Raw genomic sequence first — 42625 nt, forward strand, 5'->3', positions numbered from 1 at the left:
CAAAATAACTCAAAACGCGATGGAGTCCATAACCGCAATCAACAAACCAATAAAGACTTAAAGCAGACGCGAGACTGACATTCACCGCAAACCGTGTAGTGTTTTAAAAAACAATACGGGCTGCATGATACGACAAGTTTCAGTTTTTCCAACATTTATTTTCAGACACCCCAAAAATGCGTTGGTTTGCTCAAGAAAATAGTGTGTCAATTTGCATTCCTTGCAAAGTCATATGGAGATTTCCCCATGAGCCTGCTGTTTTCCCCCTTGACCCTGCCCGCGCCGCGCGGTGGCCTGACGCTGCCCAACCGACTGGTGGTGGCGCCCATGTGCCAATATTCGGCCAATAACGGCTGTGCCACCGACTGGCATCTGATGCATTGGGGCAACCTGCTCAACAGCGGTGCAGCCATGGTTACCATCGAGGCCACTGCGGTGTTGCCCGAGGGCCGCATTACGCCCAACTGCCTGGGGCTGTGGGACGACCGCACCGAAGCCGCCCTGACCGACCACCTGCAGCGCGCCCGCGCCCTGGCCCCATCCGCAGCCGTCTGCCTGCAGTTGGCGCATGCCGGTCGCAAGGCATCGAGCGCGTTACCATGGCAGGGCGGCCAACTGCTAACGCCAGCCCAGGGCGGCTGGGAAACCTTTGCTCCGTCGGCGCTGCCGCATTTGCCCAACGAAACCGCGCCCACGGCCATCTCTGCCGCCAGGCTCATCGAGATTCGTGAAGCCTTTGTGACCGCCGCCCGGCGCGCCGCACGCCTGGGTGTCGAGGCCGTCGAGCTGCACGGTGCGCACGGCTATTTGCTGCACCAGTTTTTGTCACCCCTGGCCAATCAGCGCAGCGATGCCTATGGCGGCTCGTTTGAGAACCGCATCCGTTTCCCGCTGGAAGTATTCGCCGCCGTGCGCCAGGCATTTGATGGCGTGCTGGGTTTGCGCCTGTCGGCCACCGACTGGGTTGAAGGCGGCTGGGATCTGCCACAAAGCATTGAGCTGGCGCAGCGCCTGCGAGCCGCTGGCTGCAACTTTATTCACGTCTCTTCCGGCGGTGTTTCGCCACTGCAAAAAATTGCGCTGGGGGCGGGTTACCAGGTGCCGTTTGCTCAAGCCATCCGCGCCGCCACCGGCATGGTCACCACCTCAGTCGGCTTGATCACCGAAGCACAGCAAGCCGAGGCCATTCTGCAGGCAGGCGATGCTGACCTGATTGCCCTGGCGCGCGGCTTTTTGTACCAACCGCGCTGGGGCTGGCAAGCCGCCGCAGCCCTGGGTGGCACAGTGCAGGCCAGCCCGCAATACTGGCGTTGCCTGCCGCGCGAGGCCCAAACGGCTTTTGGCAAAGTGACGGTGGCGCAGCGTTAAGGTGCAACTTGGGCCAACCAGGCAGACACCTGCCCCACCGTCCGGTCGCTGGCTGAGGTCAGGGCGCGCACAGCGCCCAGCGCATCCGGCGTCGGTGCCGGCTGCTGCACCACAAAACTGCGTTGCGCCAGCAAGGCTTCACTGCCGGCAATGCGCTGCGACAGTGTGGCGCGCAAGCGCAGCAAGCCGTGGCTTTGCGCCGGGGAATCAAATACCTGGCTGAATTCTTCCAGCACCAGCCGCAAATTGAACTGCGCTGCCGCTTCACCCGGCGCCACCACGGCACGCTGTTCACCCAGCTGCTGGCGCAGGCGCTGGCTGATCAATTGCGCCGGCGGCATGCTCCAGCGCGTCAAGGCATAGGGCTTGAGCTGTTGCGCGTCGGCATAGGCCAGCCGGTACAGCACCGCGCTGCCTTCCAGCGCCGGGCTGACCTGGGGCTCGAACAGCGCCACGGCAGCCAGGCTGGGCAGCGCCCCCGTTACCGCGGCCGGCACCGGCGCGGGACCAAAGTCGTAGACCTTGACCATCGCTTCCGGTCGCGGTGTGGCGCAGCCAGCCAGCAGCAACATCATCAACACAAACAACAGACCAATGGGCTTGACCGAGTAAGTTTGGGTCGTAATTTTTTTCATGGTGCATTAAACCCGGGTTCACCCGGGCCGGGCATGGGGGGCGGCGCGCCCAGCAGCAGGGCCTGCGGGGTGTCGCGCAGGATGTGCGCCAGCTCGCCAATCTGGCGCGTGCTGCGCGCCACGTCCTGGGCAACGAGGTTCAGGCGCGGCAAGGTGACACTTTGCAAGCTTTGATTGGTGGCCACCCATACCTCGGCGCCCTGCCCGAGCTGGTCCAGCGCGCCACCGGGGCCCGCCATGCGCTCGGTCAGGCGCTGAAAAGCGCGTGCCGACGTTTTTGCGTTATCCGCGCTGTCACCCACGCGCAGCGAGGTCGCCTTCAGCAGGGCCAGACTGTCGCGCGTGCCCTGCGCCAGTTCGGGCAGCAGGGTGCGTGTTTGCGCTGTCAGCCGCTGGATCTCCGAGGCAACCCGGCCCAGATTGCCCACGGTGGTCATCAGGGTTTGTTGGTTCTGGCTGGAAAGCAATTGGTTGAGGCGCTGGCTGGCCTCGTCCAGCTGCTCCAACACGCGCTCGCCCCGGTCGGTCAGCTTGCTCACCAAACCGGGCCTGAGCGGAATGCGGCTGTTGTCTGCAAGTTGTGCCAGGGGAGCCGTCGCGCCTTCGGTCGGCTTGCTGTCGTCGAGCTGGATGAAAGCCAGCCCGGTCACGCCCTGGTAGCCCAGCGTGGCAAAAGTGCTGGTGCTGATGGGGGCCAGCTCATCGACCGCAATGCGCACCAGCACCTGGCCCCGGGCCTGGGGGTCCAGACGGATGCTGGTGACCTTGCCCACCGGCACGCCCTGGTAACGCACATTGGCCTGGGGCTGCAAGCCGCTCAGATTGACCTGACCGGCCAGTTCATAGCTGCGCAGTTGGCGTGTGTCGCGCGTCAGCCAAACCGCCAGGGCGATCAGCAAGGCGGTGACAAACAAGACAAACAGGCCAGCGGCCAGCGCGTGTGATTTGTTTTCCATGAGTTGTATTTAAACCCAAATCATTCCTAGAATGCGCTCCTGTGGGGGCATAGCTCAGTTGGGAGAGCGATTGGTTCGCAATCAATAGGTCGGCGGTTCGATCCCGCCTGTCTCCACCAGTTCAGCCGTCAATGTGACCTGATCATCGTGCCAAAAGCCTGGTCCGTCAAAATTTCCAGCAGCAGCACATGCGGCACGCGGCCGTCAATGATGTGCACCGAGTTGACGCCGCTCTTGGCCGCATCCAGCGCACCGGCAATTTTGGGCAACATGCCGCCGCTCAAGGTGCCATCGGCAAACAGGGCGTCTATCTGGCGCGCGGTCAGGTCGGTCAGCAACTTACCAGCCTTGTCAAGCACGCCGCTGATGTTGGTCAGCATCATCAGTTTTTCAGCCTTGAGCACGGTAGCCAGCTTGGCCGCCACCACGTCGGCGTTGATGTTGTAGCTCTCGTTGTTGTCACCAAAACCAATCGGACTGATGACCGGGATGAAGGCGTCGTCCTGCAGCGCCTTGACCACGCTGGGGTCGATGCTGACGATGTCGCCGACCTGGCCGATATCGTGCTCGATGCTGGGGTCGGCGTTGTCGAGCATCCTGAGTTTTTGGGCGCGGATCATGCCGCCATCACGCCCGGTCAGCCCCACCGCCTTGCCGCCGGCTTGGTTGATCAGGCCCACAATGTCCTGCTGCACCTCGCCGCCCAGCACCCACTCGACCACTTCCATGGTCTCGGCATCGGTGACGCGCATGCCCTGGATGAATTCACCCTTTTTACCCAAGCGCTTGAGCGCCGTTTCAATCTGCGGGCCGCCGCCATGCACCACCACCGGGTTGATGCCCACCAGCTTGAGCAGCACCACGTCTTCGGCAAAGTCGGCCTGCAGGGCGGGGTCGGTCATGGCGTTGCCGCCGTACTTGATGACCATGGTCTTGCCGTGAAATTTGCGAATGTAAGGCAGCGCCTGCGCCAGAATTTCGGCTTTGTCGCGCGGGGAAATGTGGGAAACGTCGGTCATGGTGGGCTCGGTGTTCAATGAAAGGACAGTGTAAGGCCGGTAAATTGTGCCGCATCTGGCCGTCATTGGAGCGTAGCGACGTGGCAATCCAGGACTTCACCACGCTCAGTGCCCCGCCGGTGCGTAGCCATGCACGCAACTGCTGAAGACGGCCCTGATTGCGGCCACGTCATTGGCCTGGGCTGACTGCTGCAAGGTGTGCAGATACTGCTCAAGGTCTTCCCACGCCAAATAATCTTCATGCGCCTTCATGATGCGGGCGTGCGCGGTGGCTTCGGGGTTGTTGCCTATCAAGAGCTCCTCATAGAGCTTTTCGCCGGGGCGCAAGCCGGTGACGGTGATCTCGATGTCGCCATCGGGATGCTCGGCATCGCGCACGCGCAGGCCGGACAGTTCAACCATGCGCCGGGCCAGGTCGATGATCTTGACGGGCTCACCCATGTCGAGCACAAACACATCGCCCCCCACCGCCATGGCGCCCGCCTGCAGCACCAGTTGCGCAGCCTCGGGGATGGTCATGAAATAGCGGGTAACCTCGGCATGCGTCACGGTGAGCGGGCCGCCATCGGCCAACTGGCGGCGAAAGAGCGGCACCACACTGCCGCTGGAGCCCAGCACGTTGCCAAAGCGCACCATGGAAAAACAGGTGGCGGGATTCTGCATCGCCAGCGCTTGCAGCACCAGTTCGGCCATGCGCTTGCTGGCCCCCATGACGTTGGTGGGGCGCACCGCCTTGTCGGTGCTGATCAGGACAAACCGCCGGGTGCCGCTGTGCAGCGCAGCCTGCGCCAGGTTCAGGGTGCCAAACACATTGTTCAAAATGCCTTCACCCGGATTGTCTTCCACCATGGGCACATGCTTGTAAGCGGCGGCGTGGTAGACCGTGGCCGGGCGATAGGCCTCAAACACGGCCTGCAGACGCTGCGGGTTGCGCACACTGCCCAGCAGCGGCACCAACTCCACAGGGAGTTCAGCCGCCCGGCAGATGGCCTGCAGCTCCTGGTGGATGATGTACAGACCGTATTCATTGTGGTCCAGCAACAGCAACTGGCGTGGGCGTTGCAACACGATCTGGCGAGTGAGTTCACTGCCGATGCTGCCGCCGGCACCACTCACCAGCACCACTTGCGCCGCCAGATCGCGCGCCAGCAGGGCAGCGTCTGGTGACACCGGCGCACGGCCCAGCAAATCCTCCACATCCAGCTCACGAATATCCTGCACAGTGACGCGGCCACTGGCCAAATCTGACAAACCGGGTAGGGTGCGAATGTGGATCGGCAACGGCCTCAGACTATCAAGAATGGCATTGCGGCGATCACGCGAAGCACTCGGCAAAGCCAGCAGCATATCGGTCACGCCCTGGCGGACGATGACATGCGGCACCTCGGCAGGCGCAAATACCGGCACGCCATTGACACTGCGGCCTACCTTGGCCGAGTCATCGTCCACAAAACCCAACAGTGCATATTGCTGCGACAAGCGCAATGCCGCTGCTGTCTGCACGCCTGCGGTACCTGCGCCGTAAATCAGCAAACGGCCTTCCACTTTGGCCGCCGAATGGCCCAGATCAGCCAGCCAAAAACGAGCTACGGCCCGGCTTGCGCCAACCAGAAACAAAAAAATCAGGGGCTGCAGAACCCCCAGGCTGCGCGGCACCATCGGCCATTGCATCCATAGCAAGATCGCCGTCAACAGGCATCCGTACAGCAGCACGGCCAGGCCCGTGGCCTGCAGCGCTGCCTGCCCGGTGTACCGAAAAATTGCCCGGTAAAGACCAAATCGGACAAAGATGGGAATGGCAAGCAGAGGCGCCAGCAGATAAACCCACCACTGGGCACCGCTAGGCCAATTGGGCGCATCAAGCCTGAGCGTGTAGGCCAGCCAAGTGGCGAGGAAAGCCAATACAACGTCGAGCGCGATGACCACCAATTGCTTGACCGTACGTGGCCAATCCAAAACCCGGCTTTGCAAAATAGCGCCCCTAAGCGTTCACAACGCCTTGCAAGGCGCATTTAATGTCTGGTAATTTATATGGCAAACGCTTCTTTGCTTTGCCCTTGCGCCACCAAGGCCGCCAGCCAGCGCGGCATCAAACCGCGACCGCTCCAGGTTTCACCATTGGGGCCGCGATATTTGGCGGGAGCAGGGCTGCCAGACTTGGCCGCACCAACTTTGCGCGGACGACTCTTGCCACCATCCAGATCTGCCAAGGTAATTCCAAAGGCTGCCATTTTGGCTTTGATCTCTTGCACCGTTTTATTGAATTCCTGGGCCTTGATTTCTTCAGCCTGTTTTTGCAGAATGGCGATTTGGTTTTGAATATCGATTAAATTAGTCATGGTTTTACCTGTATATAAAAGTTATAAAGTACATTGGCACGTTATCGTGACTCTTTTAATGTGTCATATTATCTCGTTTAATAACCCTCCAGGTGGTGAGAAAAATAATTTTTACATCAAAAAATATCAACTGTCTATGAAAATAAACAACATCCAGCACAACCTTTTCAGGAATCGGTAACGCATCCTGGCCATTAATTTGTGTCCAACCTGTCAAGCCTGGTAGCAACTCATGTACACCTGCCTTGGTGCGCAATTCAACCAAATTATGCTAATTCAACCTTATCTTGTCCACGCACCGCACCTGATCCAACAAAATACGCGCATTTCTCCTGAAAAATCACTTCGGGGCGACAACCCATTGACCGCCCAGCACTAGTGATGGGCGCAATGACCCTGACGGCACGAGGCAAAACGGTGTTCATATCGTCTGGCGACACCACCAGCGCAGGGTGCGTTTTAACTCAATACACTTCACTGCGGGATACAACCGCCAACCGATCCTGCCCCATATAGTGCATCAACCACGGCACTGCCGCCAATATCGCAAACATGGACACCACGGTGCCCATAAGAGACCATAAGGCCGAGTTGAAGAATTTACGAGGTAAGCGCGCGGTTTTGCGCATTTGGATCAAATTTGCCGAGGAAAAGGCGTAGGAAAGCACCCTTGCCATGATTATCGCTGTGACTCGACGTCCCAGATAATCTACAAAACACCAAAACGGCGGATTCAAAAGTGAAGTTCAACACCCGTTAAGGAAACTCTCCATAACATCGCCGAAATTATGTTGATGAAGTTGTCAAAGACCTGCTCACCTTCAAACGCCGCATGAAGTTCAAACAATACCTGGTCGGATCAATATTCATGCACGCCCATAGTTGTCTTCAAACCGGACGATGTCGTCTTCACCCAGATATTCGCCGCTTTGTACCTCGATCATCACCACGTCAACCACCCCGGGGTTTTGCAGGCGATGCTTGTGGCCGGCGGGAATGTAGGCGGATTCATTGGCTCTGATCAGAATTTCCTGATCGCCATTGGTGACCTTGGCTGTCCCGCTGACCACCACCCAGTGCTCGCTGCGGTGGTAGTGCATTTGCAAGCTCAGGCTGGCACCGGGCTTGACCTCGATGCGCTTGATCTTGAAGTTGCGGCCCTCTTCCAGCACCGTGTAAGTGCCCCAGGGGCGGTGCACCGTGCGGTGGTGTTTGTGCGCCTCATGCCCCTGGGCTTTGAGACTGGCGTAGATGTGCTTGACATCCTGCGCGCGGCTGCGGTCGGCCACCAGCAGGGCGTCAGGGGTGTCGATGATGAGCAGGTTGCTGACACCCACGGCGCCCACCATGCGCTCGTTACTCTGGATGTAGCAATTATTCACACCGTGCAGTTGCACTTCGCCTTCGATGCGGTTGCCATTGCCATCCGGCGCGGTCAGGTCGCCAACGGCGCTCCACGAGCCAATGTCGCTCCAGCCAATGCTGCACGGCACCACGGCCACGTTGCGCGACTTTTCCATCACGGCGTAGTCAATGGAGTCGTCTGGCACTTGGGCGAAGGCATTGGGCGGGAGTTCGGTCTGGGTAAAGCCCTTTCCTGTTGCCGTGCTGGCTTGCTCAATGCAGGCACGGGTGGCAGCCAGGATGGCGGGACAGTGTTGCTCCATCTCGCGCAGCATAGTGCCAGCGGCAAAACAGAAAATACCGGCGTTCCACAGGTAGCGGCCGGTGGCCAGATAGGCCTGGGCTTTTTCCAGGCTGGGTTTTTCAACAAAAGCCAGCACGGTGTTGCCGTCGGCCTCGATATAGCCATAGCCGGTTTCGGGCGCCGATGGCTGGATGCCAAAGGTAACCAGCTTGCCTTGCCGGGCCAGTTGCGTGGCTTGCGCCACGGCTGCGGCAAAAGCGGCTTGGTCGGCAATGAGGTGGTCGGCGGCAAGCACCAGCAGCACGGCGTCTTCACCATGCGTGGCCGCCACTTGCAGCGCGGCGGCGGCAATGGCGGGCGCCGTGTTGCGGCCGAAGGGCTCCAAAATATAACTGTTGGCAAGCGGGTTGGGGCTGGTGCAGGCAACCTCGCGGTACTCGTCTTCGGTTTTAAAGAAAAGTTCACGGTTGGTAACGGTAAGCACCTCGGCCACGTCGGGCAACGCAGCACCGCGCAGCCAGGCTTTTTGCAGCAGGCTTTGGCCGTCTGCCAGGCGAATGAAGGGCTTGGGGTGCAGTTCCCGCGAGACTGGCCACAAACGCGATCCCGCACCACCACACAAAATTGTAGGTATCAGCTTCAAAATACTTCCCTGCCAGTTTGATCGCCAAATAAAACTTGCGTTTATTTGGACTTATAGTTTCTTCCCGACTTAATTTTAGCTGCATGCCTGCTGGCGCAATTCTGACGGCTGATGGACTGTGTAAGCGAATGTTAAACGGCAGGGTTCAATTCAAACAACATGATGTAGTCACGATGCATGGATTGACACACTTCGCACTGACAGCCGGGGCAATCATCATCGCGAAGAGCACCGCGACGTGGCAATCCAGAAATTCAGGCGATCATGATGGGTTGGACGGGCCTGCCCTGAGTAAAAATCGCACCACAAATTGGCCTTTATCATCTGCCAACAGCGCAGTGATTTGGTCCATGTCAATATTCATGTAGACATGGACCAGCCGATTTCGCAGGCCAATGACTGCGTTCCATGCCGGTAAATCTTCCAGCGCAATCAGCTTATTGTTGACCAAGGCACGAAAGGCATCGTAGCCGGACACAGGAACCGGTTGATCGCTCGCTTTGAGCCACTGCTTGGCTTTGCCAATGGCGTTTTCAATGAGTATTTGCAAAGCATGCAACACACCGCCCTGTTCCAGCGGCGTGAGCGCACGCCCTTGCTTGAGAACGGCTTTGGCTTGTGCCAGCAAGGCGCTTTGTTCGGCCGCAATACGGGAGTTTCAGCCTGGTACAGTTCAAGCCGCATGACGCTGCTCCCAATAAAAGTCTTCCAGGTCGCGCCAGGTGCGCTGCAAAAAATGCGCCCAGGCCAGCGAATCCTGCCCCATTAACGGCAAGCCTTCTTCGGCCACGCTGGCGCGCATGGCCAGGTTGGCGCGGCGCAGCGTCTCGGTCAGCTCCAGCGCGCTCAACCAGTCAAGCTGCGGCGACCACTGCAAGGCAATGTCCCAATCGCTGTCGTCTCGGGCACTGCCCGTGGCGCGGCTGCCCACCAGCACGGCAAACTCAAGATGCGGCTGCGCAAGCAGGGTTTGCGCCAAGGTGTTGGCTACGGGCGGAACAAGGTTGTGGGATGGCATGAGGGTGGGTTTGAGGTGCGTTGAATTCTATCTATTCCGCCCGGTAAATGAAGTATGAACCGTTCGCCCTGAGCTTGACAAAGGGTAGAAGGACTTCGACAGGCTCAGCCCGAACAGAACTTGAAACATCATCGGGCCGGATCAATAAAGTAGGGCCAAATGATTGTTTTTCTTGAGATGACAACCCTCAAAAATGGATCCCCCGCATCATCTGCTGCATCGCCACCGCCTCGGCTGACAACTGTTGCTTGTCTGGTTTGGCACCCTTGGCGGCAGATGAGTCCGGGAACATCCTGAAACTGGTGTTCATGGCAATTTGCGCCACGCGCGGCAGCGCGGCGTGCAGCACCTGGCCAAAAATGCCCATGCGAGTGGCGATGCGCACCGGCTTGAAGATGCAGGCCTGGGCGACCAGATCGGCGGCTTCTTCGGGGCTGAGGGTCGGCACGTTGTTGTACAGGCCGGTGGGCGCAATCATGGGGGTGCGCACCAGCGGCATGTTGATGGTGGTAAAGGTAACGCCCTGGTCGGCGAACTCGCTGCTGGCGCAGCGCGTCCAGGCATCCAGCGCCGCCTTGCTGGCCACATAGGCGCTAAAGCGTGGCGCGTTGGTGAGCACGCCGATGCTGCTGATGTTGACCACATGGCCCTTGTGCCTGGCCACCATGCCGGGCAGGAAACCCATGGTGACGCGCAGGCTGCCAAAGTAGTTGAGCTGCATGGTGCGCTCGTAGTCGTGAAAGCGGTCGTAACTGGATTCGATGGCGCGGCGAATGGAGCGGCCCGCATTGTTGACCAAAAAGTCGACGCCGCCATGCTCCCGGGTGACTTGCGCGACAAAGCTGGCGCAGGCCTCGGGCTCGGAAATGTCGACGGCATAGGCCACAAACTGGTAACCACGCACTTTGGCCTGGACGCAGGCCTCGTCGAGCTTGTCCTGGTCACGTCCGCAAATCAAAGTGATGGCACCGGCCTCGGCGAACTTGTGCGCCGAGGCCAGACCAATGCCGGACGAGCCTCCGGTGATCAGCACCACTTTGCCACCCACGGTGCCGCGCAAGGACCGATCGATGTGCAGTTCGGGGTCGAGGTGGCGCTCCCAGTAGTCCCACAGGCGCCAGGCGTAGTCCCGCAGGTTCGGGCATGCAACGCCTGTGCCTTTCAGCGCGGCCAAGGTGTCGCGGCAGTCAAAGCGTGTGGGGTAGTTGACAAAGGTGAGCATTTCCTCGGGCAGGCCCAGGTCTTTCATGATGGCGGCGCGCACCCGGCGCACCGGCGCCAGCGCCATCAGGGCTTTGCTGACATTGCGTGGAATAAAGCCAAACAGCGCGGCGTTGATGAACAGGTTCATCTTGGGCGCATGGGCGGCCTTGCTGAAAATGTCGAGCACGTCACCGACGCGGTAGCCCACCGGGTCCACCAGGTGATAACAGCGGCTGGCCGTGTCTTTTTGGTGGCTGATGGCGGCCAGTGCCGCCACCACAAAATCCACCGGCACGATGTTGATACGCCCGCCCTCCAGCCCGATCGACGGCAGCCACGGCGGCAGCAGCTGGCGCATGCGCTGGATCAGCTTGAAGAAATAATAGGGGCCGTCAATCTTGTCCATCTCGCCGCTCTGGCTGTCGCCCACCACCATCGCCGGGCGATAGACCGACCAGGGCACTTTGCACTCGGTGCGCACAATTTTTTCGCTTTCATGCTTGGTCATGAAATACGGGTGCTCGTAGTTCTCGGCTTCATTGAACATGTCTTCGCGGAACACGCCTTCGTACAGGCCGGCGGCGGCGATCGAGCTCACGTGGTGAAAGTGCCCGGCGTCAACGGCGCGGGCCAGTTCGATGGTGTTGCGCGTGCCCTCGACGTTGACCACGATCTGGCTGGCGGCGTCGGCGCTCAGGTCGTAAATGGCCGCCAGATGGTAGAAATGGTCCACCTGCCCCTTGAGTTGCTTGAGGTCCGCCGCTGAAATCCCCAGCTTCTTGCTGGTCAGGTCGCCAGACACCGGGATGACGCGCGCCGCGCTGGCGCCCCAGAACTCCCGCAAAGCCTTGACCTTGCCCGCGCTGCCAGGTCGCACCAGAAAATACACCACCGCGCCCTTGCGCTCCAGCAATTGCTTGACCAACCGTTTGCCGATGAACCCGGTAGCACCCGTGACGAAATAACGCATCGATGTCTCCCAAAGAAGAATGCCATTTTTGCCTGAATTGCGCGCTGCAAGTCAATCTGAGCTTCAAACGAAGGTGGCAGGAGAAACCCCAAAGCGTTCGCTGAGCGCCCGTACTTGGCGGATATTGAGTTCCCGCTTGCCCCTAAGGATTTCAGAGACAACGCCTTGGCTGCCAATCTCGGGCAGATCGCATTGCTTGATGCCGTGTTGCGCCATCAAAAACTTGAGCGCTTGCACGCCGGTAACATCGGGCAACGGATGGTGTTCGGCCTCGAAGTCCTCAATGAGGTCGCCGACGATGTCGACCAGACCCATCGCGGGATGGTTTTCGTCGCCAGCGGCCTCGTCGAGCAGGGCTTCGAGCATCGCCACCATTCGCTGGTAATGCGCTTCGTCCCGGATGGGGGCGATGTCGGTGGTACGGCGAAAGGTCTCCCACGCCGGGAGCAGGTATTTCACCTGGATGTGTGCATTCATGATTTCCATGCTCCTTTGTCGTAGTCCCGGTGCGTCAACACCGTTTTGATATAGACGATCTGCTTCTCAAACCGGATGTAAGCGATGAGACGGTATTTGTTGCCGCCAATATCGAATACTGTCAGTTCGCCGACCTTGCCTATGGCATTGAAGGCCGCCTTCAGTTCAGCCCAGTGGTCAAATCGATTCTTCTCAATCACTCTTCGCCAGCCCTGCAAGGGCTCATCAGCACGAGGGTGCAGCGCCGCGAAGGCGCGCAGTGCGCTGTTGCTGATAATTTTCATGAGTACGAGTTTATCTCGTTTTGAGATTTATGCAATTGACGCCTCGTGCACGAAGGCGAATTCGCCGGTGGTTTTAGGAAGCTCCCCCTACACATTTGCCACCGTCCTCTTTAAAGTTGCTTCCATGCACCGAAGTTCTTGGTGCAACAGCATTAACCTTTTACCCATCAGGAGTTCAACATGGTTACCAAACTCAAAAAAGTCAGCCCAGCAGCCAAGTCCGGCGGCAAGTCGGCCACCAAAAAGTCGGCCAAAGCTACGGCGTACAAGTCGTCCATTTTGTCGGGCTCGGTAAAAGACTCGGCCCAGCAGATCTGGCAAGCCGGCCTGGGCGCGTTCAACAAGGCACAGGTCGAAGGCAGCAAGGCGTTTGAGGCACTGGTGAAAGAAGGCGTGAGTTTTCAGCGCAAAACCCAGTCTGCGGCCGAAGAAAAAATCAACGAAGCCACGCAAAAGATGACCAGCATGGCCAGCGACATCGGCAGCAAGGCTTCGGGCCAGTGGGACAAGCTGGAAAACATTTTTGAAGAGCGCGTGGCCAAGGCGCTGCACAAGCTCGGCGTGCCCTCGGCCAAGGACATCGATGCCCTGATGGCCCGCATTGACGCGCTGAATGCCAGCGTGAAAAAGCTCAGTGCCACCAAAACAGCGGCCAAGCCCGTTGCCAAAGTACCCGTCACCAAGCCGGCGGCCAAAAAGGCCCCTGCCCGCAAAGCCCCGGCAGCCAAAAAAGCCGCACCCCAAACAGCTCAAGCGGCTCAGGTAAACCCTGCATAAACAGGGGCCTGAAGCGCCCTACACTGCAGTGGTATGACGCGTCACCAAGCCCACGCTCCCAAGATCGCCCTGGCGCTGGCCGGCGGCGGGCCACTGGGGGCCATCTACGAGATTGGCGCCCTGTGCGCGCTGCAGGAGTCGCTGCAGGGCATCGATTTCAACCGGCTGCAGCATTACGTGGGGGTATCGGCCGGCAGCTTCATTGCGGCGGGTCTGGCCAACGGCGTCACGCCACAGCAACTGTTTTCAGTGTTCATTGAAGACCGCAAGCAGCAGGCCGAAGCGTTCGATCCGGCCTGGCTGCTGCGACCCGCCTTTGGCGAGTTTTTTGCCCGCAGCCTGTTGTTGCCGGGCCTGTTGCTGGCCGGCGCCTGGCAGGGCACGCTGGGGCGCAAGTCTTTGATGCGTGCGCTGGAGCACCTGAGCCCGAGCCTGCCCACCGGGATTTTCTCCAATGCCAAAGTTGAAGTTGAGCTGGAACGGCTGTTTTCCAGACCCGGGCGCAGCAACGATTTCCGCCAGCTCAAAAGCCGGCTGACCCTGGTGGCCACCCATCTGGACAGTTGCCAGCCGGTTGCATTCGGCCGCCCGGGCTGGGACCATGTGCCCATCTCCAGGGCCGTGCAAGCCAGTGCCGCCCTGCCGGGCCTGTTTCCACCGGTCGAGATTGACGGCCAGCATTTTGTCGATGGTGCCCTGCTCAAGACCATGCACGCCTCGATTGCGCTCGACGAAGGCGTCGACCTGATGTTGTGCATCAACCCGCTGGTGCCGTTTGACGCCTCGGTGCGGCAAGCCGCCACCGATGCCGCCGCTCCTCCCTGGGCCGCGCCCGAGCCAATTCCGCGCATTGCCGATGGCGGTTTGCCCGCCGTGCTGAGTCAGACCTTCAGGTCGATCATCCACTCGCGTCTGGTGCTGGGGCTCAAGAGCTACGAGCAGGCCTACCCCAACACCGACATGGTGCTGATCGAGCCCGACCACCGCGACCCCGAACTCTATCTGGCCAACACCTTCAGCTACAGCCAGCGCCGCCACCTGGCCGAACACGCCTACCAACAAACTCGCCAGTTGCTGCGTTCGCGCCAAACCGGCCTGAGCACCAGGCTGGGCTACCATGGCATCAGCCTCAACCATGCCGTGCTCGACGACACCAGCCGCCACTTGTGCCGGCCCCGGCGCGACCCCAGCCGGATCAGCCATGCCCTGACCAGGCTGCACACGGTGCTGAACAAGCTGAATCAGGTGATGCAGACCGCCGCCCCTGAGGGCCTGCCTGGATGATCAAAAAAGCCCCCCGGCGCACAGCAGAGCGCATTCTTGAAGTCACACTGGGGCTGTTCAACCGCTTCGGCGAGCCCAATGTGTCCACCACGCTGATCTCAGCCGAGCTCAATATCAGCCCCGGTAACCTGTATTACCACTACCCGGCCAAGGACGAGCTCATCAACGCGCTGTTTGACCGTTTCGAGCGTCCTTTGAACGAGCTGTTGGGTGCGGGCGACGACGTGCGCAACGTCGAAGACGCCTGGTTTTACATGCACACCTTGTTTGAGCTGATCTGGCAATACCGGTTCTTGTACCGCGACCTGAACGACCTGCTGAGCAAGAACCGGCGCCTGGAAACGCACTTCCAGGTTATCCTGAAAAACAAGACCCGCTCCATCCGCGCCCTGCTCGAAGGCATGCGCCGCGGCGGTGCCCTGCAAATTGACGCGCGCGAGATCGAGGCCACCGCGACCAGCATGGTGGTGGTGCTGACCTACTGGCTCAGTTTTGAATATGTGCGTGACCCGCGCAATGCACTCGAAGAGCAAAACGCCCAGGCCGCGCTGCTGCGTGGCGTGCAGCATGTGCTGAACCTGCTGGCGCCTTACCTGGAAACGGCCCAGCGCGACCACTTGCTCAAGCTCTGCGATGCCTACAATAAGGAAATCAGATAGAAAGACAGGGCAGAGGAAACAACAATGGCCAAGTGGACGACTTTCCCCTTTGCGGGCGACTACAACTTTGATGCCGGGAGTGTCAGGAATCAATGGGCCAGATTGCACGCCGGAGACCTGGAACCCCTGCCCGATGATCCCGGCTTGCTGCAAGCCTGGGCTTATTTTCACAACGGCGATTTTGACAAGGCGATGCATTTGGGACTCGACATGGGGTTGGCCGGCCTCAACGTGGCCAACAAGGCCGCCTGTGTTTACGCCACTTACCTGGAACGACAGGAAGCCACCCGGCTCGCCCTGTTTGTCGAAGCGGCCGAGCGCGCCGAGGCGCAAATCAAGCAGCAGCCCGACAACGTCAACGCCTATTACTGGCGCGCCTATGCGCTGGGGCGCTACAGCCAGGGCATCAGCGTGGCCAAGGCGCTGGCGCAAGGGCTGGGCACCAGGGTCAAGACCGACCTGGAACACGTCATCCAGCAACAACCCACGCACCCCGACGCCCATATCGCGCTGGGCAGCTTTCATGCCGAGGTGATCGACAAGGTGGGTGAACTGATTGGCGCCATGGCCTACGGAGCGCACAAAAGCACCGGGCTCACGCTGTTTCAGCAGGCGCTCAAGTTCAACATGGCGTCCACCATCGGCATGGTCGAATATGCCCGCGCCATGCTGATGCTCGACGGAGATGCCATGATGCAAGAGGCCACCCGGCTGTACCAGCAGGCCGCGCGCACCCAGCCCATTGACGCCATGGAACGCCTGGATGTCGAGATGGCCAAGGCCGAGCTGGAAGACTAAAGCCTAATCGCCCCAGGGCAGCATCAGCGTCAGCAGGCGCAGTTTGTCAAACTCGGGCTCAAACTGGTCGATGATGGCCTGCGGATTGGGGCACAGCGTGGCATCGCTGATGATGCCAAACTGCACGCCGCCACCGTAACTCAAAATTGACACGCCCAAGCCCACCGTGCCCGACTGCGGCACCCAAAACAGCGCCTGTTCCAGCGTGGACCCACAAAACCTGAGCTTGTCGCGCGGCCCGGGCACATTGGTCATTACGGCCGTGGTTTTTCTGGAGAACAGGCTCAGCATGGCATCCTGGGCCGGTTTGATCACCATGCCCGCGATGGCCAGCAGGGCATAACTCAGCAGCGGCTGCAGGCTGCCCTTGAGCTCAGCCATGCGCCGGCGCACTTCAAACACCCGCGCCAGCGGGTTGTCCAGGCCAATCGGCAACACCACCGGCGCCAGGCCAAACTGGTTGCCCAACTGGTAGGCTTGCGCCATCGGCCGCAAATTGACCGGCACCATGGCGCGGATGTCCTTGCCTGCCACCGAATCGCCTTGTGCTTTGAGGTATTCGCCAAGGGCGCCGGCCACACAGGCCAGCAGCACGTCGTTGATCGAGCAATGCAGCGCCTTGCTCACCGCACGCACCTCATCGAGCGGGATCGGCTGGCACCATGCCACCCGTTTGGCGTGACCGGGCGTGCCTTTGAGACGGGTGGGTGAATCGTCTGGCATCAGGGCCAGCGCGGCACTGTCGCGCAGCACCTGGCAGGCCAGCCTGGCCACGTCGGCAGAGCCCGCCTTGCCCTTGCTGAAGCCTTGGCTGATCAGCTTGTCAAGCAGGGTTTGGGGGTCACCCATGGCGCCCAAGGCCTGCGCGGCGCCGTCCCCTGCGGCCTCCAACGCCTTCACGGTGGCCCCCGTCAGCGGTTCAATCACCGTGTGTGCCAGCCATTCTTCAGCGGCCTCCCAGCCCGAGAGTGAAGCGGGTTGGGTCTGGCGCTGCGGCGGCTCGGTGCCGCCATCGACCAGCGACTGGATCACGGCGATCAAGGCCAGCCCGTCGGCAATGCAATGGTGAATACGCACCAGCAGCGCCGAGCCGCCCTGGTAATGTTCCACCAGCCTGAAGTCCCACAGCGGGTAACGCGGGTCCAGCGGCTGCAAGGCCAGCTCGGCCAGGCGCGCTTGCAAGGCTTGTTGCGGATGGGTCCGGGCCGAGGGCGGCAGCTTGTCGCGCTGCACATGGCGCCGGATGTCGAAACGGGTGTCGGTCACCCAACTCGCACCAGTGGCATCCTGCACCACTTTTTGCCCAAAGCGCGGGTATTTCAGCAAACGCGCTTCGATGCGCTGGCAAGCGGCCGCATAACTGACCGCCGGCTTGATGATCCAAACCCCCATGATCATCATCAAATTGCTGGCGCTGTCCATGCGCAGCCAGGCGGTGTCCACCTTGCTCATGCGCTCGTGCACCGGGCTGGCGGTCGGGTTGGCCGCGGCGGTGCGGGCGCTGGGGCGATGCAGACGTGTGACCATGTCAACTCTTTCGGGAAGGTTCTCTATTTTGCGATCAAAACGCCCATTAAGATCAGCCTTGCTTACCCTGATACACGATCTTTTAACTGTTAGAGAATTTTTCATGTCTGACCTGCAAACCAAATTTGAAGCCGCCGTGGCCAACTCAAAAAACTTGAGCGAGCGCCCCGACAACATGACCCTGCTCAAACTGTATGCACTGTACAAGCAAGCCAGTGCGGGCGACAACAGCGAGAAAAAACCCGGTTTCACCGACATGGTGGGTCGCGCCAAATGGGATGCCTGGAATAACCTCAAGGGCACCCCCAGCACGGAGGCCATGCAGCAATATATCGACCTGATTGAGTCGCTGGGCTGATCAAGCCTTTGGCGCTGGCCGTTTTTTAGGGACTGGCGTGGGCGCCGCTAATAAGGCGTCCAGGTTCTTCACGATTTCGGCCTCGATCGTGCCCTTGAAGGCACCGAGCAAAAAACCGAGCTGGGCGCGCAACTCAAAGTGCGTTTTGGTCACCGTCAAACTGCCCCTGACACCAGTGCGCACAAATTCGACCTCGTCCTCATGCTTGCCCTGCGCGTAATTGCACTGCATGGCAAATTCCTGCTCGACCTGCTCCGCCCATTGAAAGGCAATCTTGCGCGCTTTGGCCAGCCCCAGCGCGTGTTCGCGAACGATGTTGAGTTCAGCCATATCTCTTTGTTTAGTTAGAAAGGACTTCGTTACTGCGAGCGTAGTGCGGCAATTCATGCTGTTCGGTTGCCCATTCTTTCAATTGTCGCGCCCGCTCGCTCTTGGCGCGTTTGGCCAGTTGCCTGACCGCATCATAAAACGCGGGCCAGTCACGCCCTTCGCGCACAAACAGCGCCTCAAAACCGGGCACCAGCTCGTCGTAAGCTGCCTGCGCGCCAAAAGCGGCGTTGTTGGCCTGCGCCACCCAGGCGTCGTAGCCGCTGTAGCCGCCCCAGCGCCTCTTGAGTTCGGCATAGGCTGCCTTGAAGTCCTGCATGGCTGCCTGTTTCATGGCTGTCTGCGTTGGATAGGCAGAGGCCAGTGCGCTATTGACCGTGTAAATCTGCTGCAGCCGGTCGCGCGTGCTGCGGGCCAGCAGCCTGAACTGCTGGCGCCGCGCATCGAAATCGGCGTAGGCCTGCCGCGCCTGCGAGCTGGCGTGCTGCGCCAGCCAGAGGCTGCCACCCAGGCGCTCCACCGCCGTGGCAAATGACTCGTTGAACACCGTGTCGTCAGGCACATACAGCACCTGGTGCGACAACTCGTGGAACAGCAAACGCGCCACCTCGCCATCGGGATAGTGGATGAAGGTGCTGAGCAGCGGGTCACCGCCCAGCCAGTTCATCCAGCCCAGCGTGGAATAGGCGGGCACGCCATAAACGCTGGCCTCCAGGCCTGTTGCACGCAAGGCCTGCGCCTCGGCCTGGGCGTCGCTTTCGGCAAAATAGCCCCGGTAGCCAACGCAGCCGGCCACCGGGAAGCACCAGGTTTTCAGCGTCAGGGAAAATTCGGGCGCCGCCACCACGTTCCACACCACATGACGGCGTTGCAGGTCGGCGTAGCGGTGGTAGCTGGCGTTGTCGGGCAGGTGCAGTTCAGTCACTGCAAAACGGCGCATGCCGCGGGCCAGTTCAAGGCGCTGTTTCACGGCCGCTGGCGTTGCGGCGTCTGCCAACCAGTCGTCAATGGGCCGCGCCGCCTGCATCAGTTGCAGGTGACCACTGACCGACTGCGCGTAATAGCGCGCGTCGGCGCAGCCGGTGAGCAACAGGGCCAGCAGCAGGCTAGGGACTAACATGAGCCCTTTAAGACGAATCACCACAGCAAGGAAACGCATGCTTTACAAGTTCAAATCCAAAGTTACCGGGGATCTGATTATGTTGCAGCCCAACGGCCAGCGCGTGCTGGAGATCATGGGCAAACACACGGCCGCAGAGCCCAGCATCAAGGGTATTTTGCTGCCCGAGCAGATGCCGCAAGCGCTGGAGGCGCTGAAACACGCGGTGCTGCAGGAAGAGGCCCAGCAAAAAGAAGCCATCGCTCGTGCCGCCGCCGAAAACCTGCCGCCACCCCGTTTTGATGCCATCAGCCTGCGCCAGCGCACGCTGCCTTTCATGGACATGGTCAGGGAATGCCTCAAAGCCGAGGAGGCCATCACCTGGGGAGTTTGACTACCGGTAGCTGCGCGCGTCCTCGATCACCTTGCCGTCGTTGGGCAGCGAGCCCGGCAACACCACTTCGACCTGACCGCGCAGCTTGGTCACGTCGCGGATCGCTTCCATCACTTTTTGCGCCAGGCCATCGGGACCGCTGCAAGCGGTTTCCACCTTGAGCGTCATCTGGTCGTTGGCCATTTCCCCGCTCACCACCAGGCGCGCCTTGGTGATTTCGGGGAAGCGCTTGGCAATGGTGTCCACCTGCCCCGGATGCACAAACATGCCGCGGATCTTGGTGGTCTGGTCAGCCCGCCCCAGCCAACCCCTGATGCGCACATTGGTGCGCCCGCTGGGGCACTGTCCCGGCAACACCGCCGACAGGTCGCCGGTGCCGAAACGAATCAGCGGGTAGATAGGGTTGAGCGTGGTCACCACCACCTCGCCCACTTCACCCGCGGCCACCGGGTCGCCGGTGCCGGGTCGCACAATTTCGAGCAGCACGCCCTCGTCCAGCACCAGCCCCTCGCGCGCTGCGGTCTCGTAGGCAATGGAACCCAGGTCGGCCGTGGCGTAACACTGGTAGCCGGCAATGCCATGCGCGGTAAACCAGTCACGCAAACTGGGTGGAAAAGCCTCGCCGCCAAACATGGCCTTGGTCAGGCTGGGCAGGATCACACCCATCTCGGCGGCCTTTTCCAGGATGATTTTCAGAAAGCTGGGCGTGCCGATGTAGCCTGCAGGTTTCAACTCGGCCATGGCCTGCACCTGCTGTTCGGTCTGGCCGGTGCCGCCCGGAAAGACGGTGCAGCCCAGCGCGTGGGCGCCGGTTTCCATCATCGAGCCGGCCGGCACAAAGTGGTAGCTGAAGCTGTTGTGAATCAGGTCGCCGGGGCGAAAGCCGGCGGCAAAAATGGCGCGCGCCATGCGCCAGTAGTCCTGGGCCGTGCCTTCGGGCTCGTAGATGGGCCCCGGGCTGGCAAACACGCGCGGCACATCGGCACCAAAACCGCTGGTGCTGAAGCCGCCAAACACGCTGCCACCCCGGCTGCGGCTGGCGATTTGCTTCTCCAGCAATTCGTGCTTGCGCGTGACCGGCAGCCTGGCCAGTGCCGCCCGGCTGGTCACACCGGCAGGACTCACGTCCTTGAGAATTTCGGCGAAAGCGCAAGAAGCCAGTTTGGCATGCGCCACCTGCAGCGGCAAGGCTGCCAGCAAAGCCGCTTCGCGCACGGCAGGGTCACGCGTTTCCAGCGTATCAAAAAAATCGCTCATGTTTGTGTTCCTGAAAAACCAATATCAAGCCAGCCAGCGTTTGCGGCGCTTGTAGCTCTTGACATCCTTGAAGCTCTTGCGCTCGCCGCCACCCATGCCGAGGTAAAACTCTTTCACGTCTTCGTTGTTGGCCAGATCGCTGGCGATGCCGTCCATCACGACACGGCCCGACTCCATGATGTAGCCGTAGTCGGCGTATTTGAGGGCCATGTTGGTGTTTTGCTCGGCCAGCAAAAAGGTCACCTTTTCCTTGCTGTTGAGGTCTTTCACGATGTCGAACACCTCCTGCACAATCTGCGGCGCCAGCCCCATGGATGGCTCGTCGAGCAGCACCATGCTGGGGTTGGTCATGAGGGCGCGGCCAATGGCGCACATTTGCTGCTCGCCGCCCGAGGTGTAGGCGGCCTGGCTGCTGCGCCTTGTTTTAAGACGCGGGAAATAGGTGTACACCTTGTCCAGGTTGGCGGCAATCTCGCCCTTGTCCTTGCGCGTGTAGCTGCCGGCGAGCAGGTTTTCTTCAATGGTCAGGTGGGCAAAACAATGGCGCCCTTCCATCACCTGCACCACCCCGCGCTGCACCAGGTCGGCCGGCGACAGATTCTCGATGCGCTCGCCGCGCAACTCGATCGAGCCCTTGGTGACCTCACCGCGCTCGCCTTTGAGCAGGTTGGACACCGCGCGCAAGGTGGTCGTCTTGCCGGCGCCGTTGCCGCCCAGGATGGCCACGATCTTGCCTTCCGGCACCGACAGGGACACGCCCTTGAGCACCAGGATGACGTGGTTGTAAATGACCTCGATGCCATTGACGTTGAGAACGATGTTTTTGGGTTCCATATTTTCCTTGCCTTCACCAATAGGCAGCACTGCGCGCAAGGCTGCCTGTTGGCATCCCGGGCCAGGCCGGGATGCGCCAATGACATCAGGACTGGCAATCGGCCGCGTCGCGACGCGTCATCTTCTTGTCGCCGAGGTACTTGTCCGCACCGGCCTTGATCATCGGCTTGAGAATCTGCGCGTCAGCCTCGTAGTAGTCCGAGCTAATGCCCCACTTCTTGCCGTCCCAGGTCTCGATGCGCACGGCGGTCGAGCCCATGTGATCGGCGCAGGAGGTGCTGATCGGTCGCATCACGCCATTGAAGCCCAGGGCGTCGAGCTTCTTCTGGTCCAGTGCCAGGTTTTCCAGACCCCAGCGAACCTGCTCGCCAGTCATGACCTTGCCCTTGCCGAAGCGCTCCTGGGCACGGCGCACCGCCTCGTGCGACAGCATCTGGATGATCACACCGCGGGTGTAGAGCACCGAACCGACCTCGTCCCTCGGCCCTGCGCCCTGCCCCTTGTCATGCACATATTTCAGGATGTCCTGGATGACCTTGGGCTGTTGGCCCGAGGTGTTGAGTGCCAGCGCCTGGTAGCCCTTGGCGCCTTCACCCACGTCTTTCACGTCCGGTTCGGCCCCGGCCCACCACACGCCATACATCTTGTCGCGCGGATAACCGGTGGCTTGCGCTTCCTTCAAGGCCGTGGAATTCATCACGCCCCAACCCCACAGCAGCACATAGTCGGGCCGGGCCTGGCGCACCTGCAGCCAGGTCGCCTTTTGCTCGACGCCAGGCGATGTCACCGGCAACAACTGCAGGTCGAAGCCATGCATCGCGGCGCGCTCCTGCAGCAGCGGAATCGGCTCCTTGCCGAATGGACTGTCGTGGTAGACCAGCGTGATTTTCTTGCCCTTGAGCTTGTCCATGCCGCCGAGCGTCTTGCCGATATGCTGGATCAACACGTCGGCACCGCTCCAGTAGCTGCCCATCAGCGGGAAATTCCACTTGAACGCCATGCCGTCCTGCGACACCGACAGGCCATAGCCCAACGTCAGCAGCGGAATCTTGTCCTTGGGTGCCTTTTCGGTCAGGGCAAAGGTGATGCCGGTGCTCTGCGGATCGAACAGCGCCACGCCGGGCTTGCTCTTCAGGCGCTCATAACACTCAACGCCGCGATCGGTGGCATAGCCTGTTTCGCACTCCTCGTAGGTGAGCTTGACGCCGTTGATACCGCCGTCGCGCGCGTTGACCATCTTCAGGTAGTCCTGCTTGCCGTTGGCCCATGGCACGCCGTTGGGTGCGAAGGGACCGGTGCGGTAGGACAGCAGGGGAAAGAACTGCTCCTTGGCCTGGGCGAATGCCGAAGCGCCCGCTGCGGCAATGACGCTGGCCAGGACGATGTTACGAATTTTCATGGAAGTCTCCTAAAGTATCGGCACTCGCATGCCTTTTTGATTAACGAACGCAAAACACGGTCAATGAAAGAACTGGACTCAGTGAGGGAAAGGCCACAGACGCAGTTTCTGCTTGCCGATCGACCACAGCTTGGCCAGCCCATGGGGTTCGACAATCAGGAACCAGACAATCAGCGCGCCGAAGATGATCAGTTCGGCGTGCGAGGTCATGGCGGTCGAAATCGGAATGCCCACCAGGCCGCCCAGCGCCGGCAGGAACTGGTTCAGGAAGATCGGCAGCACCACGATGAAGCCGGCGCCAAAAAAGCTGCCAATAATCGAGCCCATGCCGCCGATGATGACCATGAACAGCAGCTTGAAGGACAGGTCGACCGAAAACGCGGCGGGCTCCCACGAGCTCAGGTAGACAAAGCCCCACATGGCGCCCGCCACGCCAACGATGAACGAGCTCACGGCAAAGGCGGTCAGCTTGGCGTACATCGGGCGGATGCCGATCACGGCAGCGGCGACGTCCATGTCGCGAATCGCCATCCACTCGCGGCCGATGGCCGAGCGCACCAGATTCTTCGCCAGCAGCGCCAGCACCACCAGGATCGACAGGCAGAACAGGTACTTGGCGACAGGGCTGTCGATCTTGATGCCCATCACCTGCAAACCCGCCACCGACACCGAGCCCGACGGTGCGTCGTTGGTGAACCACTTGATGCGCAGAAACATCCAGTCGCTGAAAAACTGCGCCGCCAGCGTGGCCACAGCCAGATACAGGCCCTTGACGCGCAAGCTGGGCAAGCCAAACAAAATACCAAATGCCGAGGCACAGACGCCCCCCAGCAGCATGGCCAACAGCACAGGCATGCCGTCAACGCGCACAAAAAAGTTGAACGCGGCATAGGCACCCACCGCCATGAAAGCCCCGGAACCCAGCGAAATCTGGCCGCAATAACCCACCAGGATATTCACCCCCAGCGCCGCCACCGACATGATGACAAACGGAATCAGGATGGCGCGAAACATATATTCACTGGTGACCATGGGCACCACCAGAAACGCTGCGGCAATGATGAGCAGCACCGCCACCCGGTCCTGGGTGATGGGGAAAATCTGCTGATCAGCCCGGTAAGTGGTTTTGAATTGGCCGTTTTCTCTGTAGAACATGGTGTTTCTTTGATGATTTTTAGAGTATGGGTGTCGTCATGTCGTTGTCAGACTCGGTCAATGATCTTTTAGCTTCGCTGAAAGCCCATCCTTCACCTTCGGTGAAGAACCCTTCGGTTTGATCGTGTGCTTCACACACGATCGATGATCTTTTCGCCGAACAGCCCTTGCGGGCGGAACAGCAAAAACACCAGCGCCAGCACATAGGCAAACCAGATCTCGATGCCGCCGCCGACATAGGGACCCAGAAACACTTCGGACAATTTTTCGCCGACACCGATGATCAGGCCGCCCACAATGGCGCCTGGCACCGACGTCAAACCACCCAGGATCACCACCGGCAAGGCGCGCAGGGCCACCGTGGTCAAGGAAAACTGCACCCCCAGCTTGCTGCCCCAGATCATGCCGGCCACCAGCGCCACCACGCCGGCCACGCACCACACAATGACCCAGATGCGGTTCAGTGGAATGCCGATGCTTTGCGCCGCCTGGTGGTCATCGGCCACCGCGCGCAGGGCACGGCCGGTGACCGTCTTCTGGAAAAACAGGGTCAGCAAACCCACCAGCACCGCGGCAATCACCGCGGCGTACAAGTCTTCCTTGTTGATCAGGATGCCGCCTTCAAACAGGCTCTCAAAAGCGATGATGGGGTCTTTGGGCATGCCGATATCAATCTTGTAAACATCGCTGCCGAAAATCGTCTGACCGATGCCGTCCAGAAAATAGCTTATGCCCAACGTCGCCATCAGCAAAGTCGTGCCTTCCTGATTCACCAGATGGCGCAGTGCCAGGCGCTCGATCAGCCAAGCCACCACAAACATCACCGCACCAGCACCAACGAAGGCCAGAAGATTGACCACAAACTTGTTATCCAGTCCGGTGTACATCGGCAGCCACTCGGCAAAGCGCGCCATCGCCAGCGCCGCAAACAGCACCATCGCGCCCTGCGCAAAATTGAACACGCCGGAGGCCTTGTAGATCAGCACAAAGCCCAGCGCGATCAGCGAATACAGCATGCCGGCCATCAGGCCGCCGAGCAATGTCTCTAAGAAAAATCCCATCTTGTTCTTCCTTAATGTCCGGTACCGAGGTAGGCACTGATCACTTCTTCGTTGGTGCGCACCTCGTCCGGGGTGCCATCGCCGATCTTCTTGCCGTAGTCCAGCACCACCACCCGGTCGCTGATGTCCATCACCACGCCCATGTCGTGTTCGATCAACACGATGGTGGTGCCGAACTCCTCATTCACGTCGAGCACGAAGCGGCTCATGTCCTGCTTTTCTTCCACGTTCATGCCGGCCATGGGTTCGTCGAGCAACAGCAGTTGCGGCTCCATGGCCAGGGCGCGGCCCAGATCAACGCGCTTTTGCAGGCCGTAAGGCAACTGGCCCACCGGGGTTTTGCGAAACGCCTGGATCTCCAGGAAGTCGATGATGTGCTCGACAAATTCGCGGTGTTGTTCTTCTTCGCGCTGGGCCGGGCCGATGCGCAGCGCCTGCCAGAACAGGTTGCTCTTGATGCGCAGGTTGCGCCCGGTCATGATGTTGTCAATCACGCTCATGCCCTTGAACAGCGCCAGGTTCTGGAAGGTGCGGCCAATGCCCATGGTCGCCACTTGGTGGCTGTCCATGTGGCTGAAGGTCTGGCCCTTGAAGGTGATGGCGCCCTGCTGCGGGCGATAAACGCCGTTGACACAGTTAAGCATCGAGCTCTTGCCGGCGCCGTTGGGACCGATGATGGCGCGCACCTCATGCTCGCGCACGTCGAAAGAGATGTCGGTCAGCGCCTTGACGCCGCCGAAACTCAGAGAGATGTTTTTGACATCAAGTATGACGTCGCCAATTTGTTTGCTCATGCTGCCGCCTTGACGGGAGTGAAAGTTTTGGCATCATCAATGCGCAGCGTGGCGCTGACGCTGCCGGTGCGGCCGTCTTCGAACTTGACCTGGGTTTCGATGAATTGCGAGGTTTTGCCGCCGTACAGTGCATCCACCAGCACATCGTATTTCTCGGCGATGAAACCGCGGCGCACCTTGTTGGTCCGCGTCAGTTCGCCATCGTCGGCATCGAGCTCCTTGTGCAGCACCAGGAAGCGGCTGACCTGGCTGCCGGCCAGCAGGGCGTCCACACTGAGGTCGGCGTTCACTTTTTCGACGCATTCCTTGATAAGCTGGTAGACCTCGGGTTTTTGCGCCAGATCGGTGTAGCCGGCATAGGGCAGGTTGCGCCGCTCGGCCCAGTTACCCACCGCATCGAAGTCGATGTTGATCATCACGCACACTTTTTCGCGGCCATCGCCATAAGCCACCACCTCCTTGATGTGCTGGAAAAACTTGAGCTTGTTTTCCACGTACTTGGGAGCGAACATGGCGCCGTCATTGGCGCCGCCCTTGATGCGGCCCACGTCTTTCACGCGGTCGATGATCTTGAGGTGACCATGGGCATCGAGGAAACCAGCGTCACTGGTGTGGTACCAGCCGTCAGCCGTCAGCACTTCGGCGGTGGCCTCGGGGTTCTTGAAATAGCCCTTGAGCAAGCCCGGCGACTTGACCAGGATCTCGCCGTTGTCGGCCACCTTGATCTCGACACCCTGGCAGGGCACACCCACCGTGTCAGCGCGCGCTTCATGGTCGGGCTGCAGGCAGACAAACACGGCGGTCTCGGTGGAGCCGTAAAGCTGCTTCAGGTTGACGCCGATCGAGCGGTAAAAGCTGAACAGGTCCGGGCCAATGGCTTCACCGGCGGTGTAGGCGACGCGCACCCGGCTGAAGCCCAGGCTGTTGCGCAGGGGGCCATAGACCATGAAGTTGCCCAGTGCATACAGAGCCCGATCGACCAAGCCGACCGATTTGCCGTCCATCAGGGTCGGCCCGACGCGCTTGGCCACATTCATGAAGGCGTGGAACATCTTGCGCTTGATGGCGCCCGCATCTTCCATGCGGATCATCACGCTGGTCAGCAGGCCCTCGAACACCCGCGGCGGTGCAAAGTAGTAGGTCGGCCCGATTTCTTTCAAATCAATCGTGACCGTGGCGGCCGACTCGGGGCAATTCACCACGTAGCCACAGCTCAGCCACTGGGCATAGCTGAAGATGTTTTGCCCAATCCAGGCCGGCGGCAGGTAGGCCAGCACGTCCTCCAGGTGGGTCAGCTTGTCAAATTCAGCGCCGGCACGGGCACGGTTGAGCAAGGTGTCATGCGTATGCACCACGCCCTTGGGGTTGCCCGTGGTGCCGGAAGTGAAAAACATGGCAGCCACATCGTCGGGCTTGACCAGGTCAACGGCAGACTTGAAAAAATCGGGGTTCTGTACGGCAAAGCTTTCACCCTCGGCAATCAATGCGTCGAGCGACTGCAGACCTGGCTCGTCGTAATTGCGCAGACCCCGCGGGTCGTCGAAGTAGATGTTGGATAGCTGCGGGCACTGGTCACGAATTTCCAGCAGCTTGTCCACCTGCTCCTGGTCTTCGGCAAAAGCAAAGCACACATCCGCGTTGTTGAAGGGAAAAACGCATTCGGGCGCCGCCGCATCCTGGTACAGCGCGATCGGTACCGCACCCAGCGCCTGCACCGCCAGCATGGTGGCATAAAGGCGGGGCCGGTTGGCACCAATCACCACCATGTGGTCATGCTGGCGCAAACCGGCCTGGTGCAGACCGCAGGCCAGGTGCGCCACCAGCGTGGCCATGTCACCCCAGCTGATGGCTTGCCAGATGCCGTATTCTTTTTCGCGCATGGCCGCATCATTGGGGCGCTGGGCGGCGTGGTTTAACAGTAATCGGGGAAACGTCGTTTGCATCTCAACACCTTGTCTCTGATTCATCACAGCCCGGGCCATTTGCCCATGCTGCTGGAGTGGGCGAATGATAGAACCCGATTTGACGCCAAGTTGTCGTTTGGACGACAATTCAAGCATTTATACGTAGGTGTTTTCCCTGCACGCATAGCACAAATTTGCCCAGTCAAGTCTTTCAAAATGAAAATTGATGCCTCTTTATTTCAGCGCCGCCGCCCCTTGACGGCGGCTGAGCTTGACGTAATTCCGTGGCTCAAATTGCTCTCTGCGCCGGAGCGGGAGCGCGCGGTCGAAGACCTCCAGATCACCGATGCCGGCGCGGGCGATTTTGTCTGCCGCACCGGTCGCCCCGTGACCTACTGGTTTGGCGTGATCGACGGCTTGCTGAAAATGAGCACCGACAACGCTGACGGCCAGACCATGACCTTCACCGGCATCCCGCCCGGCGGCTGGTTTGGCGAAGGCACCGCGCTCAAGCGCGAGAGCTACCGCTACAACATCCAGGCGCTGCGCAAAAGCCTGGTGGCGGGTCTGCATGTGGACACCTTTCACTGGCTGCTCGACCACTCGATCGGCTTCAACCGCTTTGTCATGAACCAGCTCAACGAGCGTCTCGGGCAGTTCATTGCGGCGCGCGAGATCGACCGCATGACCAACCCCAACATCCGCGTCGCACGCAGCCTGGCCGCCCTCTTCAACCCGGTGCTCTACCCCGGTCTGGGCACCGTGCTGCGCATCACCCAGCAGGAGCTGGCTTACCTGGTGGGCCTGTCGCGCCAGCGCGTCAACGAAGCCCTGACGATTCTGGCTGCAGAAGAGGCCATCCGGGTCGAATACGGTGGCCTGCGCGTCACCAACCTGCAGGCCTTGCGCAGCGCCAGGTTTTGATGCCTCGACAGCCCAGGCTTGTAAAATAGGCACAAACAGCTACTATTTATATAGCAAATGACCGACTCTCCAAAACCTTCCGCTTTTCGCCGCGCCGCGCCTCCGGCTGCCAAGGCCCCGATTCCTGCCGGGCAAAGCAACACCGCCGCTCATGGCGCCAACGGCACGCTGCGCCTGAACAAGCGCATGGCCGAGCTGGGCCTGGCGTCGCGCCGCGAGGCCGATGAATGGATTGGCAAGGGCTGGGTCAAGGTGAATGGCCGGGTCGCCGAGATGGGCATGCAGGTGACGCCCGATGTGCGCATCGAGATCGACAAGCAGGCCACCGGCGCGCAGGCAAAACAGGTCACGGTACTGATCAACAAGCCGCTCGGCCTGGTCAGCGGCCAGGCCGAAGACGGCCACGAGCCCGCCATCACGCTGGTGCAGCCGCAGAACCGCTGGGCCGAGGACAACGCGCGCTTTTTCTTTCACCCCAGCCAGCTCAAAAGCCTGGTGCCCGCCGGACGGCTCGACATTGATTCCACCGGTCTGCTGGTGCTGACGCAGGACGGCCGGGTGGCGCGCCAGTTGATTGGCGAAGACGCGGTGATGGAAAAGGAATACCTGGTGCGCGTGATGTACACCGGGGTGCTCAATGCGGCGGCGGCCGACTCGGCAGCGGCCACCTATGCCGCTGCGCCTGCGCCACGCAAGGCTGCACAGCCGGCCGCCCCGACCCAGCTCAGCCGCATCGACGACGATGACCCGGTGAGCCAGGACGTGCAGTCGGTGTTTCCGGCCGACAAGCTGGCCCTGCTGCGTCATGGCCTTAAATTGGACGGCCAGGCACTGCAACCCGCCAGGGTCGAATGGCAAAACCCCGAGCAACTGCGCTTTGTCCTGACCGAGGGCAAAAAGCGCCAGATTCGCCGCATGTGCGAGCAGGTCGGCCTGAAGGTGGTGGGCCTCAAACGGGTGCGCATCGGCCATGTCATGTTGGGCAATCTGCCGGTGGGCCAGTGGCGCTACCTGGCGCCGCATGAGCGCTTCTGACAAGCCCGGCCCGCATTGGCGCGCCTCCGACCTGCGCGCCGTCACCCTGCTGGCCACCGACGCCACCACGGCCGTGACCCGCATGGTCGAGGGCGTGCACCAGTCGGTCTGGCGCACGCTCGGCGCCCCCGGCGGCGCCACCCCTGAGCAGACGCGCGGCCTGACCGGGCTGATCTACCAAAGCATCAACGGGCTCACGCAGCGCGTTGGACGAGGTCTGAGCGCAGCCCTGAGCCGGTTAGAGCCCTTGCTGCAGCGCCTTGACGATCAGGGCGAGGAAACATTCGCGCGCGCTGCCCTGCTGGCTGCCCTCAACGGCGTCATGGGTGACCGGCTGCAAGCGGCAGGCAATCCGCTGGCCACGCCCATGACGCTGCGTTTTCAGCAACAGGTGCTGGACTGGGCGGCACCACCCGATGCCACCCGGGTCACCCGCAAGGTGCTGCTCGTGGTCCACGGCCTGTGCATGAATGAGCGGCAATGGGCCAGCCAGCATGCCGGCCGCCCCGTCAACCACGCTGAAGCCTTGAGTGCCGCGCTGGGCTACACCCCGGTCTATGTGCGCTACAACTCCGGCCTGCATGTGTCGGAAAACGGCCATGCCTTGGCGCAGCAGCTGGAAGACCTGACACGCGGCTGGCCGGTGCCCTTGACCGAGATCAGCGTGCTGGCGCACAGCATGGGCGGGCTGGTTACACGCAGCGCGCTGTTTGCCGCCAGCCAAGCGGGCATGCACTGGCCTGCTGTACTCAAAAACATCGTCTTTCTCGGCACCCCGCACCACGGCTCACCGCTGGAGCGCGCCGGCAACTGGGTCGATGTGATTTTGGGCAGCACGCCCTACAGCCGCCCGCTGGCCAAGCTCGGCCAACTGCGCAGCGCTGGTGTCACCGACCTGCGTTATGGCCATGTGCTCGACGCCGACTGGCAAGGCCATGACCGTTTCAGGCGCAAGCCCGACAGCCGCGTCCCTCTGCCACTCCCCGCAGGCGTCGCCTGTTTTACCGTGGCAGCGACCACCGCCGCCAAACGCAGTCCGGTGGCGGACCGGCTGCTGGGTGACGGCCTGGTGCCGCTGCACAGCGCGCTGGGGCAGCACGACGACCCGCATCGCTGCCTGAACTTTGCCGCCGATCACCAATGCATTGCCTACCGCACCAGCCACCTGGCCCTGCTCGGCAGCCCGGCGGTGGCACAACAATTGTTGACCTGGCTCAAACCCTGATTTTCTCGGCAACCCTTGAAACGTCCGTTTTCGCCCTTATTTGACAATTTCTCTGAATGCCTGACCGTCTCGGGCACTGACCCTATTTTTTAAACCCAAGCCTATCCCATGACCAAACAAACCCTTTCCTTCCAGGCCGAAGTCGCGCAACTGCTGCACCTCGTGACCCACTCGCTGTACTCCAACAAGGAAATTTTCCTGCGCGAGCTGATCAGCAACGCGTCGGACGCCTGCGATAAATTGCGCTTCGAGGCCATCAACGACGGCGGCCTGTACGAAAACGACACCGAACTCAAGGTCAAGGTCAGCTTTGACAAGGACGCCAAAACGCTCACCATCACCGACAACGGCATCGGCATGAGCACGCAGGAAGCCATCGACCACCTGGGCACCATCGCCAAGAGCGGCACCAAGGACTTTGTGAGCAAGCTCAGTGGTGACCAGAAGGCCGACTCGCAACTGATCGGCCAGTTCGGCGTGGGCTTTTACTCGGGCTTCATCGTGGCCGACAAGATCACGGTGGAGTCGCGCCGTGCCGGCATGAAGGCCGACGAGGGCGTGCGCTGGATCAGCGGTGGCGCCGGCGACTTCGAGGTGGAAAACATCACCCGCCCGGAGCGCGGCACCAGCGTCATCCTGCACCTGCGCGACGACGCCATGGACTATGCGAGCGCCTGGAAAGTCAAGGGCATCATCAACAAGTACTCAGACCACATCAGCCTGCCCATCTTGATGGAAAAGGAAGAGTGGAAAGACGGCGAACTCATCAACCCGAGTGACGAGCAAGGTGGCCGCCAGCCTGGCGCCATGGTCAAGACCGGCGAATGGGAAACCGTCAACAAGGCCAACGCCATCTGGGCCCGCGCCAAGAAAGACATCACCCAGGAGCAGTACGACGAGTTTTACAAACAGATCAGCCATGACTTCGAGGCCCCGCTGGCGCACACCCACAACCGCGTCGAAGGCAGCACCGAGTACACCCAGCTGCTGTACATCCCTGGCAAAGCGCCGATGGACCTGTACAACCGCGAAAAATCGGCCGGCGTCAAGCTCTATGTGAAACGCGTCTTCATCATGGACGACGCCGAGGCGCTGTTGCCGACCTACCTGCGCTTTGTCAAGGGCGTGGTCGACTCCAGCGACCTGCCGCTCAACGTGAGCCGCGAGCTGCTGCAGGAAAGCCGCGACGTGAAGGCCATCCGTGAAGGCTGCACCAAACGTGTGCTGGGCATGCTCGAAGACCTGGCCAAGAACGACAAACTGCCGGAGGCGACGACGTCCGCCGAAGGTGTCACCGATGTGGTGACCGAGGAAGAAAAAGCCGAGGCTGCCGGCAAGTACACCCGGTTCTACAACGAATTTGGCGCCGTGCTCAAGGAAGGCCTGGGCGAGGACTACGCAAACAAGGACCGCATTGCCAAGCTGTTGCGTTTTGCCAGCAGCACCACCGACACCATCAGCGTCAGCTTTGCCGATTACAAGGCGCGCATGAAAGAAGGCCAGGAGGCCATCTACTACATCACCGCCGACAACGCGGCGGCTGCCAAAAACAGTCCGCAGCTCGAAGTGTTCAAGAAGAAAGGCATCGAAGTGCTCCTGATGACCGACCGCGTCGACGAGTGGGCGCTGAACTACCTGCAGGACTTCGACGGCACGCCGCTGCAAAGTGTGGCCAAGGGCGCGGTGGACCTGGGCAAGCTGCAGGACGAAACCGAGAAAAAAGCGGCTGAAGAAGCCGCCGAAACCTTCAAACCGATGCTGGCCAAGCTGAAAGAAGCGCTGAAAGACAAAGCCGAGGACGTGCGTGTGACCACGCGTCTGGTCGACTCGCCCGCCTGCCTGGTGGTGCAGGACCACGGCATGAGCACGCAGTTGGCGCGCATGCTCAAGCAGGCCGGCCAGGCCGCCCCGGATGTGAAGCCGGTGCTCGAAGTCAACGCCGAACACGCGCTGGTGAAAAAACTCGACGGCTCGGTGCACTTCAACGACCTGGCGCACATTTTGTTTGACCAGGCCCTGCTCGCCGAGGGCGGCCTGCCGGCCGACCCGGCGGCTTATGTCAAACGCGTGAATGCGCTTCTGGTGTAAGGCTGCGCTGGCATCAGCCTGAAGTCCACCCCCATAAAAACCCCCTCGGTCCTGGCGACTGACGGGGTTTTTTCTTTCTGGGCCGACGCTTTGGCGAGTAAAAGAATAATGTATTTTCTAAACAATGAGTTTAGAATTGACGCTAATGTTAGCCCGCCATCTGCAAAAACACCTTGAGACCTTGTTGACGCATTTCCCTTGCGTGGTGCTCACGGGCGTGCGCCAGTGTGGCAAAACAACCCTGCTGCACACACTGGGCGACGACTGGCAACGTTTTGACATGGAAAACTCGGCCGACCGCCAGCAAGTGCTGGCCGACCCGGACTTGTTCCTGCGCCTGCACCCGCAAAGATTGATCGTGGATGAAGCGCAATTGGCACCGCCCTTGTTTGTAGCGCTGCGTGTGGCCATTGACAGCAATCGCTCGCAAAAAGGCCGGTTTTTGCTCTCGGGCTCCAGCTCACCCCAACTGGTAAGTCAGATTTCGGAAAGTCTGGCCGGTCGCGTGGCCCGGGCGGAAATGGCGCCCCTGTCTTTATCGGAAGCCTGGCAACAGGCGCCATCAAAGCTCTACAGCTTGCTCACCCACGGCGCCCCATTGGCAGACATCGTGGCCGCCGCTGCACCCAACTTGAGCGCACAACAGGTGAGTGACTACTGGTTTGTCGGCGGCTACCCTGAGCCCTGGCTAGGCACCAGTGACGAATTCCGTGCACTTTGGCAGCGCAATTACCTCGACTCATATTTGCTGCGTGACATCGCCGCTTTGTTCCCCGGGCTCAATCGGGATCGCTTTCGCCAATTCATCACCTTGCTGAGCCAGCATTCCGGCAACATCCTCAACAACGCCGATATCGCCCGAACCCTGGGCGTGAGCGAACCCACGGTGCGCGACTGGCTGGGCATCGCCAATGACACCTTCTTGTGGCGGCATATTCCCGCATGGGACCAGTCCACCACCAAGCAGTTGGTGAAACATCCCAAAGGCTATCTGCGCGACAGCGGCTTGCTGCATCGCTTGCTGCGTATTCCTGATGCGCACATGCTGCGAACGCATCCGGTGGCGGGCAAGTCGTGGGAGGGCATGGTGGTGGAAACGCTGCTCAGAGGGTTCGAAAATGCGGGGCTTGAAGTGCAGCCTTTTCATTACCGCACCCGTGGTGGTGCAGAAGTTGACCTGATCCTGCAAGGTCGGTTCGGCCCCAGTGACCTGCTGCCCGTTGAAATCAAGCTCACCCAGCAAGGCGACAAACGTGCGCTGCGCGCACTGTCGGAATTTGTCAGCACACACGACTGTCCCTTGGGCCTGGTCATCAACAACGACGAACGCCCGCGCTGGCTGGATGAACGCATTCTGTCCATCCCGGCGGCCAGTCTGTAAACCCGGCCATTCATCTTTTTACTCAAGTCCATCAACCCGCAAGCTGCAAACCCATGAAAAAACTTCTTCCCATCACCCTTGTGGCCGCCACCCTGTCTTTTGCCATGGCATCTCACGCCGCCGATGCCACGCTGGAGGCCTCAGCCAAGGAAGCCGGCGCGGTGGTCACCGCCAGCGGTCTGGTCTACAAGTCGGTCAAGGACGGCAGCGGCGCCAGCCCCAAGGCCAGCGACACCGTCAAGGTCAACTACCGTGGCACCTTCCCCGATGGCAAGGAGTTTGACAGCTCCTACAAGCGCAACCAGGCGATTGAATTCCCGCTGGGCAACGTCATCCCGTGCTGGACCGAAGGTGTGCAGCGCATGAAGGTCGGCGGCAAGGCCAAGCTGACCTGCCCAGCAGCCATCGCCTACGGCTCGCGCGGCGCCGGTGGTGTGATTCCGCCCAACGCCACGCTGCTGTTTGAAGTCGAATTGCTGGCCATCAACGGCAAGTGAGTGCGACGCGTGACGCGACCCTGAAACGTCAAAACCCTTGAAAAAGATCGCGCCAACCCCATCTTCAGCAGTAGAGGCTCGCAGTCATGGGGACTGCGGGCCGCTCACCCAAGACACTGTTGAAGAAGGAGAATCTCATGAATGCACTGATGACGCGTGGCGGTCTGTTTGACGACTTTTTCCGCGATGTTGCTCCTGGTTTTTACATCAAACCGCTGCATGGCGACGCCCTGCCGACGCCGGCGCAAATCAAGGTGGATGTCAAGGAAAGTGGCGATGCCTATACCGTCCAGGCCGAAATTCCGGGCGTGCCCAAAGAAGACATCCAGGTGGCGGTGGAGGGCAATGTGGTGAGCCTGCGCGCCGAGATCAAGCAGCAGGACAGCACCGGCGAGGACGAAAAAACCCTGCGCAGCGAGCGTTATTACGGCGCCGTGTCGCGCAGCTTCCAGCTGGCCTCTGACATTGACCAGACCCAGGCCAAGGCCAGGTACGACAATGGTGTGCTGACGCTCACGCTGCCCAAGAAACAGGCCATGAGCGGCGCGCAACGCCTGACCATCGAATAAGTTAGAACCGGAGAATCTTGCCCGGATTCATCAGGTTGTCGGGGTCCAGCGCCTGCTTGATGGCGTGCATCATGGCAATGGCACCGGCACCGGCCTCCTGCACCAGGAAGTCCATCTTGTGCAAACCGACGCCATGTTCGCCAGTGCAGGTACCGCCCAGTCTGAGCGCACGCTGCACCAATTGGCTGTTGAGTTGCTCGGCGGTGGCGCGCTCCTGAGCCGAATCCGGGTCGATCAGGTAACCGATGTGGAAGTTGCCGTCGCCGACGTGGCCGACCAAAAAGTAGTTCAGCCCGCTGGCTTGGGCTTCGGTCACCGAGTCCAGCAGAGCGTCAGCCAATTTTGAGATCGGCACGCAGGCATCGGTGGTGATGACTTTGCAGCCCGGGCGTGACTGGATCCCGGCAAAGTAGGCGTTGTGCCGCGCCGTCCAGAGCTTGGTGCGCGCCTCGGGCGTGCTGGCCCACTCAAAGGTCTGGCCGCCAAAATCACTGGCAATGGCCTGCACGGTCTCGACCTGTTCCTGCACACTGGCGGGCGAGCCGTGGAATTCCATCAACAACATGGCGCCCTCGCGCAGGCTCAAATTCGAGTGCTTGTTGACCATGCGGATGGTGTTGGCATCAAGCAGCTCGCAGCGCGCAATCGGCACGCCCATCTGGATGATATGGATGGTGGTGTTCACTGCCGACGCCAGGCTGTCAAACGAGCAGGTGGCGGCCATCACCGCCTCGGGCAGCGGGTAGAGCTTGACGGTCACTTCGGTGATCACGCCCAGCGTGCCCTCGGAGCCCACCAGCAGCCGGGTCAAGTCGTAACCCGCGCTGGATTTTTTGGCACGGGTACCGGTGCGCAGTACCTCGCCCTGGGCCGTGACCACCTCGAGCGCCAGCACGTTCTCCCGCATGGTGCCGTAGCGTACCGCGTTGGTGCCGCTGGCGCGCGTGGCGGCCATGCCGCCCAGCGTCGCATCGGCACCAGGGTCAATCGGGAAAAACAGCCCGGTGGACTTGACGGCCTCGTTGAGCTGCTTTCGTGTCACCCCCGCTTGTACGGTCACCGTCAAATCTTCGGCGTTGATGGCCAGCACCTGGTTCATGCGGCCCACATCCAGGCTGATGCCGCCCTGCACCGCCAGCAAATGACCTTCCAGCGATGAGCCGACACCAAACGGAATCACCGGCACCTTGAATTGCGCGGCCAGTTTGACGGCATCCGCCACATCCTGCGTGCTTTCGGCAAAGACCACGGCGGCGGGCGGCGGCACGCTGAAAGACGATTCGTCGCGGCCATGCTGCTCGCGCACCACCAGTGCCGCTGAATACTGCTGGCCAAAGCGCTCAGACAAGGCTTGCAGCAAGGCTGCGGGCGCGGGGCGGCTGTCAATTTCCGGGTGCAATAAGGGGGCAGGTGCGTTCACGATGGGTCTCCGTCATAATCGTTCATTATGCTCAATTGCGCCATCACAAGCGCGCAAAATGAAGCGCCATTCCATTTTTTTAAGAGTTCACCCATGGGCAACCGACTGACACAAATCGCCACCCGCACCGGTGACAACGGCACCACCGGCCTGGGTGACAACACCCGTGTTTCCAAAAACAGCCTGCGCGTGCACGCCATGGGCGACGTTGACGAGCTCAACTCCAACATCGGCGTGCTGCTGTGCGAAGCCATGCCGGACGATGTGCGCACCCTGCTGGTCGAGATCCAGCACCAGTTGTTCAACCTGGGCGGCGAGCTGTCGATTCCGGGCTTTGAACTGCTCAAGGCCGATGCCGTGCTGGCGCTCGACAACGCACTGGCGCAGCACAACAAAACCCTGCCGCGCCTGCAGGAGTTCATCCTGCCGGCAGGCACCCGCGCCGCCTCTTTGGCGCATGTCTGCCGCACGGTGGCGCGCCGGGCCGAGCGCGCCGTGGTGGCACTGGAAAGCCAGGAAACGTTAAAGGACACGCCCCGGCATTACCTCAACCGCTTGTCAGACCTGATGTTTGTGCTGGCCCGCGTGCTCAACCGCTACCGCACCGACGGCAGCGTGGGCGATGACGTGTACTGGAAGAGCGAGCGGATTTTGCAGGCGGGTTAAAGCTTTTCGGTCTCGCCCGATTTGGGTTGCCACTTCATCAGGTGTTTTTCCACCTTGCCGACCAAACCGTCGAGCACCAGCGCAAAAGCGGTCAACACCACGATGCCGGCCATCACGGTGTTGATGTCAAAGCTGCCCTCAGCCTGCAAAATCAGATAACCCACGCCCTGGCTGGAGCCCAGGTATTCGCCCACCACGGCACCCACAAACGCCAGACCGACACTGGTGTGCAATGAGCTGAAGACCCAACTGGTGGCGCTCGGCAGGTAAACGTGGCGCAGCAACTGGCGCGCATCCGCCCCCAGCATGCGGGCATTGGCCAGCACCACCGGACTCACTTCCTTGACGCCCTGGTAGACGTTGAAGAACACAATGAAAAACACCAGCGTCACCCCCAGCGCCACCTTGGAGCCCATGCCCAAGCCAAACCAGACCGAGAAAATGGGCGCCAGAATAATGCGCGGCATGGCGTTCATGGCCTTGATATAGGGCTCCAGAATGCTTGATGCCATCGGTGCCAGCGCCAGCCACAGGCCGCCACCCAGGCCCAGGCCAGCCCCTATCGCAAAGGCCATCATGGTCTCCGCCAGCGTCACGCCCAGGTGCTGGTAGATGTCGGCATCGGTGACAAACCAGGCCCAGATGCGTTCGAACATCTTGAGCGGCTCGCCAAAGAAAAACGCGGCCTGGCTGTCGTTGTCAAACATCATAGGCGGGATCAGGCCCGGCACCGTCATCACATGCCAGAAGGCAAACAGCGCCAGCAGCAGGCCAACTTGCCAAAGCCACAGGGTGTTCTGCCGTGGTTTGATGAATTTCCACATAACTTCAGGCCGCTTTCAACTGTTGTTGATAGCCCTTGAGCACCTCTTCGCGCAGCACCGACCAGATGGCCTGGTGCAGTTGCAAAAAACGTGGCGAGGTCTTGATCTCGGCCACATCGCGCGGACGCTCGATGTCAATGGTGAAGTCACCAATCGGGCGGCTGCCGGGACCGGCGCTCATCACCACCACACGGTCGCTCATGGCAATGGCTTCGTCGAGGTCGTGGGTGATGAACAACACCGCTTTTTTCTTCGCCTGCCAAATCTCAAGCAACTCGTTTTCCATGAGCTGGCGGGTCTGGATGTCGAGCGCCGAGAAGGGCTCGTCCATCAGGATGATGTCGGGGTCGAGCACCAGGGTTTGCGCCAGGCTGACGCGCTTGCGCATGCCGCCGCTCATCTGGTGCGGGTAGCGGTCGCCAAAACCGCCCAGACCCACGCGGCGCAGCCAGTCATTGGCCTGGGCGGCGGCGTCGCGCTCGGCCACGCCATGAAACTGCAAGCCCGCCGACACGTTGGCAAGCGCAGTGCGCCAGGGCATCAGGCTGTCGGCCTGAAACATGTAGCCGGCGCGCTGGTTGATGCCCACCAGCGGCTGGCCAAACACGCTCACCGAGCCGGTGCTGGGAATGAGCAGGCCGGCACCGACGTTGAGCAGCGTGCTCTTGCCGCAGCCAGTGGGCCCGACCACGCTGACAAACTCGCCTGCGGCCACCGTCAGGTCCACCTGCTGGACCGCGGTGTAGCGCTGACCGGGCTGGTCCTTGCTGACAAAGGTGCAGGCCACATCCTGCAACGCCAATGCAGCCGTCATGTCAGCCCTTGGGGTACTTGGCGTTGGCCTTTTTGACGAAGTCGTTGGTGTAGACCGCCATCAAATCCAGCTTGGCAGCGGCCAGCTTGTCGTCCACGCTAGCCAGCGCCCTGAAGGCGGTTTGCGCGCCTTTGTCGGGAATCATGCCGTCTGGCGACAAGGCGCCCTTGGCCGCCAAAAAGGCGTCGATGTAGACCGCACGGTCGCCCAGCAAAAAGCCCTCGGGCACGGCCTTGATGATCTCTGCTGCGCCCGCCTTCTGAATCCACTTGTTGGCGCGCACCATGGCATTGGTCAGCGCTTGCGTGGTGTTGGGATTTTTGTCGATGAAGGCTTGCGGCGCGTACAGGCACCCGGCGGGCATGGGGCCGCCAAAAACCCGTTCGGACTCGGCCACATTGCGGGTGTCCGACACAATCCGGAGGTCGCCCGAGCGCTGCAGCAGCGTGATGACGGGGTCCAGGTTGCTCATCGCATCGATCTGGCCCGAGCGCATGGCGGCCACCGCGCCATTGCCGGTACCGACACCAATGATGCTGACGTCGCCGGGTTTCAGGCCCACCTTGGCCAGCGCAAAATTGACCATCACATTGGTCGAGCTGCCCGGTGCCGACACGCCCACCTTTTTGCCCTTGAGGTCGGCCACCGTTTTGAAGTTGGGCATGGTTTTGGGGTTGACGCCCAACACAATCTGCGGCGCCGCGCCTTGCAGCACGAAGGCGCGCATGGGCTGGCCCTTGAACTGCATGTTGATGGTGTGCTCGAACGCGCCAGACACCACGTCGGCACTGCCGCCCACCACCGCTTGCAGGGCCTTGGAGCCACCGGCAAAGTCAACAATGGTCACGTCCAGCCCTTCAGCCTTGAAGTAGCCCAACTGCTCGGCAATGGTCAGCGGCAGGTAATACAGCAGGTTTTTGCCGCCCACCGCCAGCGTGAGCTTGGGTTTTTCCAGCGCTTGCGCCAGCGCCCAATGGGGCAAGGTGGCGGCAACCAGGCCGCCGGCAATCAGGTGTCTTCTTTGCATGGGTTTGTCTCCTGTTAAATATAAAAAAGCAGGGTATCTGAATGCACCCTGTCAGTCGCAAATCATAACGCGTGAGGCTGAGCCGCATGGGGTCGTGTTCTGAGCCAAATAATCGCCGCCCCCGTCAGCGCCACCGGGATCAGGGAACCCGCGTTGAGCAGTTGCCAGCCCTGGGTGGTGACCAGCACGCCCGAGGCAAAAGAACTCAGCGCTGTGACGGCAAAAACAAAGAAGTTGAGCGCCCCTTGCGCCCGGTCTTTCTCCGCTGGCGTATAGGTTTGCAAGGACAGCGTGGTGCTGCCGGTGAACAGAAAGTTCCAGCCGACACCAAGCAAAAACAGGGCGATCAGGAACTGGTGCAACTCAACGCCCGACAGAGCCACGACGATGCACGCGGCATTGAGCAGAACCCCCACGCCCATGATCGGCAGCACGCCAAAGCGCTTGATCAGGTGGCCGGTGAAAAAGCCCGGGGCAAACATGCCGATCACATGCCACTCCAGCACCAGCGCCACGTCAGAAAATGGCAGGCTGCACTGTTGCATGGCCAGCGGCGTGGCGGCCATCAAGAGGTTCATCACACCAAAACCCAGCGCGCCGCAGGCCGCCGCCACGATGAAGACGGGCTGGCGCATGATTTCACGCAGGGGCCGGCCCTCGTCATTGGCTACTCTGACCGGTGTCGCCGGAAAAGTGATGAAAGCCAGCACCGCCATGGACAGCAGCGCGACACCGGCCAGCGCCAGGTAAGCGCCCATAAAGGGCACCTCCGTCAAGGTGCGCGTTTGCGCGGCCAGGTTCGGCCCGGCGACAGCGCCGATGAGGCCACCGGCCATCACCATCGACACCGCTTTTTCTTTGTAGCCGACCTTGGCCAGCTCGGCGGCGGCAAAGCGGTACAGGTTGGCATTGGCGTTGTAATAGCCGGCAATCACCGTGGCCGCGCAGAGCAGCCAGAAGTTGTGGCTCCAGGCGGCATAGGCGCACAACAGCGCACTCAAACCAGCCACCACCAGGCCCATTTGAAACGCCGCCTTTCGGCCAAAGCGGTGCTGGCTTTTGGCCACCAGACCGGTCGAAAACGCGCCGCCCACCACATAACCCATCACCGGCAGTGTGGCCATCCAGCCCAGCGGCGCCAGGCTGAACCCGACCAGGCCGTTGATGGCGATAAAAGTGACGTTGTTGGTCAGGAAAAGGCCTTGGCAGATGGCCAGTAGCCAGAGGTGTCGGTTCATGGGTGGACAGCAAATATAAGTAAATGATTATAAGAGGCAGGTATTGGTCGCCAGCATTGTTTTTTGTGAATTGCTTGACCTGCATCATTTACTTGAACGGCAGGCTTGGTTAATCTTGAGGGCTTGACTTTACCTGTACTTGAACGGCATTTTTCCCATCTTTATGACTACAGTTGCTGATTCCCCTCATCCATCGCGACCGGGCGCGGCTCCGGCGGCAGGCTTGGAACTGGTGTGCCCGGCCGGCAGCCTGCCGGCGCTCAAGGCCGCAGTGGACAACGGCGCAGATTGCGTCTACCTGGGCTTTCGCGATGCCACCAATGCGCGCAATTTTGCCGGCCTGAACTTTGACGAAGCCGCCATCGAGGCGGGCATTCGCTACGCCCATGACCGCGGCCGCAAGGTGTTTGTGGCGCTCAACACCTACCCGCAGGCGGCCAAGGCCGAGCTCTGGCAGCGCGCCGTGGACCGGGCCGCCCACAGCGGCGTCGATGCCGTCATATTAGCCGACCCCGGCATGATGGCCTATGCCGTCAAACACCAGCCGCAACTGCGCCTGCATTTGTCGGTGCAAGGCTCGGCCACCAACTACGAGGCGCTGGACTTCTATTACCAGCACTTTGGCATTGCGCGCGCCGTGCTGCCGCGCGTGCTCTCCATCACCCAGGTCGCCCAGGTGATCGAAAAAACCCCGGTCGAAATCGAGGTGTTCGGCTTTGGCAGCCTGTGC

General features: G+C 60.8%; 43 protein-coding genes, 1 tRNA gene and 1 pseudogene. 17 read left to right on the forward strand and 28 right to left on the reverse strand.

Translation table 11 applies throughout. The features are described 5' to 3' along the window. Positions 1–246: 246 nt before the first annotated feature. Complete coding sequence (locus tag NDI87_RS03150; RefSeq protein ID WP_296273351.1) at positions 247–1368, forward strand: NADH:flavin oxidoreductase/NADH oxidase; 1122 nt, start codon at positions 247–249, stop codon at positions 1366–1368. Here the strand turns inward: NDI87_RS03150 and NDI87_RS03155 are convergent. Both NDI87_RS03155 and NDI87_RS03160 read right to left on the reverse strand, forming a co-directional pair. After that, on the reverse strand, positions 1365–2003 hold the full coding sequence (locus NDI87_RS03155) for an ABC-type transport auxiliary lipoprotein family protein (protein WP_296273352.1): 639 nt from the start codon (positions 2001–2003) through the stop codon (positions 1365–1367). The genes NDI87_RS03150 and NDI87_RS03155 overlap by 4 nt on opposite strands. Next, positions 2000–2959, reverse strand: coding sequence for an MlaD family protein (locus tag NDI87_RS03160; protein WP_296273353.1), 960 nt, complete (start codon positions 2957–2959; stop codon positions 2000–2002). Before NDI87_RS03160 ends, NDI87_RS03155 begins: the two co-directional genes overlap by 4 nt. Before the next feature lie 43 nt (positions 2960–3002). On the opposite strand from NDI87_RS03160, the gene NDI87_RS03165 reads away from it, so the two are divergent. Then, a tRNA-Ala gene (locus tag NDI87_RS03165) sits at positions 3003–3078 on the forward strand. A 9-nt stretch (positions 3079–3087) separates the two neighbouring features. On the opposite strand, the gene argB is transcribed toward NDI87_RS03165, so the two are convergent. From argB to NDI87_RS03215, 11 genes and pseudogenes are all read right to left on the reverse strand, one after another. Further along, complete coding sequence (gene argB / locus NDI87_RS03170; RefSeq protein WP_296273354.1) at positions 3088–3978, reverse strand: acetylglutamate kinase; 891 nt, start codon at positions 3976–3978, stop codon at positions 3088–3090. 105 nt (positions 3979–4083) lie between these two features. Further along, on the reverse strand, positions 4084–5949 hold the full coding sequence (locus NDI87_RS03175; RefSeq protein WP_296273355.1) for a nucleoside-diphosphate sugar epimerase/dehydratase: 1866 nt from the start codon (positions 5947–5949) through the stop codon (positions 4084–4086). Between the two features lie 56 nt (positions 5950–6005). Further along, the gene (locus tag NDI87_RS03180) at positions 6006–6317 is read right to left on the reverse strand and encodes an H-NS histone family protein (RefSeq protein WP_296273356.1); all 312 of its coding nucleotides are present in this window, start codon (positions 6315–6317) and stop codon (positions 6006–6008) included. Between the two features lie 55 nt (positions 6318–6372). Next, on the reverse strand, positions 6373–6582 hold the full coding sequence (locus NDI87_RS03185; RefSeq protein WP_296273357.1) for a sugar transferase: 210 nt from the start codon (positions 6580–6582) through the stop codon (positions 6373–6375). Position 6583: 1 nt separating this feature from the next. Then, positions 6584–6766, reverse strand: a pseudogene (locus NDI87_RS17475) (hypothetical protein); the annotation flags it as partial. 417 nt (positions 6767–7183) lie between these two features. After that, positions 7184–8608, reverse strand: coding sequence for a mannose-1-phosphate guanylyltransferase/mannose-6-phosphate isomerase (locus tag NDI87_RS03190; protein ID WP_296273358.1), 1425 nt, complete (start codon positions 8606–8608; stop codon positions 7184–7186). 262 nt (positions 8609–8870) lie between these two features. Next, positions 8871–9236: a DUF86 domain-containing protein gene (locus NDI87_RS03195; protein WP_296273359.1), complete on the reverse strand. Its 366-nt coding sequence runs from the start codon at positions 9234–9236 to the stop codon at positions 8871–8873. 45 nt (positions 9237–9281) lie between these two features. Then, a complete protein-coding gene (locus NDI87_RS03200; protein WP_296273360.1) occupies positions 9282–9626 on the reverse strand; it encodes a nucleotidyltransferase domain-containing protein in 345 nt (114 codons plus the stop codon). Positions 9627–9813: 187 nt separating this feature from the next. After that, entirely contained in the window at positions 9814–11799 is a 1986-nt protein-coding gene (locus tag NDI87_RS03205; protein ID WP_296273361.1) for an SDR family oxidoreductase, read from the reverse strand. Positions 11800–11862: 63 nt separating this feature from the next. Next, complete coding sequence (locus NDI87_RS03210) at positions 11863–12276, reverse strand: transcriptional regulator (protein ID WP_296273362.1); 414 nt, start codon at positions 12274–12276, stop codon at positions 11863–11865. Then, positions 12273–12560, reverse strand: a complete 288-nt coding sequence (locus NDI87_RS03215) for a type II toxin-antitoxin system HigB family toxin (protein ID WP_296273363.1) — start codon at positions 12558–12560, stop codon at positions 12273–12275. Before NDI87_RS03215 ends, NDI87_RS03210 begins: the two co-directional genes overlap by 4 nt. A gap of 180 nt (positions 12561–12740) precedes the next feature. Between NDI87_RS03215 and NDI87_RS03220 the strand changes: the two genes are divergently transcribed. The 4 genes from NDI87_RS03220 to NDI87_RS03235 are packed head-to-tail and all read left to right on the forward strand — an operon-like array spanning position 12741 to position 16078. Then, positions 12741–13337: a phasin family protein gene (locus NDI87_RS03220; protein ID WP_296273364.1), complete on the forward strand. Its 597-nt coding sequence runs from the start codon at positions 12741–12743 to the stop codon at positions 13335–13337. A gap of 33 nt (positions 13338–13370) precedes the next feature. Continuing rightward, complete coding sequence (locus NDI87_RS03225; RefSeq protein ID WP_296273365.1) at positions 13371–14621, forward strand: patatin-like phospholipase family protein; 1251 nt, start codon at positions 13371–13373, stop codon at positions 14619–14621. Beyond that, positions 14618–15280, forward strand: coding sequence for a TetR/AcrR family transcriptional regulator (locus NDI87_RS03230; RefSeq protein ID WP_296273366.1), 663 nt, complete (start codon positions 14618–14620; stop codon positions 15278–15280). Before NDI87_RS03225 ends, NDI87_RS03230 begins: the two co-directional genes overlap by 4 nt. 24 nt (positions 15281–15304) lie before the next feature. Then, on the forward strand, positions 15305–16078 hold the full coding sequence (locus NDI87_RS03235) for a hypothetical protein (RefSeq protein ID WP_296273367.1): 774 nt from the start codon (positions 15305–15307) through the stop codon (positions 16076–16078). 3 nt (positions 16079–16081) lie between these two features. Here NDI87_RS03235 and NDI87_RS03240 read toward each other — a convergent pair whose 3' ends face one another. Next, positions 16082–17530: a wax ester/triacylglycerol synthase family O-acyltransferase gene (locus NDI87_RS03240; RefSeq protein WP_296273393.1), complete on the reverse strand. Its 1449-nt coding sequence runs from the start codon at positions 17528–17530 to the stop codon at positions 16082–16084. A gap of 178 nt (positions 17531–17708) precedes the next feature. Between NDI87_RS03240 and NDI87_RS03245 the strand changes: the two genes are divergently transcribed. Next, positions 17709–17963, forward strand: a complete 255-nt coding sequence (locus NDI87_RS03245; RefSeq protein ID WP_296273368.1) for an acyl-CoA-binding protein — start codon at positions 17709–17711, stop codon at positions 17961–17963. Here NDI87_RS03245 and NDI87_RS03250 read toward each other — a convergent pair whose 3' ends face one another. Both NDI87_RS03250 and NDI87_RS03255 read right to left on the reverse strand, forming a co-directional pair. Further along, complete coding sequence (locus tag NDI87_RS03250; protein WP_296273369.1) at positions 17964–18293, reverse strand: polyhydroxyalkanoic acid system family protein; 330 nt, start codon at positions 18291–18293, stop codon at positions 17964–17966. Positions 18294–18303: 10 nt separating this feature from the next. Beyond that, positions 18304–19410: an aminopeptidase gene (locus NDI87_RS03255; RefSeq protein WP_296273370.1), complete on the reverse strand. Its 1107-nt coding sequence runs from the start codon at positions 19408–19410 to the stop codon at positions 18304–18306. A 37-nt stretch (positions 19411–19447) separates the two neighbouring features. Here NDI87_RS03255 and NDI87_RS03260 point away from each other — a divergent pair, with 37 nt between their 5' ends. Beyond that, the gene (locus NDI87_RS03260) at positions 19448–19783 is read left to right on the forward strand and encodes a DUF1840 domain-containing protein (protein ID WP_296273371.1); all 336 of its coding nucleotides are present in this window, start codon (positions 19448–19450) and stop codon (positions 19781–19783) included. Here NDI87_RS03260 and NDI87_RS03265 read toward each other — a convergent pair whose 3' ends face one another. From NDI87_RS03265 to NDI87_RS03295, 7 genes are all read right to left on the reverse strand, one after another. Continuing rightward, positions 19784–21040, reverse strand: a complete 1257-nt coding sequence (locus tag NDI87_RS03265; RefSeq protein ID WP_296273372.1) for an AMP-binding protein — start codon at positions 21038–21040, stop codon at positions 19784–19786. A 24-nt stretch (positions 21041–21064) separates the two neighbouring features. After that, the gene (locus NDI87_RS03270; RefSeq protein WP_296273373.1) at positions 21065–21874 is read right to left on the reverse strand and encodes an ABC transporter ATP-binding protein; all 810 of its coding nucleotides are present in this window, start codon (positions 21872–21874) and stop codon (positions 21065–21067) included. A gap of 85 nt (positions 21875–21959) precedes the next feature. Then, positions 21960–23273: an ABC transporter substrate-binding protein gene (locus tag NDI87_RS03275; RefSeq protein ID WP_296273374.1), complete on the reverse strand. Its 1314-nt coding sequence runs from the start codon at positions 23271–23273 to the stop codon at positions 21960–21962. A 78-nt stretch (positions 23274–23351) separates the two neighbouring features. Further along, positions 23352–24428: a branched-chain amino acid ABC transporter permease gene (locus NDI87_RS03280; RefSeq protein WP_296273375.1), complete on the reverse strand. Its 1077-nt coding sequence runs from the start codon at positions 24426–24428 to the stop codon at positions 23352–23354. Positions 24429–24559: 131 nt separating this feature from the next. Further along, entirely contained in the window at positions 24560–25489 is a 930-nt protein-coding gene (locus NDI87_RS03285; RefSeq protein WP_296273376.1) for a branched-chain amino acid ABC transporter permease, read from the reverse strand. Positions 25490–25500: 11 nt separating this feature from the next. Continuing rightward, positions 25501–26283: an ABC transporter ATP-binding protein gene (locus NDI87_RS03290; RefSeq protein WP_296273377.1), complete on the reverse strand. Its 783-nt coding sequence runs from the start codon at positions 26281–26283 to the stop codon at positions 25501–25503. Further along, the gene (locus NDI87_RS03295; RefSeq protein ID WP_296273378.1) at positions 26280–28226 is read right to left on the reverse strand and encodes an AMP-binding protein; all 1947 of its coding nucleotides are present in this window, start codon (positions 28224–28226) and stop codon (positions 26280–26282) included. The genes NDI87_RS03290 and NDI87_RS03295 overlap by 4 nt, the downstream gene beginning before the upstream one ends. Positions 28227–28403: 177 nt before the next feature. Between NDI87_RS03295 and NDI87_RS03300 the strand changes: the two genes are divergently transcribed. The 7 genes from NDI87_RS03300 (at position 28404) to NDI87_RS03330 (ending at position 35906) form a co-directional block, all read left to right on the forward strand. Further along, positions 28404–29111, forward strand: a complete 708-nt coding sequence (locus NDI87_RS03300) for a Crp/Fnr family transcriptional regulator (protein WP_296273379.1) — start codon at positions 28404–28406, stop codon at positions 29109–29111. A 57-nt stretch (positions 29112–29168) separates the two neighbouring features. Beyond that, positions 29169–30146, forward strand: coding sequence for a pseudouridine synthase (locus NDI87_RS03305; protein WP_296273380.1), 978 nt, complete (start codon positions 29169–29171; stop codon positions 30144–30146). Then, a complete protein-coding gene (locus NDI87_RS03310; RefSeq protein ID WP_296273381.1) occupies positions 30133–31371 on the forward strand; it encodes an alpha/beta hydrolase in 1239 nt (412 codons plus the stop codon). Before NDI87_RS03305 ends, NDI87_RS03310 begins: the two co-directional genes overlap by 14 nt. 108 nt (positions 31372–31479) lie before the next feature. After that, complete coding sequence (gene htpG, locus NDI87_RS03315; protein ID WP_296273382.1) at positions 31480–33459, forward strand: molecular chaperone HtpG; 1980 nt, start codon at positions 31480–31482, stop codon at positions 33457–33459. Between the two features lie 145 nt (positions 33460–33604). Beyond that, on the forward strand, positions 33605–34840 hold the full coding sequence (locus NDI87_RS03320; RefSeq protein ID WP_296273383.1) for an ATP-binding protein: 1236 nt from the start codon (positions 33605–33607) through the stop codon (positions 34838–34840). Positions 34841–34893: 53 nt separating this feature from the next. Then, the gene (locus NDI87_RS03325; RefSeq protein WP_296273384.1) at positions 34894–35337 is read left to right on the forward strand and encodes an FKBP-type peptidyl-prolyl cis-trans isomerase; all 444 of its coding nucleotides are present in this window, start codon (positions 34894–34896) and stop codon (positions 35335–35337) included. Between the two features lie 137 nt (positions 35338–35474). Further along, the gene (locus tag NDI87_RS03330) at positions 35475–35906 is read left to right on the forward strand and encodes an Hsp20/alpha crystallin family protein (RefSeq protein ID WP_296273385.1); all 432 of its coding nucleotides are present in this window, start codon (positions 35475–35477) and stop codon (positions 35904–35906) included. Between the two features lies 1 nt (position 35907). Here NDI87_RS03330 and NDI87_RS03335 read toward each other — a convergent pair whose 3' ends face one another. Beyond that, complete coding sequence (locus tag NDI87_RS03335; protein WP_296273386.1) at positions 35908–37326, reverse strand: FAD-linked oxidase C-terminal domain-containing protein; 1419 nt, start codon at positions 37324–37326, stop codon at positions 35908–35910. Positions 37327–37419: 93 nt separating this feature from the next. Between NDI87_RS03335 and NDI87_RS03340 the strand changes: the two genes are divergently transcribed. After that, the gene (locus NDI87_RS03340; RefSeq protein ID WP_296273387.1) at positions 37420–37992 is read left to right on the forward strand and encodes a cob(I)yrinic acid a,c-diamide adenosyltransferase; all 573 of its coding nucleotides are present in this window, start codon (positions 37420–37422) and stop codon (positions 37990–37992) included. Here the strand turns inward: NDI87_RS03340 and NDI87_RS03345 are convergent. The 4 genes from NDI87_RS03345 to NDI87_RS03360 form a co-directional block, all read right to left on the reverse strand. After that, the gene (locus NDI87_RS03345; protein ID WP_296273388.1) at positions 37989–38816 is read right to left on the reverse strand and encodes an ABC transporter permease; all 828 of its coding nucleotides are present in this window, start codon (positions 38814–38816) and stop codon (positions 37989–37991) included. The genes NDI87_RS03340 and NDI87_RS03345 overlap by 4 nt on opposite strands. 4 nt (positions 38817–38820) lie before the next feature. Continuing rightward, complete coding sequence (locus NDI87_RS03350; protein ID WP_296273389.1) at positions 38821–39630, reverse strand: ABC transporter ATP-binding protein; 810 nt, start codon at positions 39628–39630, stop codon at positions 38821–38823. Between the two features lies 1 nt (position 39631). After that, positions 39632–40657 (reverse strand): ABC transporter substrate-binding protein, encoded by a 1026-nt coding sequence (locus NDI87_RS03355; protein WP_296273390.1) that lies wholly within the window; start codon positions 40655–40657, stop codon positions 39632–39634. Between the two features lie 62 nt (positions 40658–40719). After that, a complete protein-coding gene (locus NDI87_RS03360) occupies positions 40720–41895 on the reverse strand; it encodes an MFS transporter (protein ID WP_296273391.1) in 1176 nt (391 codons plus the stop codon). A 163-nt stretch (positions 41896–42058) separates the two neighbouring features. On the opposite strand from NDI87_RS03360, the gene NDI87_RS03365 reads away from it, so the two are divergent. Further along, positions 42059–42625: peptidase U32 family protein (locus tag NDI87_RS03365; protein ID WP_296273392.1), on the forward strand; the 567-nt coding region annotated here is incomplete at its 3' end.

The organism is Rhodoferax sp. (assembly GCF_023701345.1).
Taxonomy (GTDB): Bacteria; Pseudomonadota; Gammaproteobacteria; order Burkholderiales; family Burkholderiaceae_C; genus Rhodoferax.

Excerpts from the sequence above, each read along its gene's own strand:
- NDI87_RS03210 (WP_296273362.1), bottom strand. The coding sequence starts at position 12,276 with ATGAATGCACACATCCAGGTGAAATACCTGCTCCCGGCGTGGGAGACC.
- NDI87_RS03245 (WP_296273368.1), top strand. The coding sequence starts at position 17,709 with ATGTCTGACCTGCAAACCAAATTTGAAGCCGCCGTGGCCAACTCAAAA.
- NDI87_RS03180 (WP_296273356.1), bottom strand. The coding sequence starts at position 6,317 with ATGACTAATTTAATCGATATTCAAAACCAAATCGCCATTCTGCAAAAA.
- NDI87_RS03270 (WP_296273373.1), bottom strand. The coding sequence starts at position 21,874 with ATGGAACCCAAAAACATCGTTCTCAACGTCAATGGCATCGAGGTCATT.
- NDI87_RS03350 (WP_296273389.1), bottom strand. The coding sequence starts at position 39,630 with ATGACGGCTGCATTGGCGTTGCAGGATGTGGCCTGCACCTTTGTCAGC.
- NDI87_RS03220 (WP_296273364.1), top strand. The coding sequence starts at position 12,741 with ATGGTTACCAAACTCAAAAAAGTCAGCCCAGCAGCCAAGTCCGGCGGC.
- NDI87_RS03330 (WP_296273385.1), top strand. The coding sequence starts at position 35,475 with ATGAATGCACTGATGACGCGTGGCGGTCTGTTTGACGACTTTTTCCGC.
- NDI87_RS03285 (WP_296273376.1), bottom strand. The coding sequence starts at position 25,489 with ATGGGATTTTTCTTAGAGACATTGCTCGGCGGCCTGATGGCCGGCATG.
- NDI87_RS03255 (WP_296273370.1), bottom strand. The coding sequence starts at position 19,410 with ATGTTAGTCCCTAGCCTGCTGCTGGCCCTGTTGCTCACCGGCTGCGCC.
- NDI87_RS03215 (WP_296273363.1), bottom strand. The coding sequence starts at position 12,560 with ATGAAAATTATCAGCAACAGCGCACTGCGCGCCTTCGCGGCGCTGCAC.
- NDI87_RS03295 (WP_296273378.1), bottom strand. The coding sequence starts at position 28,226 with ATGCAAACGACGTTTCCCCGATTACTGTTAAACCACGCCGCCCAGCGC.
- NDI87_RS03160 (WP_296273353.1), bottom strand. The coding sequence starts at position 2,959 with ATGGAAAACAAATCACACGCGCTGGCCGCTGGCCTGTTTGTCTTGTTT.
- NDI87_RS03240 (WP_296273393.1), bottom strand. The coding sequence starts at position 17,530 with ATGAGCAAGGTGGACACCGCCTGGCTGCGCATGGACAGCGCCAGCAAT.
- NDI87_RS03205 (WP_296273361.1), bottom strand. The coding sequence starts at position 11,799 with ATGCGTTATTTCGTCACGGGTGCTACCGGGTTCATCGGCAAACGGTTG.
- NDI87_RS03225 (WP_296273365.1), top strand. The coding sequence starts at position 13,371 with ATGACGCGTCACCAAGCCCACGCTCCCAAGATCGCCCTGGCGCTGGCC.
- NDI87_RS03355 (WP_296273390.1), bottom strand. The coding sequence starts at position 40,657 with ATGCAAAGAAGACACCTGATTGCCGGCGGCCTGGTTGCCGCCACCTTG.
- NDI87_RS03300 (WP_296273379.1), top strand. The coding sequence starts at position 28,404 with ATGAAAATTGATGCCTCTTTATTTCAGCGCCGCCGCCCCTTGACGGCG.
- NDI87_RS03340 (WP_296273387.1), top strand. The coding sequence starts at position 37,420 with ATGGGCAACCGACTGACACAAATCGCCACCCGCACCGGTGACAACGGC.
- htpG (WP_296273382.1), top strand. The coding sequence starts at position 31,480 with ATGACCAAACAAACCCTTTCCTTCCAGGCCGAAGTCGCGCAACTGCTG.
- NDI87_RS03360 (WP_296273391.1), bottom strand. The coding sequence starts at position 41,895 with ATGAACCGACACCTCTGGCTACTGGCCATCTGCCAAGGCCTTTTCCTG.
- NDI87_RS03275 (WP_296273374.1), bottom strand. The coding sequence starts at position 23,273 with ATGAAAATTCGTAACATCGTCCTGGCCAGCGTCATTGCCGCAGCGGGC.
- NDI87_RS03250 (WP_296273369.1), bottom strand. The coding sequence starts at position 18,293 with ATGGCTGAACTCAACATCGTTCGCGAACACGCGCTGGGGCTGGCCAAA.
- NDI87_RS03305 (WP_296273380.1), top strand. The coding sequence starts at position 29,169 with ATGACCGACTCTCCAAAACCTTCCGCTTTTCGCCGCGCCGCGCCTCCG.
- NDI87_RS03345 (WP_296273388.1), bottom strand. The coding sequence starts at position 38,816 with ATGTGGAAATTCATCAAACCACGGCAGAACACCCTGTGGCTTTGGCAA.
- NDI87_RS03280 (WP_296273375.1), bottom strand. The coding sequence starts at position 24,428 with ATGTTCTACAGAGAAAACGGCCAATTCAAAACCACTTACCGGGCTGAT.
- NDI87_RS03230 (WP_296273366.1), top strand. The coding sequence starts at position 14,618 with ATGATCAAAAAAGCCCCCCGGCGCACAGCAGAGCGCATTCTTGAAGTC.
- NDI87_RS03150 (WP_296273351.1), top strand. The coding sequence starts at position 247 with ATGAGCCTGCTGTTTTCCCCCTTGACCCTGCCCGCGCCGCGCGGTGGC.
- NDI87_RS03265 (WP_296273372.1), bottom strand. The coding sequence starts at position 21,040 with ATGAGCGATTTTTTTGATACGCTGGAAACGCGTGACCCTGCCGTGCGC.
- NDI87_RS03235 (WP_296273367.1), top strand. The coding sequence starts at position 15,305 with ATGGCCAAGTGGACGACTTTCCCCTTTGCGGGCGACTACAACTTTGAT.
- NDI87_RS03200 (WP_296273360.1), bottom strand. The coding sequence starts at position 9,626 with ATGCCATCCCACAACCTTGTTCCGCCCGTAGCCAACACCTTGGCGCAA.
- NDI87_RS03260 (WP_296273371.1), top strand. The coding sequence starts at position 19,448 with ATGCTTTACAAGTTCAAATCCAAAGTTACCGGGGATCTGATTATGTTG.
- NDI87_RS03310 (WP_296273381.1), top strand. The coding sequence starts at position 30,133 with ATGAGCGCTTCTGACAAGCCCGGCCCGCATTGGCGCGCCTCCGACCTG.
- NDI87_RS03155 (WP_296273352.1), bottom strand. The coding sequence starts at position 2,003 with ATGAAAAAAATTACGACCCAAACTTACTCGGTCAAGCCCATTGGTCTG.
- NDI87_RS03290 (WP_296273377.1), bottom strand. The coding sequence starts at position 26,283 with ATGAGCAAACAAATTGGCGACGTCATACTTGATGTCAAAAACATCTCT.
- NDI87_RS03325 (WP_296273384.1), top strand. The coding sequence starts at position 34,894 with ATGAAAAAACTTCTTCCCATCACCCTTGTGGCCGCCACCCTGTCTTTT.
- NDI87_RS03320 (WP_296273383.1), top strand. The coding sequence starts at position 33,605 with ATGTTAGCCCGCCATCTGCAAAAACACCTTGAGACCTTGTTGACGCAT.
- argB (WP_296273354.1), bottom strand. The coding sequence starts at position 3,978 with ATGACCGACGTTTCCCACATTTCCCCGCGCGACAAAGCCGAAATTCTG.